This window comes from Paenibacillus jiangxiensis (assembly GCF_046098255.1).
GTDB classification, from domain to species: Bacteria; Bacillota; Bacilli; order Paenibacillales; family Paenibacillaceae; genus Paenibacillus; species Paenibacillus jiagnxiensis.
In genome coordinates, this window is record NZ_JBJURI010000002.1 from 1 (window position 1) to 57671 (window position 57671).

At 50.5% G+C, this 57671-nt stretch carries 51 protein-coding genes, 5 tRNA genes and 1 riboswitch (1 of these 57 running past the window's edge); of the genes, 42 read left to right on the forward strand and 14 right to left on the reverse strand.

What is annotated here, in order from left to right; genetic code table 11:
- Positions 1–290 precede the first annotated feature (290 nt).
- The gene (locus ACI1P2_RS01850; protein WP_355316322.1) at positions 291–527 is read left to right on the forward strand and encodes a hypothetical protein; all 237 of its coding nucleotides are present in this window, start codon (positions 291–293) and stop codon (positions 525–527) included.
- A 148-nt stretch (positions 528–675) separates the two neighbouring features.
- Here ACI1P2_RS01850 and ACI1P2_RS01855 read toward each other — a convergent pair whose 3' ends face one another.
- Together ACI1P2_RS01855 and ACI1P2_RS01860 are read right to left on the reverse strand one after the other, a co-directional pair.
- Positions 676–984 carry a putative quinol monooxygenase gene (locus ACI1P2_RS01855; RefSeq protein WP_355316324.1) on the reverse strand — a complete coding sequence of 103 codons (309 nt, stop codon included), beginning with the start codon at positions 982–984 and terminating at the stop codon, positions 676–678.
- 134 nt (positions 985–1118) lie between these two features.
- Positions 1119–1565 carry a DUF2628 domain-containing protein gene (locus tag ACI1P2_RS01860; protein ID WP_355316326.1) on the reverse strand — a complete coding sequence of 149 codons (447 nt, stop codon included), beginning with the start codon at positions 1563–1565 and terminating at the stop codon, positions 1119–1121.
- A gap of 305 nt (positions 1566–1870) precedes the next feature.
- Between ACI1P2_RS01860 and ascB the strand changes: the two genes are divergently transcribed.
- From ascB to ACI1P2_RS01890, 6 genes are all read left to right on the forward strand, one after another.
- Positions 1871–3304 (forward strand): 6-phospho-beta-glucosidase, encoded by a 1434-nt coding sequence (ascB, locus tag ACI1P2_RS01865; protein WP_355316328.1) that lies wholly within the window; start codon positions 1871–1873, stop codon positions 3302–3304.
- 336 nt (positions 3305–3640) lie between these two features.
- On the forward strand, positions 3641–4471 hold the full coding sequence (gene licT, locus ACI1P2_RS01870) for a BglG family transcription antiterminator LicT (protein WP_355316330.1): 831 nt from the start codon (positions 3641–3643) through the stop codon (positions 4469–4471).
- Between the two features lie 167 nt (positions 4472–4638).
- Complete coding sequence (locus ACI1P2_RS01875; protein WP_355316332.1) at positions 4639–5973, forward strand: prolyl oligopeptidase family serine peptidase; 1335 nt, start codon at positions 4639–4641, stop codon at positions 5971–5973.
- A gap of 315 nt (positions 5974–6288) precedes the next feature.
- Positions 6289–6900: a TetR/AcrR family transcriptional regulator gene (locus tag ACI1P2_RS01880; RefSeq protein ID WP_355316334.1), complete on the forward strand. Its 612-nt coding sequence runs from the start codon at positions 6289–6291 to the stop codon at positions 6898–6900.
- Positions 6897–8234 carry an HlyD family secretion protein gene (locus ACI1P2_RS01885; RefSeq protein ID WP_355316336.1) on the forward strand — a complete coding sequence of 446 codons (1338 nt, stop codon included), beginning with the start codon at positions 6897–6899 and terminating at the stop codon, positions 8232–8234. The genes ACI1P2_RS01880 and ACI1P2_RS01885 overlap by 4 nt, the downstream gene beginning before the upstream one ends.
- On the forward strand, positions 8227–9426 hold the full coding sequence (locus ACI1P2_RS01890; protein ID WP_355316338.1) for an ABC transporter permease: 1200 nt from the start codon (positions 8227–8229) through the stop codon (positions 9424–9426). Before ACI1P2_RS01885 ends, ACI1P2_RS01890 begins: the two co-directional genes overlap by 8 nt.
- Positions 9427–9485: 59 nt before the next feature.
- Here ACI1P2_RS01890 and ACI1P2_RS01895 read toward each other — a convergent pair whose 3' ends face one another.
- Together ACI1P2_RS01895 and ACI1P2_RS01900 are read right to left on the reverse strand one after the other, a co-directional pair.
- Positions 9486–12875, reverse strand: a complete 3390-nt coding sequence (locus tag ACI1P2_RS01895) for a glycine betaine ABC transporter substrate-binding protein (protein ID WP_355316340.1) — start codon at positions 12873–12875, stop codon at positions 9486–9488.
- Entirely contained in the window at positions 12850–14070 is a 1221-nt protein-coding gene (locus ACI1P2_RS01900) for a quaternary amine ABC transporter ATP-binding protein (protein WP_355316342.1), read from the reverse strand. Before ACI1P2_RS01900 ends, ACI1P2_RS01895 begins: the two co-directional genes overlap by 26 nt.
- 545 nt (positions 14071–14615) lie before the next feature.
- On the opposite strand from ACI1P2_RS01900, the gene ACI1P2_RS01905 reads away from it, so the two are divergent.
- Together ACI1P2_RS01905 and ACI1P2_RS01910 are read left to right on the forward strand one after the other, a co-directional pair.
- Complete coding sequence (locus ACI1P2_RS01905; protein WP_355316343.1) at positions 14616–15200, forward strand: GbsR/MarR family transcriptional regulator; 585 nt, start codon at positions 14616–14618, stop codon at positions 15198–15200.
- A 70-nt stretch (positions 15201–15270) separates the two neighbouring features.
- Positions 15271–16743 carry a carboxylesterase/lipase family protein gene (locus tag ACI1P2_RS01910; protein ID WP_355316877.1) on the forward strand — a complete coding sequence of 491 codons (1473 nt, stop codon included), beginning with the start codon at positions 15271–15273 and terminating at the stop codon, positions 16741–16743.
- Between the two features lie 78 nt (positions 16744–16821).
- On the opposite strand, the gene ACI1P2_RS01915 is transcribed toward ACI1P2_RS01910, so the two are convergent.
- Both ACI1P2_RS01915 and ACI1P2_RS01920 read right to left on the reverse strand, forming a co-directional pair.
- The gene (locus ACI1P2_RS01915) at positions 16822–18786 is read right to left on the reverse strand and encodes a methyl-accepting chemotaxis protein (protein ID WP_355316345.1); all 1965 of its coding nucleotides are present in this window, start codon (positions 18784–18786) and stop codon (positions 16822–16824) included.
- 211 nt (positions 18787–18997) lie between these two features.
- The gene (locus ACI1P2_RS01920; protein ID WP_355316347.1) at positions 18998–20311 is read right to left on the reverse strand and encodes a helix-turn-helix domain-containing protein; all 1314 of its coding nucleotides are present in this window, start codon (positions 20309–20311) and stop codon (positions 18998–19000) included.
- A 432-nt stretch (positions 20312–20743) separates the two neighbouring features.
- Between ACI1P2_RS01920 and ACI1P2_RS01925 the strand changes: the two genes are divergently transcribed.
- From ACI1P2_RS01925 to ACI1P2_RS01965, 9 genes are all read left to right on the forward strand, one after another.
- Positions 20744–22057 carry a CapA family protein gene (locus ACI1P2_RS01925; RefSeq protein WP_355316349.1) on the forward strand — a complete coding sequence of 438 codons (1314 nt, stop codon included), beginning with the start codon at positions 20744–20746 and terminating at the stop codon, positions 22055–22057.
- A 66-nt stretch (positions 22058–22123) separates the two neighbouring features.
- A complete protein-coding gene (locus ACI1P2_RS01930; protein ID WP_408976111.1) occupies positions 22124–23707 on the forward strand; it encodes an ABC transporter substrate-binding protein in 1584 nt (527 codons plus the stop codon).
- A 26-nt stretch (positions 23708–23733) separates the two neighbouring features.
- Positions 23734–24684 (forward strand): ABC transporter permease, encoded by a 951-nt coding sequence (locus ACI1P2_RS01935; protein WP_355316353.1) that lies wholly within the window; start codon positions 23734–23736, stop codon positions 24682–24684.
- Between the two features lie 12 nt (positions 24685–24696).
- The gene (locus tag ACI1P2_RS01940; RefSeq protein ID WP_355316355.1) at positions 24697–25605 is read left to right on the forward strand and encodes an ABC transporter permease; all 909 of its coding nucleotides are present in this window, start codon (positions 24697–24699) and stop codon (positions 25603–25605) included.
- Positions 25606–25622: 17 nt separating this feature from the next.
- Positions 25623–26633: an ABC transporter ATP-binding protein gene (locus ACI1P2_RS01945; RefSeq protein ID WP_355316357.1), complete on the forward strand. Its 1011-nt coding sequence runs from the start codon at positions 25623–25625 to the stop codon at positions 26631–26633.
- Positions 26626–27621, forward strand: a complete 996-nt coding sequence (locus ACI1P2_RS01950) for an ABC transporter ATP-binding protein (RefSeq protein WP_355316358.1) — start codon at positions 26626–26628, stop codon at positions 27619–27621. The genes ACI1P2_RS01945 and ACI1P2_RS01950 overlap by 8 nt, the downstream gene beginning before the upstream one ends.
- Positions 27622–27661: 40 nt before the next feature.
- The gene (locus tag ACI1P2_RS01955; RefSeq protein ID WP_355316360.1) at positions 27662–29440 is read left to right on the forward strand and encodes a S9 family peptidase; all 1779 of its coding nucleotides are present in this window, start codon (positions 27662–27664) and stop codon (positions 29438–29440) included.
- A 75-nt stretch (positions 29441–29515) separates the two neighbouring features.
- A complete protein-coding gene (locus ACI1P2_RS01960) occupies positions 29516–30787 on the forward strand; it encodes a M20/M25/M40 family metallo-hydrolase (protein ID WP_355316362.1) in 1272 nt (423 codons plus the stop codon).
- 5 nt (positions 30788–30792) lie between these two features.
- The gene (locus ACI1P2_RS01965) at positions 30793–32136 is read left to right on the forward strand and encodes a M20/M25/M40 family metallo-hydrolase (RefSeq protein ID WP_355316364.1); all 1344 of its coding nucleotides are present in this window, start codon (positions 30793–30795) and stop codon (positions 32134–32136) included.
- An 80-nt stretch (positions 32137–32216) separates the two neighbouring features.
- Here the strand turns inward: ACI1P2_RS01965 and ACI1P2_RS01970 are convergent, their stop codons facing one another.
- Positions 32217–33167 (reverse strand): DMT family transporter, encoded by a 951-nt coding sequence (locus ACI1P2_RS01970; protein ID WP_355316366.1) that lies wholly within the window; start codon positions 33165–33167, stop codon positions 32217–32219.
- Positions 33168–33346: 179 nt separating this feature from the next.
- Positions 33347–33493: riboswitch (FMN riboswitch) on the reverse strand.
- Between the two features lie 202 nt (positions 33494–33695).
- On the opposite strand from ACI1P2_RS01970, the gene ACI1P2_RS01975 reads away from it, so the two are divergent.
- From ACI1P2_RS01975 to ACI1P2_RS02000, 6 genes are all read left to right on the forward strand, one after another.
- A complete protein-coding gene (locus ACI1P2_RS01975) occupies positions 33696–34901 on the forward strand; it encodes a PstS family phosphate ABC transporter substrate-binding protein (RefSeq protein WP_355316367.1) in 1206 nt (401 codons plus the stop codon).
- Positions 34902–35026: 125 nt separating this feature from the next.
- Complete coding sequence (locus tag ACI1P2_RS01980; protein WP_355316369.1) at positions 35027–36295, forward strand: DUF4367 domain-containing protein; 1269 nt, start codon at positions 35027–35029, stop codon at positions 36293–36295.
- A gap of 214 nt (positions 36296–36509) precedes the next feature.
- A complete protein-coding gene (gene alr / locus ACI1P2_RS01985; RefSeq protein ID WP_355316371.1) occupies positions 36510–37691 on the forward strand; it encodes an alanine racemase in 1182 nt (393 codons plus the stop codon).
- Between the two features lie 348 nt (positions 37692–38039).
- Positions 38040–38321 carry a CopG family ribbon-helix-helix protein gene (locus ACI1P2_RS01990; RefSeq protein ID WP_355316373.1) on the forward strand — a complete coding sequence of 94 codons (282 nt, stop codon included), beginning with the start codon at positions 38040–38042 and terminating at the stop codon, positions 38319–38321.
- A gap of 6 nt (positions 38322–38327) precedes the next feature.
- A complete protein-coding gene (locus ACI1P2_RS01995; protein ID WP_305756516.1) occupies positions 38328–38678 on the forward strand; it encodes a type II toxin-antitoxin system PemK/MazF family toxin in 351 nt (116 codons plus the stop codon).
- A 138-nt stretch (positions 38679–38816) separates the two neighbouring features.
- Positions 38817–41018, forward strand: a complete 2202-nt coding sequence (locus tag ACI1P2_RS02000) for a Tex family protein (RefSeq protein WP_355316374.1) — start codon at positions 38817–38819, stop codon at positions 41016–41018.
- A 54-nt stretch (positions 41019–41072) separates the two neighbouring features.
- Here ACI1P2_RS02000 and cmpA read toward each other — a convergent pair whose 3' ends face one another.
- A complete protein-coding gene (gene cmpA, locus ACI1P2_RS02005) occupies positions 41073–41219 on the reverse strand; it encodes a cortex morphogenetic protein CmpA (RefSeq protein WP_355316879.1) in 147 nt (48 codons plus the stop codon).
- 171 nt (positions 41220–41390) lie between these two features.
- On the opposite strand from cmpA, the gene ACI1P2_RS02010 reads away from it, so the two are divergent.
- The 3 genes from ACI1P2_RS02010 to ACI1P2_RS02020 all read left to right on the forward strand — a co-directional run bounded on the left by ACI1P2_RS02010 (position 41391) and on the right by ACI1P2_RS02020 (position 42070).
- On the forward strand, positions 41391–41870 hold the full coding sequence (locus tag ACI1P2_RS02010; RefSeq protein ID WP_355316376.1) for a SprT family protein: 480 nt from the start codon (positions 41391–41393) through the stop codon (positions 41868–41870).
- A gap of 32 nt (positions 41871–41902) precedes the next feature.
- A tRNA-Asn gene (locus tag ACI1P2_RS02015) sits at positions 41903–41978 on the forward strand.
- A 4-nt stretch (positions 41979–41982) separates the two neighbouring features.
- A tRNA-Ser gene (locus ACI1P2_RS02020) sits at positions 41983–42070 on the forward strand.
- A 176-nt stretch (positions 42071–42246) separates the two neighbouring features.
- Here the strand turns inward: ACI1P2_RS02020 and ACI1P2_RS02025 are convergent.
- On the reverse strand, positions 42247–43203 hold the full coding sequence (locus tag ACI1P2_RS02025; protein WP_355316377.1) for an ArsR/SmtB family transcription factor: 957 nt from the start codon (positions 43201–43203) through the stop codon (positions 42247–42249).
- Between the two features lie 335 nt (positions 43204–43538).
- Here ACI1P2_RS02025 and ACI1P2_RS02030 point away from each other — a divergent pair, with 335 nt between their 5' ends.
- The 4 genes from ACI1P2_RS02030 to ACI1P2_RS02045 all read left to right on the forward strand — a co-directional run bounded on the left by ACI1P2_RS02030 (position 43539) and on the right by ACI1P2_RS02045 (position 47724).
- On the forward strand, positions 43539–44879 hold the full coding sequence (locus tag ACI1P2_RS02030; RefSeq protein ID WP_355316379.1) for an ABC transporter substrate-binding protein: 1341 nt from the start codon (positions 43539–43541) through the stop codon (positions 44877–44879).
- A gap of 65 nt (positions 44880–44944) precedes the next feature.
- Positions 44945–45841, forward strand: a complete 897-nt coding sequence (locus tag ACI1P2_RS02035; protein WP_355316380.1) for a carbohydrate ABC transporter permease — start codon at positions 44945–44947, stop codon at positions 45839–45841.
- Positions 45841–46731: a carbohydrate ABC transporter permease gene (locus ACI1P2_RS02040; protein WP_355316382.1), complete on the forward strand. Its 891-nt coding sequence runs from the start codon at positions 45841–45843 to the stop codon at positions 46729–46731. The genes ACI1P2_RS02035 and ACI1P2_RS02040 overlap by 1 nt, the downstream gene beginning before the upstream one ends.
- Positions 46732–46764: 33 nt before the next feature.
- Positions 46765–47724, forward strand: a complete 960-nt coding sequence (locus ACI1P2_RS02045; RefSeq protein ID WP_355316383.1) for a glycoside hydrolase family 43 protein — start codon at positions 46765–46767, stop codon at positions 47722–47724.
- A 295-nt stretch (positions 47725–48019) separates the two neighbouring features.
- Here the strand turns inward: ACI1P2_RS02045 and ACI1P2_RS02050 are convergent, their stop codons facing one another.
- Entirely contained in the window at positions 48020–48898 is an 879-nt protein-coding gene (locus tag ACI1P2_RS02050; RefSeq protein ID WP_355316384.1) for a Cof-type HAD-IIB family hydrolase, read from the reverse strand.
- A complete protein-coding gene (locus ACI1P2_RS02055) occupies positions 48895–49683 on the reverse strand; it encodes a DeoR/GlpR family DNA-binding transcription regulator (protein WP_355316386.1) in 789 nt (262 codons plus the stop codon). Before ACI1P2_RS02055 ends, ACI1P2_RS02050 begins: the two co-directional genes overlap by 4 nt.
- Positions 49684–49885: 202 nt before the next feature.
- On the opposite strand from ACI1P2_RS02055, the gene ACI1P2_RS02060 reads away from it, so the two are divergent.
- From ACI1P2_RS02060 to ACI1P2_RS02080, 5 genes are all read left to right on the forward strand, one after another.
- A tRNA-Glu gene (locus tag ACI1P2_RS02060) sits at positions 49886–49957 on the forward strand.
- A gap of 118 nt (positions 49958–50075) precedes the next feature.
- Positions 50076–50158: transfer RNA gene (locus tag ACI1P2_RS02065), tRNA-Leu, on the forward strand.
- Between the two features lie 219 nt (positions 50159–50377).
- Positions 50378–50536 (forward strand): hypothetical protein, encoded by a 159-nt coding sequence (locus tag ACI1P2_RS02070; protein ID WP_355316388.1) that lies wholly within the window; start codon positions 50378–50380, stop codon positions 50534–50536.
- A 31-nt stretch (positions 50537–50567) separates the two neighbouring features.
- A complete protein-coding gene (locus tag ACI1P2_RS02075; protein WP_355316390.1) occupies positions 50568–50882 on the forward strand; it encodes a MarR family winged helix-turn-helix transcriptional regulator in 315 nt (104 codons plus the stop codon).
- 128 nt (positions 50883–51010) lie between these two features.
- Positions 51011–51376 carry a helix-turn-helix domain-containing protein gene (locus ACI1P2_RS02080; protein ID WP_355316391.1) on the forward strand — a complete coding sequence of 122 codons (366 nt, stop codon included), beginning with the start codon at positions 51011–51013 and terminating at the stop codon, positions 51374–51376.
- A 53-nt stretch (positions 51377–51429) separates the two neighbouring features.
- Here ACI1P2_RS02080 and ACI1P2_RS02085 read toward each other — a convergent pair whose 3' ends face one another.
- Together ACI1P2_RS02085 and ACI1P2_RS02090 are read right to left on the reverse strand one after the other, a co-directional pair.
- Positions 51430–52065: a PAS domain-containing protein gene (locus ACI1P2_RS02085; RefSeq protein WP_355316393.1), complete on the reverse strand. Its 636-nt coding sequence runs from the start codon at positions 52063–52065 to the stop codon at positions 51430–51432.
- 54 nt (positions 52066–52119) lie between these two features.
- A complete protein-coding gene (locus ACI1P2_RS02090; protein ID WP_355316394.1) occupies positions 52120–52326 on the reverse strand; it encodes an XRE family transcriptional regulator in 207 nt (68 codons plus the stop codon).
- A gap of 174 nt (positions 52327–52500) precedes the next feature.
- Between ACI1P2_RS02090 and ACI1P2_RS02095 the strand changes: the two genes are divergently transcribed.
- Positions 52501–52842 carry a helix-turn-helix domain-containing protein gene (locus ACI1P2_RS02095; RefSeq protein ID WP_355316396.1) on the forward strand — a complete coding sequence of 114 codons (342 nt, stop codon included), beginning with the start codon at positions 52501–52503 and terminating at the stop codon, positions 52840–52842.
- A 93-nt stretch (positions 52843–52935) separates the two neighbouring features.
- Here the strand turns inward: ACI1P2_RS02095 and ACI1P2_RS02100 are convergent, their stop codons facing one another.
- Positions 52936–53526 carry an urease accessory protein UreF gene (locus ACI1P2_RS02100; protein WP_355316398.1) on the reverse strand — a complete coding sequence of 197 codons (591 nt, stop codon included), beginning with the start codon at positions 53524–53526 and terminating at the stop codon, positions 52936–52938.
- A 268-nt stretch (positions 53527–53794) separates the two neighbouring features.
- Here ACI1P2_RS02100 and ACI1P2_RS02105 point away from each other — a divergent pair.
- The 5 genes from ACI1P2_RS02105 to ACI1P2_RS02125 form a co-directional block, all read left to right on the forward strand.
- Positions 53795–53877: transfer RNA gene (locus ACI1P2_RS02105), tRNA-Leu, on the forward strand.
- Positions 53878–54020: 143 nt separating this feature from the next.
- Positions 54021–54443 (forward strand): organic hydroperoxide resistance protein, encoded by a 423-nt coding sequence (locus tag ACI1P2_RS02110; RefSeq protein WP_355316400.1) that lies wholly within the window; start codon positions 54021–54023, stop codon positions 54441–54443.
- A 221-nt stretch (positions 54444–54664) separates the two neighbouring features.
- Positions 54665–54976 (forward strand): hypothetical protein, encoded by a 312-nt coding sequence (locus ACI1P2_RS02115; protein ID WP_355316402.1) that lies wholly within the window; start codon positions 54665–54667, stop codon positions 54974–54976.
- Between the two features lie 152 nt (positions 54977–55128).
- A complete protein-coding gene (locus ACI1P2_RS02120; RefSeq protein ID WP_355316881.1) occupies positions 55129–55554 on the forward strand; it encodes a thiol-disulfide oxidoreductase DCC family protein in 426 nt (141 codons plus the stop codon).
- 467 nt (positions 55555–56021) lie between these two features.
- Positions 56022–57671: the beginning of an Ig-like domain-containing protein gene (locus ACI1P2_RS02125; protein ID WP_408976112.1), read on the forward strand. The gene runs 4179 nt beyond the window's last position; 1650 of the gene's 5829 nt are visible here — the first part of the coding sequence; its start codon is at positions 56022–56024; its stop codon lies beyond the right edge, outside the window.

Here is a 57671-nt window from a genome sequence, read left to right on the forward strand (position 1 = left end):
AAAAAAGAGCGGGCTATCTTTTCGATAACCTGCTCTTTTTTTGATTTTTGGCCCTGCGCCTTAACTAAATGACATTGCCCGAGAGGGAGCCTTTTTCAATAAAAATAGTTTGAATCCAAGGCGCGCCAAAAAAAGGCGTGCTTTTTGCTGCACCCATTTGTTATTTTTTGGATTTAAATTAGGCTGCAGCAAAGGCAATGGGGATTTGAATGAATACAATAACTACGAGCATAGCTCAATAAAATCATAGAAGACAAGCCGGGGCTGCTTCGGCTGAGGAGGGGACGATCATGATTGATTGGAAGAAAAAAGTGGCGAGCCGGAAGTTCTGGGCGCTTCTCGCCGGTCTTGCAACTGCCGCGCTAACGGTTTTTGGTTACGCTAGTGATTCAGAAGTGACAGTGAAAATCGTCGGACTGATCGGCGCTTTCGGCTCAATCGCGATTTACATGCTGTCCGAAGCCTATGTAGACGGTCAGTCTACCAAGTCCGCAGGAACCAAGCCAGACGAGGTCACGAAGTCATAATTTCTAAGTGTCTGGAATTTTTCATGAATAGATCTTAGCCGTAGAAATGAAGTGTACCCCTTAGAATAAACATTTGCCAAAACCCTTCGAGGGATTTCGCAATGGTCTAAGGGGTACACTTTTAGAAGCGAATTTCGGGAACGATCTATCAGGAACTGATCCCTTTTCCTCCAAGGGGTTTTAATTCTATAGCTTCTACTCCATCGATTAAAGGTTTTGCACGTTGAATTGCAGCTTTTGTTTCCTCCAGAGAAAGGGACGCCTTGTGAGCTTCAGAGCTGCTCCATACCTCCGTTACCCATACCGCGTATGGATCCGTTTCAGGCGCACTAACGATGTATAGTTCACAGTCTTTTATAGACCGCAGGCCAGCGGCTGCTTCCAATAACATGTTAGCCAGCACATCCCTTTGACCGGGCTTGGCGGTGAATTTGGCTTGCATTCCATATTTATTCATATGTATCGGCTCCTTTACTATTTAGCTAGATTATATAAGACGTTATCCTTGTTTTAATAGTATTTCCACATGTACTGAATAAAATAAGAGATTTGGTCTTGGTTTTTATCCTCATGAAATAACAGAATGTACACTCAGGCTAAAAAAACTTGATTAATTACATAATGGATGATGCCAATCCCCACCGGAATAAGGATGGCTGCTCTTAAGCTGGTGCCACCCTGATCGTAGAATTCCGAAATACGCGTAGAATCGTCGGCATATGTCTCGCAGATTCGGATGATCTTCTTTTCCGCATATTTGAGATACATAGCATTGCCGAACATGCCAAACAAAATGGAAACTGTCCAGTTCATTATAATTACGGTCCAGGAGGATGGAATAAGATACTGAACGAGTATCGTAAAAATTGAATAGACGAAGCCTAACAGATACATTTTCCTATAAAACAACCAGAAGGAAGTCAGAAAAAATGCTGCCCAGTTCCAATGAACTTTTTTGTGCCTGGAATCAACAAAATAATTTTTCATGGTAAAGACTCTCAGATTTTCATCCGTAACGAATTGCTCTCTTTCACTCACAAGAAACACCTCCTCTTTACATTCCCCATCTGTTGGGAAAAATGATAATAGTACCCTTTTGACACCTCTATATTATACACTTTATAAAGCATAGAGGTTCATAGTCATGTATCCGCTTCCTTATTGACTTTGTCCAAAATAGTTGTTAGAGTTATAGCTAAGCGAACATAATTTCATGGAATGTTACCGAGAGGGCATAACCTGGACCGACTTGATTACACTACACGTGTATTCAATTTCGGCTCAGGTTTTTTCATTATCCGGCCCTGCCAATTTGGCAAATACTTAGCAAAGGAGTTTTTACCATGTCCAACAGTGTCTTTCCCAGTGATTTTCTATGGGGCGGAGCCATCGCCGCCAATCAGGCGGAAGGAGCTTATCTTGAAGGCGGCAAAGGGCTGACCATCGTTGATTTATTGCCTACGGGCGAGCACAGAAGAGCGATTATGAAGGGCAATGTTCCATCCTTCACCCCTCTGGAAGGGGAATTCTATCCTTCTCATAAAGCGATTGATTTCTATCATCGTTATAAAGAAGATATGGCCTTGTTTGCCGAAATGGGCTTTAAGGCCTTGCGTGTCTCGATCTCCTGGGCGCGTATTTTCCCAACTGGGGAAGATGAGACGCCGAATGAAGCAGGCCTGCAATTTTATGATGATCTGTTTGATGAAATGCTTAAGCACAATATTCAGCCTGTCGTCACCCTCGCCCATTTTGATGTACCGGTGCATCTGATTGAAAAATACGGCAGCTGGAGAAGCCGCAAGCTTGTCTATCTGTTCGAAACCTACTCCAAGACCGTCTTCAACCGGTATAAAGACAAGGTAAAATACTGGATGACCTTCAATGAAATCAATATGCTGCTGCATCTCCCGTTTCTCGGTGCGGGTCTCGTATTTAAAGAAGGGGACAATATCAAGGAAATTCAGTACCAGGCCGCACACCATCAGCTTGTTGCCAGCGCACTGGCCACGAAAGCGTGCCATGAGATCATTCCAGACGGAAAAATTGGCTGTATGCTCGCCGCAGGCAGCTTCTATCCGTATACATGCAATCCGGAAGATGTCTTCCAGGGGATGGAAAAGGATCGCGAGTCCTATTTCTTCATTGATGTACAGTCACGCGGGGAATACCCTGGGTATGCCAAACGTTTCTTCAAGGATCATAACCTCAACATCACCATGGAGCCGGAAGATGAAGCCATTCTGAAAAATCATACGGTGGATTATATTGGCTTCAGCTACTATTCAAGCCGGACGACAAGTACGGATCCGGAGGTCGTGAAGAACATGACCAGCGGCAACGTCTTCGGCTCCGTGGCCAACCCTTATCTGGACAAATCCGAGTGGGGATGGACGATCGATCCGAAGGGCTTCCGCATCACGGCCAACCAGCTGCATGACCGCTATCAAAAACCGCTGTTTGTGGTAGAGAACGGGCTTGGGGCTAACGATGAGGTTTCGCCTGATGGGGAAATCAATGATGACTACAGAATCGACTACCTGAAGCGGCATGTCGCTGAAATGGGCGAGGCCATCAAGGACGGCGTAGAGATTATCGGATACACCAGCTGGGGGCCGATCGATATCGTCAGCGCTTCCTCCGGTGAGATGAAAAAACGGTACGGATATATTTATGTGGACCGGGATAACGAAGGCAAAGGAACACTGGAAAGAAGAAAGAAAAAGAGCTTTAACTGGTACAAGAGTGTAATACAATCTAACGGTGCAAATCTCTAAGGCATGAACAGCACTTTCCAACAGCGGTGAAACTGTGAAAATGAAAACGGAAATCCTTGATTCAAAAGGGTTTTCGTTTTTATTTGCGTATGAATTGAAAGCGTTGACAGACACATGGACCCGCTATATACTTAACTTAGTTAACTGAAAATCATTAGGATTGTTACTGTGCGCAGGCAAAACCTAAGGTGCAAAATGTAAGATCAAGGGGTCTTATTTATTTTGTAATGCTTAGGTTTTTTGTGTGTTTATTTTGTGTGTTTATATAGAAAGAAAGCAGGGCATGATCATAGGATCGGCGACTCTTGCAGGGGCAAAAAACGGGGGCGAAAGATCGTGAAGATAGCAAAGGTCATTAACAACAATGTAATAAGCGTAAATCAGGAGGATGGCGCTGAGCTGGTCGTGATGGGACGAGGGCTTGCTTTTAAGAAAAAGCCTGGCGATGATGTGGAAGAAGACAAGATCGAAAAGGTCTTTGCTTTGAAAAATAAACAAACATCCGACAATTTCAAAATGCTTCTTCGCGAGGTGCCCATCGAGCTGGTCGTCGTTGTTGAAGAAATTATTGATTATACCAAGAACACTTTGGGTAAAAAGCTGAACGAGAATATTTATGTGTCCTTGACGGACCATATCAACTTTGCTATAGAAAGACAACAGCAGGGGCTGGAAATCAAAAATGCCTTGCTGTGGGAAATCAAGCAGTTATATAAAGAAGAATTTCAGGTCGGCAAGAAGGCACTTGAGCAGATTAATCAAAAATTTAATATCGAGCTGCCCGAGGATGAAGCCGGGTTTATTGCCATTCATATCATCAATGCGGAAATGAATGAAGAAGTCGTGAACACCATGAACATTACAAAGTTCATCCAGCAAATCATGACGATTGTGAAATATCATTTCAAGACTGAATTTGATGAAGACTCCTTAAGCTATTTCCGCTTTATCACACACTTGAAGTTTTTTGCCCAGCGCATTTTTAAAGGGACACATTATGATAATAATTATGACTATTTATATAAGATTATCAAAGAGAAGCATCCGGATGCCGCGGAATGCACGGAGAAAATCAAAAAGTTCGTCAAAAAGGAATACAACCACGAGCTGACGAACGAAGAAATGCTCTATTTGACGATCCATCTCGAACGGGTGGTTAACAGATAACAGATTGGCAGATTCAAGATAAAATGGCTTTGGTGCTCGCTCTGCTGAAGCCATTTTTCTTGTAATTACAATGGATTGAGGTTGTATGTAGGGAAGGATGTATAAATTGAATTTTTTACAATATAATGTGTAAGCGCTTCATAAATTACTCGGGAGGTAAGACCATCATGTTGAAACGACTGAAAAAAGCCGCTAAAATGACCATGCTCTGCACACTGGCTGTTGGTACAACGTTTGCCTTCAGCACCGGTGCATGGGCCAAGGATGTAAAAAACCGGCCTGCGTCCTATCGGACAGTTGTGGAGGTTGAGGACTGGGGACCGACCATTACGAAGGTAATCGTGGATTTGGGAAAGCCGGTACCTAAAAATGCAATAACCTGGGATACGTTTAAGGTTCATGTGAAACGAAGCGACAGCAGATTGGCAGATCCTTTTCTAGAGGAGGGGGAACGCAAGGTCACGAAGGCTTATGTTGCGGACAAAGACGGCAATCCCGTAAAGCAAACCGGTAGATACGCCGTGCTGGAAATGGAAATCGGGCCGGCGTTAACGCTGGGCTCAGCCATAAATTATGACTCTGCGGGATCAGGCTTTAATGACTGGAACGACAACCAGTATACCATTACCCAGCAGAAAGCAATTAAAACCGGCGCTGGCACGATTTCCGGTTTGACCGTGAACACATCCGCCGGAGAGGTAAGAGGGCTTGTTGATGAATTCACAACAGGCACAGCCGCTTTTAACGGGGTTACTTTAACCTATGCCGATTATGCCCCGGCAAAAGACAAAGGGAAAAATCCTTTGATCATCTGGCTGCATGGCATGGGAGAGGGGGGGATTGACCCGACGATTGCGATTGCCGGAAACAAAGCCGTCAATTTTGCCTCCAGGGACATTCAATCCTATTTTGGCGGAGCTTACGTACTGGCACCTCAGACACCAACTTACTGGATGGACGGTTTTACAGGCTTTGGGGACGGTACCTCTAAGTATGAGGAAGCGCTGATGGCCCTGATCAAGGATTATGTGGCCAAGAACAAGGATATTGATACGAACCGGATATACATTGGCGGAGACTCCAACGGCGGGTATATGACCATGCTGATGATGCGTGATTATAAGGATTATTTTGCCGGAGCCATGGCCGTGTGCGAGGCCTTGAAGGATACCCTCATTACGGATGAACAAATTCGTGTAATGAAGGATCTGCCGATCTGGTTTGTGGCGGCCAAAACCGATACCGTGGTTCCGCCCAACGAGTATGCGGTTCCAACTTACAACCGTCTGATCGATGCCGGAGCGAAGGACGTTCATCTATCTTTATTCGATAACGTAGTAGATACTTCCGGTTTGTACAAGAATAGCGACGGAACACCGTATGAATACACTGGCCACAGCTCCTGGATTTACGTATATAATAACGAGGTTTCCAACGTAATTAACGGAAAAACAACAACAATTATGGAGTGGCTGGCCTCCAAGTCATTGGATAAGCAATAACCGAATGGGAGGCAAAATGCCGCCGTAGGTACTGGCCGAGAATAGGGGGATTTACTCTGTTCTCGGCCTTTTTTTGCTTTTAAGTAGGGATACGCACGATGCAGGCGCAATGGAGCGTCAATACCGGGTATTTCCCGATTACGGCGGCCACGTATGATGACGTGCTCAAGTAGGATTTGTACGGACCATTTAGACGGTTGTTCTAAAATGCACTTGCAGGCAATTATTGTATTGCTGCGCACTATGAACGTGTCTATAATAGAGCACAGCAGATGAATTTTTGTACTGAACGGTCAGTTCAAAAAAGGAGGTCGTATGAAAAAACAGACGCAGGAGCTCATCTTCAACGGAGCGCTCAAAGCTTTCTCGGAGCGGGGCTACAATGAAACCAATATGGAAGAAATTGCGCGGGTGTGCGGAATTGCCAAGGGAACGCTGTATTACAATTTTAAAAATAAACAGGAGCTGTACATTTATATTCTCAAAATGGGGATGGAGCAGTTCGTCTGCCGCATTCGAGAGGTGATGGACCCGATTCCGCGGGAGCATGTGATTGAGCGGGTCGAGCAGCTGATCAAAGTGCATTATGATTTTACGCGTGAAGAACAGGATTTCTGCCGCCTGCTGACCAGCAAGGGATGGGTGTCGCAGGATCAGCATTTTGATATCAGGCAGGTGCTTGCGAATTATTTCCAATTTATGGAGGGGGAGATTGATTCGGGCAAAGGGCAGGGGTACATCTCGCCGACGCTGGATACGCAGACAACAGCGAACTGCCTCTTCGGCTTGTTTATTTTCATGCCGATGCGGGTGATTGTCTGGGGCGATACCAGCAATCTTCCCGAGGTCCGCAGCACGGTTAAAGAGTTTATTTATAATGCTTTGGGGCTGAAGGTCCCCAATAAATCATGGAGTGATGAATTATGAAGCTAAAAAACGCTTCTGTATACGGAATAATGATCATCCTGATTGCGGCTGTCATTTACGGACTGCTGGCATTTCAGCGCGGCGGAGAAACCTCCGGAGCGGAGAAAGGGAGCGGCAGCTCCTCACCGACGGCCTATGTGGAATCCGATGTGATCAACGCCAGCTTTAAAACGGCAGGGAGGGTTGCCGAGCTGTTGGTAGACGAGGGAGATCAGGTGAAGAAGGGCCAGGTGATTGCCCGTCTGGAGAGCAAGGAGCTGCAGGACAAGGTGAAGCAGGCGGAAGCAGCGCTTCAGGCGGCCAAAGCCAATGTAGGGCAGGCGAAAGCCGGCGTGTCGCAGGCCCAGGCTTCCGTCAGTGCGGCTGAGGCCAAGAAGAGCCAGGGCAGCGAGGCCGTCAAGGTCACGTCCGAGACGGCAACAAGCAAGATCGCGCAGGCCCAGGCAGCCGCTGATGCAGCGAAGGCGAAATGGGAGGCGTTAAAGGCTGGCGCGCGCCCCCAGGAAATTCAGCAGGCTGAGATTAATATGAAGGCGGCCAAAGATGCTTATGATCTGGCAGCAAAACAGCAGGAGCGTACCCGCGAGCTGTTTGCCGCCGGAGCGGCTTCACAGGCAGCGCTGGATCAGGCGAATCTGGATAAAGAGCAGGCCCGGGCGAAATATGAAGCGGCTGAGAAGCAGGTTGAACTGGCCAAGGCAGGCAGCCGTGAAGAAGAGATTGCGGCTGCCAAAGCCCAGTATGAGCAGGCGCTTGCCGCCGTGAAGGAAGCTCAGGCCGGAGCGGGCCAGGTTGCGCTGCAGCAGCAGGACGTGAAGGCTGCCCAGGCTTCCGTACAGCAGGCGCATTCGGCAGTGGAGCAGGCGCAGTCCACGGTGACGGCGGCCAAATCGCAGGTGGCGCAGGCGGAAGCGGCGCTGGAGGAAGCGCGCACCTATTTGAGCTATACGGAGCTGAAGGCTCCGGCTGAAGGTATCATTAGCTCCAAATCCTTAAATGTCGGAGAGCTGGCCAGCGCAGGCTTCACGGTATATTCCATAGAAACGGCTTCCCAACGCTGGGCCAAATTTTATGTGCCGGAAACGGAATTGCATGGATTAAAGGCCGGAGATCAGGTGACGCTTAAGCTTCTCGCCGATAACAGCCAGTTCAAAGGCAAGGTCAAGGTCGTTGACGCGGCTGCCGACTTTGCGGTGCAAAAGCCGAGCCAAAGCTCCGGGGACATGGATATTCGTTCCTTTGGGGTAAAGGTGGAACTGGCTGGACTGCCTGCTTCCGTTCCTACTGGGTCAACAGTCTTTCTGCTGGATAAAGGGGCGCAGGCGAATGAATGACCACCTCTCAATCCGCACCGTAATCCGTGAGGAATGGCGTGAAATTGTCAAAGACCGCAGGCTGCTGATGGTCCTGATTATTACACCTGTGATTTATGCGGTCATGTTTGGCTTTCTGTATGCCAACCAGCGGATTACGGAAATGCCTGTAACGGTGTATGACGGCGATAATTCGCAGCTCAGCCGGCAGATTATTCAGGCCTTTGATGCTACGGACACTTTTAACGTCGTACTGCAAACGCGCAATGAGGAGGATGCCGTGCGGCAGGTTGAGGCGGGGGAAGCCAAGGTCGGGCTGATTATTCCCAATAATTTTTCGACACGGCTTAAGCATGGTGAAAATATCCCCGTCATGACACTCATTGACGGCAGCAACATGATGTACTCGAACAGTGCGAGCCGGATTGCCAATCAGGTGATCAGCAGCATCAGCGCGGGGGTATCGACGAAAACTCTGGAAATGAAGGGTTTTAACGAGGAGCAGGCTTCATCCACGTTCAGCGCGATTCCCTTCCGTTCACGTGTGCTGTTCAATCCGACCTATGACTATAAGCTGTTTATGCCGCTTGGGGTGTTATCGGCTGCGCTGCAGCAGTGTCTGCTGCTTGGCATTGCCTTATCCTGTACGAGAGATAAGGAGCGGGGAACCTGGATGCAATATTCCGGCTGGCGGTTTACACCGTGGAAGCTGGCTCTGGCCAAGCTTGTCCCCTATTACCTTGCAGGCACGCTGAATGTGGTTACGGTATTTGGTCTGAGCGCGCTGGTGTTCGACATACCGTTCAAGGGTCAATTGCTGCCGTTCGTGCTCGTATCACTGTTGTTTAATTTTGCTTTGTGCGGACTGGGCTTTCTGTTCAGTATGGTCTCGAAAACACGAGTGGACGCCACGCAAACGCTGATGCTGTTCGCGGTCCCGGCCTTTATGCTTTCAGGCTATACATGGCCGCTGGAAGCGATGCCTTCCTTTTTAAGGGGGGTGGCTCATATTTTGCCGCTGACTTATTATCTGGATGCGGTCAGAAGCATTACATTAAAAGGCCTGGACATGGCATATATCATGAAGGATATTTTGGCCCTCGGCCTGATCGGACTGGTCTGCCTGCTTCTTTCCTTCATCGTCTTTCCTCTGCAGTTCCGGAAGGCTCGTGAAACGGAGGTTGCAGGAGAGCAGGCAGTTGTAAAAGGATAATTGGATCATAAAAATTCCCCGGAGCGGTGAAACTTCGGGGAATTTTTTTAACGAATATATTAAGATTGCAAGTCTTCTATGGAATTGACGTCAACGTAAGCTGGAACGACAAGTCCAGAAGAGACTCCGGTCATGCTTGTACCCACATCAATAATATCATCTTTATACTGTGCGTAATAATCAGCGTGGGTGAGGGGCAGCCAGGCTGCTGCGCTCGCATCTACATCGCCGGTAGCGACACCGATCCACATCGGTCCGGGCTCTACCTGCAGAGCCGTGACTTTATAACCCAAATTATTTTCAAGCACATATTTCAAAACGTTCGTGCTGGCAATCTCCGAATCCCAGGCTGCGTAGCTTAACTTAAATGCATCTCCGTTCACAGGCTGTAGGCCCTGGGTCCATTCCTTCACCTTTTCAGGATGGGCATCAGCCCATTCCTTCGCTGCCTGTTCAGGTGGTGTACCCTCCTGGATCGCAATCATGACTTCGCCCATGTCCTCAGCAGTCCATTTGAACCGGCTAAGGAATTCATAGGCAACAGGATGGTCTTCCTTCAGCCCTTTGCGGCCGATGGTGTGAATCTCTTCCGGATCACCGTACGATTTCTTCGGGTCCTTAAGATACTTCAGGTCGTATTTATTGAACATCCAATGTGGTGACCAGCCTGTAACAACAATCGGCTCCTTCTTCTTGATGGCGTCATCCAGCGCCGCGGTCATAGCGGCAGGAGAACCCTCAATCAGTGTCCAATCTGACAAATTGTAATCTTTCATAGCGTTTGCGGTCAGCCTCATCAAGCCCGCACCCGGATCGGTGCCGACTATCTTGTAACTGACTTCCTTGCCGAGATCCCCGGCGGTAGCAGTATCCGCCGTTGCTCCGTCTTTCAAGTCCTCAATGGATTTAATGTTCATGTAGGCAGGAACAACAAGTCCGGTTTTCACGCCCGTCATATTCGGTCCCAGATCATCCAGTTTATCCTTGTACTCGGCCCAATAATCGGCATGGGTCAGAGGCAGCCAGGCGGCAGGGGAGGCGTCTACATCGCCGTTTGCCACTCCGGTCCACATCGGTCCGGCTTCCACTTGGAGCGCCTCCACCTTGTAGCCCAGCTCATGCTCAAGCACATATTTGAGCAGATTTGTGCTGGCAATCTCCGAATCCCAAGCCACATAACTCAGCTTGAGGGGTTCGCCGTTGACCGGCTGCAGCCCCTTCGTCCACTCGGCAACCTTATCGGTATGCTTGGTTGCCCAGTCCTGTGCCGCCTGCTCAGGGCTTGCGCCCTCTTGTATGGCCGTCATCATTTCACCCATATCCTCCGAGGTCCAGGCAAACCTGTCGAGAAATTCATAGGCGGTCGGATGATCGGCCTTGAGTCCTTTGCGGGCGATGGTATGGATTTCCTCAGCTTCCCCGTAGGTCTTCTTCGGGTCTTCCAAATATTTGAGATCATATTTATTGAACATCCAGTGTGGTGTCCAGCCTGTAATGATGATCGGCTCCTTGTTTTTGACAGCTTTGTCGAGGGAGGCGGTCATCGCTGCCCCGGAGCCTTCAACCAGTGTCCAGTTGGTCAAGTCATAATCCTTGATCGCTTGCGCGGTAGATTTCATAATGCCTGCACCGGCATCGATCCCGATAATCTGATGGTCCACCTCGTCTCCAACGGCATTCGGCGCAGGAGCTTGCGTGCCTTTCAGATCTTCAATGGAATTGATATTCATATAGGCGGGAACCACAAGTCCGGTTTTTACACCCGTCATGTTCGGTCCCAGGTCATCCAGTTTATCCTTGTACTCGGCCCAGTAATCGGCATGAGTCAGCGGCAGCCAGGCAGCAGGGGAAGCATCCACAGTACCGCTAGCTACGCCGGTCCACATCGGTCCGGCTTCGACCTGCAGCGCCTCCACCTTATAGCCAAGGTCGTGCTCAAGCACATATTTGAGCAGGTTCGTGCTGGCAATCTCCGAATCCCAGGCCACATAGCTCAGTTTGATCGTGTCGCCGTTGACCGGCTGCAGGCCCTTCGTCCATTCGTCAATCTTGTCGGCGTGCTTGGCCGCCCAATCCTTTGCTGCCTGCTCGGGGCTTGTGCCATCCTGAATGGCGATCATCATTTCGCCCATTTCATCGGAGGTCCAGGCGAAGCGGTCCAGGAATTCATAGGCGGTTGGATGATCTGCCTTCAGCCCTTTGCGGGCGATGGTATGAATCTCCTCGGCTTCGCCATAGGTTTTCTTCGGATCCTCCAAATATTTGAGATCATATTTGTTGAACATCCAGTGTGGTGTCCAGCCTGTCACGATAATCGGCTCATGATTTTTGACAGCCTTGTCGAGAGTTGCGGTCATGGCAGCGCCCGAGCCTTCGACAAGTGTCCAGTCGGTTAAGCCATAATCCTTGATGGCCTGTGCAGTCGATTTCATAATGCCTGCGCCGGCATCGATTCCGATAATTTGGTATCCGACCTCTTCACCTACGGTTGAAGCTGATTGGCCGCCGTTGGCAGAGGTGCCGGATCTGTCAATATACTGAGTAAATCCGAGAGCAAGAATGAGCACGGTGGCAGCAGCGGCGATCCAGGCTTTTTGCTTGCCTTTTACCCGGCTCTTGCCACGCTTCCCGGGCTTGAACAGATTTTGCGTAAAACGGTCAAGCACGATCGCCAGCACCACAACGGCCAGGCCGGCTTCAAAACCTTTACCGATCTGCAGTTGGGTTACGGCGCGGTATACTTCCGCACCGATGCCCTGTGCGCCGATCATAGACGCGATAACTACCATGGACAGGGACAGCATGATCGTCTGATTGATGCCCGCCATCAGGGTAGGCATTGCCAGCGGAAGCTGTACTTTGAACAGCTTCTGGCCTGATGTGGAGCCGAAAGCGTCAGCAGCTTCCACAAGCTCGCCGGATACCTGCTGAATCCCCAGGTTCGTCATGCGGATCGTTGGCGGTATGGCGAAAATAACGGAAGCGATCACGCCGGGAACGACACCCAGACTGAAGAAGGTTACCGCAGGAAGCAGGTATACAAAGGCAGGCATCGTCTGCATGAAATCAAGCAGAGGGGTAATGATGCGCGAAGCGGTTCTGCTGTAGGCACACCATATTCCAAGCGGAACACCCAGAATGATGGAGATTAACGCGGAGGTAATGACAAGCCCCAGTGTATTCATCGTCTGGGTCCAGTAGCCCAGATTATCAATCAGCAGGAAGCCGATGACTGTAAACAGCGTAAGCGGCAGCCTTCCGATCAGGTAGGCGATAATCCCTACAATCAGGATAAAGAGCAGCGGATGAGGCATCAGGAACAGTCCTGCAAAGAACCCGACCACGCTTTGAATTACGGTTGAGATGACGTTGAACAATCCGCCAAGATGGAGACCCATCCAATCGACGATGGCCTGAATCCATTCAGCGAGCGGTATTTTCGGCAGCATCGGCATTCACCTCCTTGATGGATACTTCTCCGGCAAGCGCGCCGAGCACTGCGCCGCGCACAATAACCCCTTGAAGTCTGCCGTTGTTATCGACAACAGCGAGAGGCACTTTGGCTGAGCTTGTAATTTCAAACAAATCATTCATGACGGTATCCGGCGGCACCTGCGGGCCATCCGTAATCAGAATGTCGTTCAGCTTTTTATTTTCCTTAAGGGCAGCCGATGTATCCTCGGCTGTAATGACGCCCAGCAATTTCTTGGAACGGTCTATAACAAACAGATTGGAAATCCCACGTTCACGCATGAGCTCCAGGGCCACCCGCGGTCCGCGGTCAAGTGTAATCGTCTCGGGTCTGCGCATGACGTGGGCGGCTGTCAGCACCTTGGACAGGTCCACGTCCTCCACGAAGCGTTCTACATAGGAGTTGGCGGGCTGAATCATAATTTCTTCCGGTGTGCCGATTTGCACAACAGCCCCGTCCTTCATCAGAGCGATTCGGTCACCAATCCGCAGCGCTTCGTCCAGGTCGTGGGTAATGAAGATAATCGTCTTCTTCATCTTATCCTGCAGCTCCAGCAGTTCGTCCTGCATATCCCGGCGAATCAGCGGATCGAGCGCACTGAAGGCTTCGTCCATCAGCAGAATTTCAGGATCGTTCGCAAGAGCGCGGGCCAGACCGACACGCTGCTGCATGCCGCCGCTCAGCTCATCTGGCATTTTATCGGCCCAGGTCTTAAGTCCGACCAGTTCAAGCGCCTGACGGGCCTTTTCTTCACGCTCGGCTTTATCCACCTTCTGAATCTCCAGCCCGTATTCCACGTTTTCGAGCACTGTGCGGTGCGGGAACAATGCGAATTTCTGGAAAACCATGCTGATCGTTTTGCGTCGCACCTGGCGGAGCTGCTCCTTGCTCATTTTGCGCAAATCCTTATCATGAACGAGAATTTCCCCGGAGGTCGGCTCGATCAGACGGTTGAACATCCGTACCAGCGTCGATTTTCCACTGCCGGACAAGCCCATGATGACAAAAATTTCACCCTGCTGGATTTGCATATTGGCCCGGTTCACGCCAACAGTGATTTGCTTTTCCTTGGCAATCCGTTCCTTGGTCCAACCTTTTTCGAGGAGAGCAACGCCCTGCTCCGCTCGCGGACCGAACAGCTTACTGACATTCTTTACTTCCAAAATGGTCATGTAATCCACCTTTCTCTCTATCTTTCGCTTTCCATTAACCCCACGGTGCTTGTAGAGGCTGTTCAAAAAGTCATCTTTTGATCACGAAGTAAGTCGGGATGCAGATTCGACATCGAATCTTGAATTCAGCCGGGACTTCCGGTGCTCACGTACCCCAAGTACGCTCCGCTCCTCAGTCCCTAGCTTCATTCAACCTTCTCGGTGCTGAAAACCAGACTTTTTGAACACACACTTGTATGGCGATTGACACAAGTCAATGGATTGTACACGGTCAGCGTTTGGACTTGGCTGACAACGTAAACAATTGTAACAGAGCATTTGTGAATTTATCAAACGAAAATTCTGTTCGTAAGGAACGTACAGGAAAAACTGTACAAACCAATGCTGTATAATTCTCCAGTATCCTTTAGGATGCTCAATAGTCCGCTTCTTTACAACAGAATCAGCTTTTTTTAAAATAGACAAAGATTTAAACTTACAACGGATGATACTGCGCTAATATAAGCAGCCGCTCCCGTCTAAGATATGAACAGGAGGTTGCAAGCATGAGCTTGGACCATTTGGATGAAAAACAGCAGGAATCCCTGCAGAAAATAAGGAAAAGAGTCATAGAAGCGATCGGAAAAAATATGGATTTATACGGAGTGACGCTTTCCACGGGGCATTTGTACGGCCTGCTTTTTTTTGCCGATAGACCGATGACGCTTGATGATATGGGCCGTGAAATGGAAATGAGCAAAACAAGCATGAGCACCAGCATGCGCACGCTGCTGGATCTGAAAATGGTGAACAAGGTATGGACCAAGGGCTCGCGCAAGGATTTATATGAGGTGGAGTTTGACTGGTATCAGACCTTTACCGATTATTTTGCCATCAAGTGGCGCAAAGCGGTGGAAATGAATTTGCAGATACTGCGGAAGGCGATATCGGAAGTAGACAAGCTGCTGATGGATGAGGAGGCGAGCGGGACTGTGAAAGAGGTGCTGCTGCGGGACCGCGGCAAAATGAAGCAGGCCGAATCGTATTATAAATGGCTGGACCGTCTCATTGATGCGATGGAGGATGAGAAGATTTACGAGCTGGTTCCGAAGGAAGAAAATGATAAAATAGAGGCAGAGGACAAAAAATAGATAAGGCATGGTGCTTGCCCTGGAAAAAGGGAGGAGCATCGTCATGCTTATTTGCGAGGGAGAGATTCGGGTGGTGAACATACGGGTCAGTACGAAGAATGGCGAGCTTCAGGGAATAGAAGAGGAAGGTATTTTTTCCTGGAAGGGCATACCTTTTGCGCAGCCGCCGGTCGGACCGCTCCGATTCCGCGCTCCCCAGCCTCCGCAATCCTGGGAGGGGATCAGGGACGCTTCGCAGTTTGGTCCGGTTTGTCCCCAACCGGAGCGGTCGGCTGAAGGCATCTTTGGATCAAGGGCGGGACAGCCTGCTCCATCGGAGGACTGTCTCTATTTGAACGTTTGGGCACCAAAGACGGATGCTCCATGTCCCGTTATGGTATGGATTCATGGAGGCGCCTTCGTTACAGGCTCCGGAAGCATGTCCCTTTATGATGGAACGAAGCTTGCAAAAAACGGTGTGGTGATCGTCGCCATTAACTATCGTCTGGGTCCGTTCGGATTTCTGCATCTCTCGCCTTTTGGAGCAGAGCTGGCCTCCAATGCGGGACTGCTGGATCAGATTGCGGCGCTGCAATGGGTTCGGGATAACATCAGGGCATTCGGCGGCGATCCGGACAATGTGACGATATTCGGCGAATCGGCGGGCGCCATGAGTATAGCGGCACTGCTGGCGATGCCGGCTGCCAAAGGCTTATTTCACAAGGCCGTGCTGCAAAGCGGAGCATCCCAGACGCTCAGCCCGGCTCACGCCTCAGGTATTGCGGCTGCATTGCTGCACGAGCTGGGAGTGGCCGCATCCAACAGAGATCGGCTGTTCGAATTGCCTACCGAGGCAATAGCCGCAGCTACGCACAAATTGTATGAGAAATTCGGTTCCTCCGGGGTTGCAATGCTCTTTCAGCCGGTGGTGGACGGAAATACATTGCCGGAGGAGCCGCAGAAAGCCATTGAACACGGAGCAGCTAAAGATGTGGCGGTCATGATCGGCACAAACCGTGACGAAGGCGCATACTTCGTGAGGGGACCCGAGCATTTGCTCAGCGCCGAGGCTGCTGCGAAGGCCATTCAGGCGATGACAGGGCTGCCCAATGCTGCGGAGCTTTCCGGCCGGTATCCCGTTAGCGTGGAAGGGCAGGCACAGCTGATGACAGACCTGTACTTCTGGCGCTCGGCTGTACGATACGCTTCAGCTCAGGCAAGCCACGGCCCTGTATGGATGTACCGGTTTGACTGGTGCCTGCCGGGACATCCGTTCCTCGGCAAGTCGGTGCATGGGGCCGAGATTGCGTTTGTATTTAATAACCTGCAGCTGTTGAAGGAGCTGAACATCACGCTGACGGGCGAGGTGGAGCGCCTTTCCCGCTTGATGCAGGAAGCTTGGGTGTCCTTTGCACGCAGCGGTAATCCTTCCACCCCGGAGCTGGACTGGCCTGCGTATGATCCGAATGAACGGGCTACCGTCATTTTCAACTGTGATACTGCGGTAGTCCGGGACCCGGATGCAGAGAAGCGAAGTCTCTTCATTGCTATAGTGAACAATTGAATCCGCTTGTCGGTAAGAAAGCGCAAGAAGACCTCTTCCAATAAACAATCATGGAAGAGGTCTCTTTTATAAATGAAACTAGATCGTAAAACGCCTGACCATCTGCTGCAGGCTTTCCGCCATATGCGCAAGCTCCTGGGTGGAGGAAGAGATCTCTTCCATCGCGGCCATCTGCTCCTCTGCGGCAGCCGATGTCGTCTGTGCGCTTTCTGCCGACTGCTTGGACATGTTGGCCAGCTCGGTGACGGTAGCGGATACCTCCTGTGTGCTTGCCGAAATTTGTTCAGCAGCAGCGGATACCGTCTGGATCTGGTCCACAATATGAGCAGTGGAGCGTTCGATGCTGTTGAACGCAGTCTGCGCTTCTTCGCTGACCCGCAGGCCTTCGCTGACCTGACTGCGCACCTCCGTGTTCATTTGATGGGTCGACCGTTCGATTAACTCCACCATCTGTCCGATGATTGTGCTGATTTCACTTGCAGTATGCTTGGATTGCTCCGAGAGCTTGCGGACTTCCTCGGCTACAACGGCAAATCCGCGGCCTGCTTCGCCTGCTCTCGACGCTTCAATAGAGGCGTTAAGCGAGAGCAGGTTCGTCTGCTTGGCGATGTCGGCAATGGCGTCATTCATTTCCCGCGCATGATCCGAAAGCCTGGACAGCTCATTGATGGAATTGCCTGTTTCATGCACGGCCTGTAAAATACGGTCCATTTGGCTGCGCACTGTAGTGATTCGGCGGCTTCCGTTGGTTACGTCCTCTTCTGTCCGGGATGCGGAGTCCACGATGGCTGTCGCGGATTCGGCAATGGAGCTGACGCCCCGTGCCATTTCTTCCACGGCAAAGGCGGTTTGCTCTGAGGACTCGGCACTGGCTAATGCCGTTTCTGCCGCTTCTTGCACCGTTTCCGCTACAGACTGAACGGACAGGGTGGTCTGCTCGGTGCTCTCCTTAATAACTTCAGCCGAAGAAGTCAAATGGCTTGAGGTTTGATTGACCTCCGTCACCATCGCATGCAGGGATTTCGTCATCTGATCAAAATCGCGGGCGAGCTCGCCGAATTCATCATTTCTCTGCAATTGGATCCGTTCTGTCAGGTTGCCTTCACTGATGACCTTGGTTCCTCTTTGCAATCTGCCCAGCGGAACCATTATGCTGCGGAGCGTGAAGAAAATAATTACCGCCGCTGCGACAATGGATACGACAATGACAATAAGGCTGTTGATCAAAATCGGCTTGACCGCCTGGTCATAATCCCGGCTGTCATAGATGCCGTAGATATTCCAGCCCGTCAGCGGCTGATTGGCAGAAAAGATATCTGCCTTTTGACCGAGGAAGCTGCTGCCATCAGCCACTCCAATTCCGTCTTTTGTTTTGATTGCAGGCAGTCCTTCCAGCACATCTCCCGGCTTTTTCTTGCTGTTGATATATGCAGGGCCGGCACCCGCTACGATCAGATTTTCATCGTTGGTGATCATCAATCCGCCGTGCTCGCCGATTTTGATATCCTTCAAATTGTCCGTAAGGGTCTGCAGGCTGAGATTCAAGGTGAGCGCACCTTTGCCGTCAGGCAAGGATTTGGAAATCGTGACGACCAGATTGCCGGTAGAAGCGCTGGTCGTAGGTTTGCTGATAAAAATGTCTCCGTTCAGCTTCATGCCTTCCTTGTACCAGTCTCTCTCGCGCGGATCATAAGCCGGATCGTCCTGGGCCGGTGATTTGACATAACGGCCATCTTCAATTCCGATAATGACTCCATCAAGCTTGGAGTACGTGGCCATCATATGATCCAGCGTCTGCTGAACCTGTTCCGGATGATCGGTGACATCCTCTGATGAGAGCACATTCACAAACATGTTCAGAGTGTTGATAACCGGCTGCACATATTCCGTAATATTGGAATCGATCAATCCGATATTGGTCGTTACTGAATCGGAAATGTTGCCGCGCAGCTCGTTACTGGCACTTCTGTACGAGAAGTAACCGATGAGCAGGCTGGGAATAAGGAGTACGATCAAGAATGAAGCGATCAGTTTTGTTCTCATTAAACCCATTTGTCTCCTGAACCTGGCGAATAAGCTTTTGGAATGAATATTGTCCATACATGTACTCCTATTTCAAATTTAACTGCTGTTATGTTATTCGACCAAATTCGAGTTAAATTAAAGAGCTTCCGGACCTAGTCCAGATGGGAAAAGAAGCCAAAATTTCCGGAGAAATTCTGGCTTCTTTTCATTGTTAAGATTTTGCGGGATATCAGGCATCGCGGCTTTCAAAGCCCACCTGATATAATTTGCGCGGTCTTCCTCTCAGCATCGGTGCTTCCTCGCCGATCACTTTGGCGATTCCCTGCTCCTCCAGGCTGGTCAGAATGCGCCTTGCGTTGCGCTGCGTCATTTTCAGCCATTCGGCAACATCATTGGCCGAGATTGCGTTCATACCGGAGTTTTTCTGGACGGAAATGATTTTGTTGAAGGTGCTGACGGTTACTCCTGCCTGCTTGAGCTTGTCGCTTAGCTCCGAATCTGTAACGCGGTAGTTAAAGCCGATCTCATGATTGGCTTTAAGCGGACCCTCGATATTGCCATTGTCATCCACCAGAAAGCTGGAAAAACCGCCAAATGCTTCGGCATGATTCAAGGCAAGCAGCGCGTTTTTTTCGGCAACTGTGGCCGAATCCCCATACCCGATGCCGATATTGGAGGCCAGGTCCGTAATAAGCGACAGCTGCGAGAGCAGAGGCAGGCCCTGCCCACCTTGTTGCTCCAAAGATCCCCTGGTGGAAAATACGGTATATCTGCCTATGCCTGATGACATGAAAAACCCGGAAACCGTCTCGGCAAAATCGAGCACCGTATTTTGAATTTTCAAATCAAGGCGGTGCAGCTCGTAGGATACGGCTTCCTTGGCGGCCAGGCTCTCAATTTCGTCGATTTTGATCATCAGGATGGCGATCTGGGATTGACGGTACGTTTGCTTTTCCCAAAGCTCATAGGCGGAGCGGATGGTCTGCCGGATATTGTCCTTGGTGGCTGTAATCCGGTATGCCGGGATCCCATGTGCCCGCAGCCTCTGATACACGGACAGGATGCCGGTTGCACAAATATTGACTTTGCCGGCAGTGTACAGCTCCGTATGAAACGTAAAAATCTCTTCCGCGGAGGTGTCGCCTGATCTCGGATACAGGTACATCTGCTCCGTTGAAATTCCCAGCTCCTGATACATCTCCACAAACTGCTGCCGGAAGATGCTGTCTATGCTGATCCGTTCAATGTCCTGCTTGTCCTTGTAGCTGATTTCGAGCAGAACCTTGGTGATGCTTCCATCGCTGAATTTCGGATAAAAGAACATCTGCGTATGATGATAATTTTGGGATAGCACATACGGCGTATATCCGGAACAAATCCAGAAATGAACCGCATGCTGATGCTTTTCAATTATAGCGGGAATTTCTCCCGAATCCTCATATATAAAAGGAACCAAGTCCATTCTGGCTTCGAAATCCATGCCGATTTCCCTGATTTTCTGCACGGAATCTTTCGGTCCCAGCAGTCCGACTCTTGCTTTCACAGGTCTAGCCTCCACAATCTCATTTCCTCAACCATACAATAGGAATTGTCGGGAAAGCAAACCATATTTCCGAAATTCCTCAAGGCAAGAGTTTTTGACTGCAGGTGAAAAAACATGGATTGGCCGCACGTTTTGAATACAATACGTATGTTGAATTTATGTTAGCATATATGTCATATAAATTACATAATGGTGATGAATTTGCGTTTTTAACCAGGATCGCAAAAACATTTTTGTGTGAAATGCTGATTTTTTTCTAATTTTTTGAAAATTGGAGTCATTTTATCTTACGCAAAAAATGTTTTTTTATTGACAACACTTCACGGCCTGCCTATACTTTGTTTAAGGAATAGTTAAGGAATAATTCCTTATATATTTTGCTTCATCAACTCGTTTTCTAGCAAGGGAAAAGAAACCTGAGGGAGGGATTTGATGAGTAGAGAGATTGCATTTGCTGCAACGGGTGATGCTTTTATCACAAGAAGATTGCCCGTGCAGGATGAAGCTTTTGAGAGGCTGTCAACGATTCTCAAGCAAGCGAATGTCCGGTTTACGAATTTGGAAGTAACATTGCACCACCATGAAGGCACTCCGGCGGCGGTAAGCGGCGGAACCTGGGCTATGGGCCCGCCGGATGCGCTGTGTGATTTGAAGGCTTACGGATTTAATCTCATTGCATGGGCCAACAATCACACGCTGGATTACTCTTACGGCGGGCTTGAGGCTACAGAGAAATACTTGAACAAGCACGGTTTTGTCCATGCAGGCGCGGGAATGAATCTCGCAAGCGCATGTGAACCGCGCTATCTGGAGACGGCCGCCGGCCGGGTTGCCATCATATCCGCCACCTCGACCTGTCATGAATCCGCCATTGCCGGCGACCAGCGCCCCGATATGATCGGCAGGCCTGGTGTGAATCCCCTGGGTTACGAAACCATTCATAAAATTTCCCCTGACAAAATACAGCAGCTGAAATCCATCGCATCCATCATCAAAATCAACGCAGCACAGGAGCAGAGCATTAAAGAAGGCTTTAAATTGCCACGAAATGATGATTTGTATTCTTTTGGAAATTATCTTTTTAAGGAAGACGATCAAGAAGGCGTAACAAGCCGCCCTCACGCCGGTGATCTGAAGCGAATCATTGCGTCCATCAGGGAGGCGCAGCTGCAGGCTGAGCACATTATCGTCAGCATCCACGCGCACGAAATGAACGGTGAGCATAAAAACAAGCCGGCTGAATTTCTGGAAATCTTCGCAAGAAGCTGCATTGATGAGGGCGCACACGCCGTGATCGGGCATGGTCCTCACATCCTCAGAGGCATTGAAATCTACAAGAACAGGCCGATTTTCTACAGTCTGGGCAATTTTATTTTTCAAAACGATACCGTAACCCATCTGCCAGCCGACTTTTATGAAAAATACGGTTTGGGACATACGGAGCACGTTGGCGGAGCCCTGGAAAAACGCAGCCAGAACAACACCATCGGTTTTGGGGTCAATCCGAAAATTTGGCAAAGCGTGCTGCCAGTATGGAAGATGCGCGACGGCGAGTTGACGGAGCTCGTCCTGCATCCGGTTGAGCTGGGCTACGGCAAACCGCGCTACGAGCGGGGATGGCCTGAGCTTAGCGCGAATGGGCAAATTTTGGCCGAACTGGCGGAATTGTCGGCTCCCTATGGGACAAGCATCGAAATTGAGGGAGGCGCCGGACGCATCGGAATCGGCGGAACCGTGACCATGTAAGCGAAGTGCCGTATGAAATGGCGGAATTATTGGTTTTCAATCAACGGAGTGGAGGATGAGAAACGGATGAAAAATATCGGAATGCTGGTGACACTTCTGCTCATTACTGTACTGGCGGCAGGCTGCGGCGGGGGCACCGGTACGGCAGGCACCAATACAACGACAGATTCTTCGGCCGAGGTCGCGGCGGGCGGCACGGTGAAGATCGCGATGAGCGTGCAGCCGCCTACGCTGGATGCTCATCTGACCACTTCCTCGGACGCGATACTGGTGATGCGGAACATTTATGAGACGCTGGTGACGCAAAATGCCGATCAGCAGGCGGTGCCGATGCTTGCGGAATCCATAGAGGCCAGCGAGGACGGCCTGACATATACGTTCAAGCTCAGACAAGGCGTCAAGTTTCATAACGGCAAAGAAATGACCTCCGAGGACGTGGTGGCCTCCATGAACCGGTGGCTGGAAAAATCGTCGCGGGCAACCCTGCTGCTGATCGGATCGACATTCAAGGCCGCGGATGATTACACAGTAACCTTGACCCTCGCCGAGCCGGTGACGGACGTGCTCGACATTATGGCAGGCAAAGGGCAGTTCCCGGCGATCATGCCGTCGGAAATCATTACAGGGGCGGGGAAAGACGGAGTTGCCGAATATATCGGTACAGGGCCGTTTGCTTTTGACCAGTGGGCACAGGACCAATACATCCATCTCGTCAAATTTGCCGATTACAGCGTTGATAGCCGCGAGACAAGCGGGTTGTCCGGCAGCAAGACGGTTTATGTGGATGATGTCTACTATTATATTGTGACCGATTCCTCCACACGGCTTGCGGGCATTCAGACCGGGGAGTACGACATTGCCTCGAACATGCCGTTCGACAACTATGAGCAATTAAAGAGCATGCCGAACTTGACGACTCACGCCACGTTTGATTCCGGAACGCTGAATGTCGCTTATAACAAAAAGCAGGGATTGATGACAAACCCGAAGATTCGCGCAGCCATCAACACGGGAATCAACGCCAACGCTATCATGATGGCGAGCTTCGGCAGCGAGGATCTGTACAAGCTTGATCCCGGGTACATGAGCTTTGAACAGGCCGATTGGGCGACCGATGCCGGCAAGGAGTCCTTTAACCTTGGCGATGTGGAGAAGGCAAAGCAGATGCTGGCGGACGCCGGGTACAACGAGGAAGAGCTGATTTTATACGCAACCCGCGACTATGACCACCATTACAATTCGGCTGTCGTTCTGCAGCAGCAGCTTCAGGAGATGGGGCTTAACGTTAAGCTGGAAATTTACGACTGGCCGACGCTGACCGAACGGCGCTCCGATCCGGCGAACTGGGACCTTCTCATTGTAGGAACAGGTTATGTAACCACGCCGTCCCAGCTGCTGGTGGTCAACCCTGAATATGTCGGCTGGACGGACGATGAGAAGCTTTTTAAAATGCTGGCAGAGATCCGGGTCGCTCCTACCAAGGAAGAGGCCAAGCAGCTGTGGAGCGAGATGCAGGCTTATATGTGGAACGATTACCTGCCATATACGCTGTTCGGTCATTATGCCTCGATTGACGCCGTTTCAAATGGGCTGCAGGATCTGACCATGTTTCAGGGACCTGTGCTTTGGGGTGTGAAAAAGGCGGGTTAACCAATCCTCGGGGAGGGAAATCAATTGTGAAAATGTATTTGGTGAACAGGCTTTTCTCGCTCATTCCGGTATTGTTCATCGTCTCGGTCGTCATTTTCTCCATTGTCCATATCACGCCAGGCGATCCGGCGGCCGTGCTGCTCGGGGATGAAGCCACGGAGGAGCAAATTCAGGCGCTGCGGGCGGAAATGGGCCTGGATCAGCCCTTGATCAGTCAGTATTTCAACTGGGTCGGGAAGGCGCTGCAGGGGGATCTTGGAATCTCCTATTTTATGAAAATGCCGGTCACGAGCGCCATTATGAGCCATTTTACGCCGACGATTTCCGTTGCGGTTTTTGCCGGGCTCCTGTCCGTATTGTTTTCCCTCCCGCTGGGCATTCTCGCGGCCATTCACAGAGGGACCGCCACCGATCAGACCGTCATGGGCATATCGCTGCTCGGCATGTGCATGCCCAGCTTTCTGCTGGCTCTCTTCCTAGTCCTGCTGGTCGGGGTACAGCTGCAGTGGCTGCCGGTCGCCGGTTATCAGCCGCTGAGCGCCGGACTTTGGCAGCATCTGAAATATTTGATCCTGCCGTCCGTTGCCCTCGGGGCCATGCACACGGCGCTGATTGCCCGCATGTCGCGTTCCAGCCTGCTGGAGGTGCTGAACATGAACTACATCAAAACCGCCAGGTCGAAGGGGGTCAAAGAGCGATTGGTCATCTATCGGCACGCGCTCAAAAATGCGTTCCTGCCCATTTTAACGGTAATCGGGCAGACCTTCGGCGCCTTGATTGCGGGTGCGGTGGTGACGGAGACGATTTTTAACATTCCGGGGATCGGCCAGCTCATCATCAATTCCGTGGAACGAAGGGATTATTCGATTATCCAGGGCGTCGTATTATTTGTCACCTTTCTCTATGTGCTGATCAACCTGGCGGTGGATCTGTTGTATGGCGTGGTCGATCCGCGTGTGAGGCTGGGGAAAAAATAAAGGAGGGAGCCCATGAGCCTGGTCGGGAGCAGCACGGAGCTAGTCCGTGTGAAGCAAAATCTGAAGAAGCAAAAACGCAGGCTGCTGTGGCGGAGAGTCCTGGTCAACAAAGGCATCGTCATCGGCGGGCTGATGATGGCGGGTTTGACACTGCTCGCTTTAATCGGACCTCTGGTAACCCCACACGATCCGTTTGCGATGGTGGTGGAGGAGCGGCTGAAGCCCCCGAGCTCGCAGCATCTGCTGGGTACTGATAACTTTGGCCGCGATTTGCTGACGAGAATTGTGTACGGCGCGGGAGTGTCGCTGGGCATCGGCTTGACCGTTGCTTTCCTGGCCTGCCTGATCGGCATGATCTTCGGCCTGCTGGCGAGCTATTACAGAGCGCTGGACGAAATTCTGATGCGTATTTGTGACGGTCTTATGGCGATTCCCGGCGTGCTGCTGGCCATTGCCCTGATCGCCGCCCTCGGCCCCCTGCAGCAGAACGTCATCATCGCATTGACCATTGTGTTTATTCCGAATGTGGCCCGGGTCGTCCGTTCCGCCGCCATTGTCATCCGGGAGGAGACATACATTGAGGCCGTCAGGGCCCAAGGGGCCAGCCCCTGGAGAATCATCGTGCTGCATATTGCGCCAAATACGATCTCCCCACTGGTGGTGCAGGCTTCCTTTATCTTTGCGGACGCGATCATTACGGAGGCGGCTTTGAGCTTTCTGGGCGCAGGCATTCCGGCCCCGAATCCGAGCTGGGGCAACATTCTGGGAGACGGTAAAGTTGTCATCTTCAAAGCCTGGTGGATGACCGTGTTCCCCGGGGCGCTTATTATGCTTTCCGTGCTTGGGTTGAACCTGCTGGGGGACGGTTTGAGAGACCTGATTGATCCGCATCTGTCAAAGGGAAGAAAAAGCAGCCATTAAAGGAAGGAGGGCATCGCATGCAGGCGGACGTTTTACTTGAAGTGCGCGGCTTAAAAACACACTTTGCTACAGAACGGGGCCGGGTGACGGCTGTGGACGGCATTTCCTTTCATATTAATAAAGGAGAAATTTTGGGGGTTGTTGGTGAGTCGGGCTGCGGCAAAAGTGTGACCTCCCAATCCATTCTGCGCTTATTTGACGAAAAGCACCTCGTTAAGTACGAGGGTGAAATACGGTTTAATGGGGAGATGAACCTTTTAAAGCTGTCCAGGCCGCAAATGGAGGACATTCGCGGGAATGAGATCTCAATGATCTTTCAGGACCCGCTGAGCTCGCTCAACCCGGTGCTGACCATTGGCTTTCAGATTGCGGAATCGCTGATGCTGCATCAACATATGAACAAAAAACAAGCCTATGCCAAAGCGGTGGATATGCTCCGTTTAACAGGCATACCGGCGCCGGAAAGGCGGATTCACGAATATCCCCATCAGTTGTCGGGCGGGATGCGGCAGCGGGTGATGATTGCCATGACTCTGGCCTGTGAGCCCAAACTGCTGATCGCGGATGAGCCGACGACCGCGCTCGATGTCACCATCCAGGCGCAAATTCTCGATCTGATTTCCGAGCTTAATCAGCAGCTTGGCATGGGCGTCATGTTCATTACCCATGATCTCGGGGTTGTGGCGGAGCTGTGTCATCGTGTGGTGGTCATGTATCTCGGACAAATCGTGGAGGAAGCCTCTGTGGAGGATTTGTTTGAAAAACCGCTGCACCCGTACACCAAAGGGCTTATCCGTTCCATTCCGCAGATGGACGGAGACCGGACGGCAAAACTTCATGTCATTGAAGGCATGGTTCCATCGCTGGAGAATGTGCCCCAGGGGTGCCGGTTCGCTGCGCGCTGTCCCTATGCGGACAGCCAGTGCAGAGAGCAGGAGCCGGAATTGTTCAGCCAAGCGGACAAGCGGAAGGTCAGATGCTGGCATGTTGAACGGATTGGGCGGGAGGAGGAAGGAGTCTATGCATAACACGGCGGAGGCTGAAACCAAGGTGCTGCTGGACGTCCGGGATTTGAAAAAATATTTTCCGGTGCGCGGGCCGCTGGGACGACTGGGAGGAGCAAAGGGGCAGGTGAAAGCGGTCGATAACGTATCCTTTCAGCTGTATGAAGGTGAAACCTACGGCCTGGTCGGCGAATCCGGCTGCGGCAAAAGCACGACCGGCCGTTCCATCATGCGCCTGACCGAGCCGACGTCCGGTACCGCGATGTACAGGGATCAGGATATTTTCAAGCAATCGGGCCAGACGCTCCGCAAAACGAGGAAGGAAATCCAAATGGTGTTTCAGGACCCTTACTCTTCCCTGAATCCCCGCAAACGGATCGGCAGCACGCTGGAGGAACCGTTGTTGATACACTCGATCGGGGATAAAAAGGAACATGCCGACAGAGTCATGGACATCATGCAAAAGGTCGGTCTGCAGGTGGATCATTATTACCGGTACCCGCATGAGTTTTCAGGCGGGCAGAGGCAGCGGATCGGGCTGGCCCGGGCGCTGATCGCCAATCCGCAGCTGGTCGTCTGTGACGAGCCGGTGTCCGCGCTGGACGTATCGATCCAGTCGCAGATTATCAATCTGCTGGAGGACATGCAGGAGCAGTTTCAGCTGACCTATCTGTTTATCGCCCATGATATGAGCGTTGTCCGGCATATTTCCGACCGGATTGGCGTGATGTACCTGGGACAGATGATGGAGGAAGCGCCGACGGACCGGTTATTTGCTTCTCCGCTGCACCCGTATACCCAGGCGCTGCTCTCGGCGGTGCCGCTGCCGAATCCGAAGGTGAAGAAAGAGCGCATTCGCCTGCAAGGCGAGCTTCCTTCCCCGCTTAACCCGCCTTCCGGCTGCATTTTTCATACCCGTTGTCCTTATGCGATGGACCGCTGCAAGCAGGAGGCTCCCATGAAAAAGCAAATGGAGGACCGGCATTTTGTTTCCTGCCACTTATACGATTGAGGTATGATGGAAGCAACAAGGTGAGAGGGGGAGCGGTCATATGAATGAAGAGGAAGTTTTGCTGCAGTACCTAACTGTAAAAAGCGCTTATTCCTGCAGTGCCATTCCCGGAACAGGGAAGTGGACGTTTCTGTCCAAAATGGGCGGAATCCCCGAGGCTTGGACTCTGGATGAAGAGCAAAATCCCGTCTTATTTGCGCGGGCGGAGGACAGGATTTTAAGCCTTATGCACGCTCCTGATGAAAAACGGGCGGTCGTGGGCGTCGACTGCAAAGGCAACGAAAAGCAGCAGTTGTTTCTCGCGGAGGAGGGGAAGCTTGAGCCCTTGGTGCAGTCTGCCGAGCATTTTCACTATCCGGGCGGCTGGTCGCCGGACGGGCAGCTTTTCTCCTACAGCAGCAACCGCAGGCATCCGGGCTATTTTGATATTTTTGTAATCAGCATCGCGACCCGGGAAGTCAGAACCGTATTTACCCATGATGGCAACTGCGTTCCGCTTGGCTGGGCGGATCATGACAGTCTGCTTGTCCGCATCCGGGAAACGAACCTGGACAGCACGATTTATCACATCAACATCAGAACAGGCAAGCAGGTGCGGATCGGCCCGGCAGGTACGCTGGCCAAATATGAAGCGGTACGGATGGCGGACAGCGGGAAAAAGGGGTATGCCCTGACAGATCTGGGGGAAGAGACACTTTACATATGTGAATTTTCCACGGATTCCCCCGAAGGGCTGACCAAGCTGCTTCATTTCCCCAGATGGGATATTGAAGAGATTGCACTTTCACCGCAGGAGGACATGCTGGCTTTTACGGTGAATGAAGGTGGAATTTCCAGGCTGGGCTTTTATCACATCGCCACGACAGAGCATGAGATGACCGAAGCGGTTCCTGAAGGCGTCATAGACTCCCTGTCCTGGCTCAGTGGCGAAGCCCTGCTGTTCAGCCTGAAATCTCCGGTCATGCCCGGGGACATCTGGGAATACAGCCGGTCATCCCGGGCGGCCCGCCGTTTAACCTTCATTAGCCGCGCGGGCAGCATCAGCGGCCGCTGGGCCGAGCCGGAAATTTGCACCTATCGTTCCTTTGACGGACTGGAGGTCCCGTATTTTTTCTATAATCAAACGGCAGAGCAGGGGAAACCTGCGGTCATTTATGTGCATGGCGGGCCGGAGGGCCAGACGAAGGCGGAATATCATCCGGTCATGCAGTACTTGGTGCGTCAGGGTTTTGCGGTGGCGGCCCCGAATGTACGCGGAAGCAGCGGCTACGGCAGAACCTATATCCAGCTGGACGATGCCAGGAAGCGGATGGATTCCGTCCGGGATCTGGCCTGGCTGGTCAAGGACCTGACCGAAAACCGCGGCGTCGATCCGGGTAAAATCGGCATCATGGGCAGAAGCTACGGCGGCTTTATGGTGCTGGCGGCGGTGACGCACTATCCGGATTTATGGGCGGCAGGTGTGGATATCGTGGGCATCTCCAATCTGAAGACGATGCTTACGAATACGGGCGAGTGGCGGCGGCGGTTGCGGGAATGCGAATACGGCAGTCTGGCGGAGCACAGCGATTTTTTCGACGAAATTGCGCCGCTGCATCACTCGGACAAAATCAAGGCGCCGCTGCTTGTCTTTCATGGACGCAATGATACCCGCGTTCCGGTCAGTGAAGCGGAGCAGCTGGTAGGAGATATGCAGGCACGGCAGCAGGAAGTGGAACTTATTGTGTTTGAAGATGAAGGACATCAGACGGAAAAGCTGGAAAATCATATTACCATGCACCGGAAAACGGTGGAGTTTTTCAGAAAACATCTGATCTAAAAAATCTTCGGTCTAGAATTTTTCGTTTAGAAACATTCGGTTTAGAAGTTATTTCAGGCGAAGGAGAGACGGGCGATGAGCGAGCAATTGGAGATAAACGCGGAGAAATATGAGATTTCATATCACGTTAAAGAGGTGTACGAGCGACTGCTGGCCGACTCCGGCGTGCAGACGGGGCTAGTCTTTTTGGAAGCGGACAATGACCGCACGGCGGAGGAGCAAATTGAACTGACGGAGATCGAAGCGCCGACCTTTGAGGAAACGGAAAAAGGGGAGCTTTATAAAAAGAAGCTGGAGGAGCTTGGCATCCAGGATATTCAGACTGATGAGGTCGGCAACGTGTTCGGCATCCGCTCCGGAAGCGGAGGCGGGCCTGCACTCGTCGTATGCGCGCATCTGGATACGGTGTTTCCGCGCGGTACGAACGTCATTGCCAGAAGAAAAGACGGGAAAATATATGCTCCCGGCATTTCCGATGACGGCAGAGGTCTGGCCGTTGTCCTCACCCTGGTCAGAGCATTGAATCACGCCGGGATCAAGACCAAAGGTGATCTGATCATCGGGGCGACGGTCGGGGAAGAAGGTCTGGGAGATCTGCGCGGCGTCAAGGCGCTGTTTGAAGGACGGAATGATCTGGACGGTTTCATCTCCATCGAGCCGGGCGAACCGGACCGGATTACGTATTTAGGGGTAGGCAGCAAGCGCTACAAGGTGACCTTCAGGGGGCCGGGTGGTCACAGCTTCGGCGACTTTGGAACACCCAGCCCGATTCATGCGCTTGGCCGTGCCATCGCGGAGCTGGCTGATCTGCAGACCCCTACTGATCCCAAGACAACCTTCAATGCGGGGCTTATTCAGGGCGGAACCTCGGTCAATACGATTGCGGAGACAGGAGAAATGGTGCTGGATATGCGTTCGACTTCGCAGGAGCAGCTGCTGAAGCTGGAAGCAGAGGTATTGGCACTGCTTGAAAGGGCGGCGGAGCAGGAAAATCGGCGCTGGAACCGGGAAGGGGCCATTACGGTGGAGGCCAAGCTGGTCGGGGACCGTCCGGCAGGCTCGCAGGACCCGCACGCGCTGATCGTGCAGGCTTCGGCGGCCGCAACGGCCGCCATCGGATTTGAGCCTGTACTGGGCGAGGCCAGCAGTACGGACTCCAACATTCCGATTTATTTGGGCATCCCGGCGGTCACCCTGGGCGGCGGCGGTGACTATGGCGGGGTACATACTCTTGACGAATATTTTGACCCGCAGGATTCCTACCTTGGCGCGCAGAAGGTATTTCTGACCGTGCTTGGACTGGCGGGGTTTGAGGGCGTATCCGACCCACTGCTGGCGAAAAGGTAACGGCTATGGAAAAAGTCTATCAATTTATTGAAGAACATAAAGAGATGTATCTGGAATGGCTGATCGAATTATGCAGGCAGCCAAGCGTAGCCGCGCAAAACAGAGGCATTGAGGAGACCGTTGCCTTGGTGGAATCCCATTTAAAGAAATTGACGGACAAGGTAGAAAGGATTCCGACCTCGGGTAATCCGATTTTGTACGGGGAGATTCATACCGGCAAGACGAAGACCTTATCCTTTTATAACCATTACGATGTGCAGCCTGAGGACCCGATTGAGTTGTGGGACAGTCCCCCGTTTTCACCGGAAATCAGGGACGGTCGGCTGTACGCCCGTGGGACGGCGGACAACAAAGGGACGCTGATGTCCAGAATTTGCGCGGTTCATGCGTATCAGAGCGTATACGGCGAGCTGCCGGTCAATCTGAAATTCATTATCGAAGGGGAAGAGGAAATCGGCAGTCCGCATCTGGAGGAGTTTACCGCGCAGCACCCGGACAAGCTGTGGGCGGATGCGAACATCTGGGAAAACGGATTTAAGAGCATCGATGGACGGCCGCAGATCACGCTTGGCTGCAAAGGAATGCTGTATGTGGAGCTGCATGCGCATGGGGCAAATATGGATCTGCATTCGGCGAAGGCGGCGATTGTCGAGAATCCGGCATGGCGGCTCGTATGGGTGCTTGCCACGCTTAAAAATGAGCGGGAGGAAATCCTGATCGACGGCTTTTATGACCGTGTGCTCCCCTTGACGGAGGAAGAACGCAGGCTGACCGAAGAAATGGACTATCAGGAGGCGAAGGAGCTGGAGCAGCTCGGGCTGAAGCAGTACGTGAACGGGCTGTCCGGTTTTGCGCTGAAGGAGAAGCTGATCTTTCAGCCGACCTGTACCATCTGCGGAATAGAAGCCGGTTATACGGGGAAAGGGTCGAAAACGGTTCTTCCTTCCTCGGCAAAGGTGAAGCTGGATTTCCGTCTCGTGTCCGAGCAGGACCCTGCGGAGATTTTAACGCTGTTGCGCCGGCATTTGGACAAGCAAGGCTTTGCGGATATTGAAATTGTTCCATTAAAGGGGCAGCATGCGGCGGTGACGCGGATTGACGATCCGCTGGTGCAGAAGGTGGTTGGCAGCGCCAATACATTTTTCGAACAAAAACCGCAGGTAATCCGCTCTCAGGCTGGGACGGGCCCGATGTATAACCTGTGCCAGAAATTCGGAATCCCGTCGCTGGGCTTCGGTGTAGGTCATGCCGCCTCGCATAATCATGCGCCGAATGAAAGTATCTATGTGGAAGATTACGTCGAAGGCATCAAATTCGCCGCATTGGTGCTGCATGAATTTCCAAAGTGAAATAGTGTATATATTGAAAAAAACGACCGCGTTCCCGTTTATGGGGACGCGGTCGTTGTATTATTAGGCGAAATTTCGTCTCACGCGGAAAGCTCCCTGGGCTGTCTGGAAATGAGGAACAGCGTAACCCAGATCAGCATAAAGCCGATAAGCTGCGGCAGGGTGACCAGCTCATGAAAAGCGATCCAGTTAATGAGCACGCCAATCATCGGGAAGCTGAGCTCGGCCAGCGTAGCATAGGACGCTTTGGTTGAGCTGAGTCCCTTGTAGTACAGTGCCATGCTGAGCAATCCGGGAAGCAGCGCCTGCAGCACCAGATTCAGGATCACTCCGCCCGCGGCCCATGTGCCTGAAGGGAGCTGCCAGGGGGCATGCTCCATAGAGGTCATCACGAGCAGCAAAGGCAGGGCCAGCATGAAGCGCAGAGACGTTACCGTCTCATATTTCATGGTGCCGAGCAAATATCTGCCCATGACGGTGGAACCGCCCCATAAAGCGGCAGCGCCCAGAGAGAGCAGGCTGCCGACTTGAATAAAATCGTTGACATGGCTGAAAGGCATCGACCAGCCGAAGGTCAGCATATAGGTGCCGGCCAGCGCCACCAGCAGCAAAATGCTGAAGTAGCGGGGCAGCAGCTCTTTTAAAATGATTCTGGCCATGATGATGGCACAAAGGGGCTGCATCTTCTGCAGCAGCAGCACCGCATTCGGGCTGCCGTCGGACAGGGCCATCGTGAACAGCACGGTGGCGAGTGCCGATCCGCCCCAGGAGATGAACAGCAGGGCTATGGCATGGCGCAGCCGGACCCGCTTCAGCTCCGCGCGGTGCCGCCACAGCACCGGCGCGGCGCAGATAAACAGAATGATGTGCTCCAGCAGCACGATCTGCGTGGAGGTCAGATAATCCAGCAGCAGGATGCGGAACAGGGGATCAACACCCCATAAGGCCGCACCGATGACGACCAGCCAGAAGCCGCTTTTGACAGGAGCTTGCCGTAGAATAGCTCCGGATGAAGCTGTTGTTTCACTCATGATTGTTAGCTCCTTTGTGGATGAAGGACCCATAGAGGCAAAAGCCCCCGTTCACGTGTCGTTAACACGGACGGGGGCTGATGATCAAATAAACCTGAACGTATGCAGTGGCCATGGGAATTTGAATGCGCCAAAAAGAGCAAACTGTTCCCCCGGAACCCGCTGAACGTGGTTTATTGTGCGATCTTCTTCCATCCGGACTGTACCGTCGGCTTTGGCATCTCACCAAATCAGTCCGCTGTCTGCATGACAGGCAGCGGAGTCGCGGGCTCGGCTCCAGGAGCCATACCGCCGGTCGGGAATTTCACCCTACCCCGAAGATCCTTATTCCGTTTTTTTAGATAGTATCTATTCTACAGTTGCAAGTCATGCTCCGTCCAGTGAAATTTTCATGAAGGAGGCAGCGGGATTTCATGGTTTTTCAGATTTTATAAAAATATGGCCTATATTACCAGCCCAGGATATAATGTGATGGAAATGACGGGCAAGTAGGAAGTGGAGGAATAGAAGGGGGAGATCGGGCTGTTTTTGAAAGCTGTTGTACATATCATTTTGACATTGGTTGCTTTGACATTCGTGTTATTGCTCGGTTTTATTGCCTTGCTTTTCATTTCATTTACGGTGGACGGGCAGAGATTTTATATTCCATTGTTTTTTGCCGTTTTAGGAATCGTTATTATTGCCATCATTTTGTTCAATTTTGTCTCTGTCAGACTCCACAGATGGTACCGGATGGGCATTGTCATCAGCCTTGGCTGCTGTGTGCTGGCCGCTGCGGGGTATGAAGCGAACCACGCTTATGTCAACAGTCTTAAAATCGCCAGTGAGCAGGATGTAAATCTGGAAATGTACGAGCCCTTCGCAGATGAAACTAAAACGGTGGGCCTGTCCAAACCATCCTCCTTCAGGATAACCGGTGAGGGCGCGCTGCCCCGCCTGGACGGAGCAACCGCACTCTATCCGGTATATTCGGCTTTTGTGCAGGCTGTGTATCCGGAGAAAAACTATCCGGTACACGACAGCGAGGTCATGTCCAGCGGAACGGCCACTGCATATAAACTGCTAATAACCAGGGAGACGGATTTGATCTTTGCAGCGGCTCCGTCCGAAGGGATATTGCAGCTGGCAGGTGAGCATTCCTTGGATTTGAAGCTTACTCCCATCGGCCGGGAAGGCTTCGTGTTTTTTGTAAATACGGCTAATCCTGTGACAGGTTTGACGAGTGAGCAACTGAAGGATATTTATAGTGGTAAAATTACGAACTGGAAGGAGGTCGGGGGCCGCGATGAGGAGATCCGGGCGTTCCAGCGGCCGGAAGATAGCGGAAGCCAGACCATGCTGCGCAAATGGATGGGAGAACGCGAGCCGTTTGAACCCGTGACAGAGGATGTAGCGGCAGGAATGGGCGGAATTATGCAGCAAACGGCGGATTACCATAATTACAGGAATGCCATCGGGTTTTCCTTCAATTACTTTGCGACCCGCATGAATGCTGATGAAGGCATCCGTTTGCTGGCCGTTGACGGCATAATGCCCAATGCAGATACAATCAGCCGCGGCAGCTATCCGATTACGGCACCGTTCTATGCGGTTACGGTGGAGCCCAAGTACGGGAAAGGCAAGACCGGCAAGAAAAAAGAGGACGAATCTACTGCCAAGCTTATTCGGTGGATTCTCTCCCCGGAAGGGCAGGAACTAGTTGAACAAACGGGTTACGCCCCGGTCAACCGCTAAGTTTTTAGAGATGAACCGGCCGGCAGTAATTAAAGGCTGCTTGTCAGGCTAGTCAGCATAAATCGAACAAGTCCCTCATAGACATGTACTAATTCGAATTAAAACATGCTGAAGGGGTTGATGATATGCGCCGGAGTTCATGGATACTTGCCATGATCATGTGCGTGACCGTGCTGCTGGCTGGCTGCGGCAAGAAGAGTGCGGACGATGTGGTTAAAGATTTGAGTGATGTGGTAAGCGGGATGGACAGCTATCACGGTACGGCGCTGATGACCCTGCATACCGGCCAGACGCCGCAGGAATATCTGGTGGATATATCCTACCGCAAACCCTCATATTATCGTATAGCCATGACCAATGAGAAGAAGGATATTACCCAAATTGTGCTGCGGAATGATGAAGGGGTATTTGTCCTTACACCGAGCCTGAACAAAAGCTTCCGCTTCAAAAGCGACTGGCCGGATAACCAGGGACAGGTATATCTGTACGAAACACTGGTGCGCAGCATAATAGGCGATGAGACCCGTCAGCTGGCTGACGATGACAAAGCCTACGTCTTCGATGTTGCTGCCAATTACAACAGCCATGCGCTTGTCCGCCAAAAAATCTGGCTTGCCAAGGACAATTATGCTCCGCAGCAAGTGCAGGTGTCGGACGCCAATGCCAAAGTCGTGGTCGATTTGAAATTCAGCGATTTCAAATTCGGCACGGAATTTGACAAGGACGCTTTTGATATGGAGCGCAACATGGCGGCAGGCAGCACGGCTGTTCCACCATCCGGTTCAGGGGATGCGAAGGACGGGCAGCCACAGGCTGAGACCGGGGGCGTCAAGTCATCGGAGAACCAGGATCAAACAGGAACCTCTGATGAAACAGGAAACACGGATCAGGCAGGAACGGACTCAAGCGGATCAGCCGCGGGTGAGGCTAACGGAACAGAGGAGCAACCTGCGGCGGATGGTACCCAGGCTGGTGACGCAGATGCCGGTGCCGGGGAACCGAACGCAGGAGCTGACGGCCAATCAGGTCAGGGAAGCGAGGACCCGGCCATGAGTGAATTCGGAATTATCGAGCCGACCTATATGCCGGAAGGCGTGCAGATGAGGGATATGCCGGAAGTTGCGGACAGCGAGACCCATGCGGTGATGCTGCGTTATTCCGGGCAGTACAATTATACGATTGTGGAGAGCCGGCCGCTGGATCGGGCTGTATCCCTTGCCGCAGGCGATCCGATCGATATGGGCTTTGGTGTGGTAGGTGTATTGACAGGGGATCAGCAGCAAACCTTGACCTGGATGATGGACGGTGTGGAGTTCAGAATTACGAGCGCCGACCTGCCTGTTCAGGAAATGATTCAAATCGCCGCGTCTATGCAGGATCAATCGGGTAAATAAATCCTTGTAGGCGGATAGTGACGGTTGGTGGAGTTATTCGCTCTGCCGCTGCCGCTGTCCGTCTTTTTCTTCATCCGCTGTTTTCCTGTACTTGGAGCTCTCCGGCCCTGCTTCATTGACAGCCGCAGCATGGAACATTACCATGATACTATTCAGCTTACATCGCCCAGCGCGATCCGGCTCGGACCCAAGACATTGAAGAAGGTGACCTACAGTGCAAGTACAATACAGACCGACCCGTGCGGAAATCAATCTCGATCATTTGCGTTCCAATTATGTGGGCTTTCGCCATGCGCTGCCGCAGCAGATGAAGCTGCTGGTGTGCGTCAAGGCCAATGCCTACGGTCATGGAGCGGTAGACGTGTCGAGAGAGCTGGAGCAGCTCGGGGTTGATTATCTCAGCGTGGCATTTCTGGACGAAGCCCTTGAACTTCGCAGGGCAGGAATTACTTTGCCTATCCTGGTTCTGGGTTATACGTCACCGGAGGCCGTGCATACGGCATGGGAGAACGATCTCACTTTGACGCTGTTCACGACAGAGGTGCTGGAGGCCATTCAGGCGCTTGACCGTAAAGGCAGCCCGCGCAGGCTGAAGGTGCATATTAAAATTGACAGCGGCATGGGACGTCTCGGTTTGCTGCCGGATGAAGGCGCACTTGCCTTTATCGAGAAGGTCTGGAATACAGAAGAGGCCGAACTGGAAGGAATGTACACTCATTTTGCCCGGGCGGATGAAGAAAATAAAAGCTATACACTGGAACAATACCGGAGATTTCAGAGTGTGGCGTCGGTGCTGAAAGGGAAAGGCTATTCTATTCCCCTCATACATACGGGAAACAGTGCAACGGCTTTGGACATGCCGGGGCTGTCGTTCGACATGATCCGGCTCGGCATCGCCATGTACGGCTTATATCCTTCCTATGAGGTGAACCGTCAGGCTGTTGAACTGCTCCCGGTTTTGACACTGAAAACGGAGCTGTCCTACGTCAAAACACTTCCCCCCGGTTGGGGCATCAGCTATGGGACCAAATATACAACAGCTTCCCATGAGCTCATCGGCACGCTTCCGGTCGGTTATGCCGACGGATATTCGCGGATGCTGACCGGTAAAGCGGAAGTACTGATACGCGGCCGTCGCGTTCCGGTATTGGGCACCATTTGTATGGACCAGTGTATGGTATCTCTGCAATCCTTCGCCGATGAGGCGGAGAAAATTCATACCGGCGAGGAGGTTGTTCTCATCGGCCAGCAGTCCGGCGCGAGCATTTCCGCGGATGAACTGGCTTCCTGGCTAGATACCATCAACTATGAGGTGGTCTGCATGATCGCGAACAGGGTTCCACGGCTGTATATGCGCGAAGGCCGATTGGTTACCCGCAGAAACCCGTTATTGTAGCAATTTGTGCCAATGGATAACGAATTACCGGTTTTTTCTTCAATTAGAAGCAAAAAGTGAGGAAATGACAAGAGAAACGATATGAACAGGCAGGAGTTTGCGCAGAGCGTCTCGAAATATGTTATTTAAGAGGCGAAGAAAACACTATGCTGGCGCATAAACGGGAGCATGATGGCGGCAGCGGGGTGTTTTTTGGCAGGAAACGCCCTGTACGCAAATGCCCAGGTTAGTTTATAATGGGATGCAGCATAGTTGATATACTGGCAACATATATATCTCTTGTATAAATTACCGGGAATAACGTTATAATGGTACAATGGCGACAAGGTTTTGGGGGTGGAAGGAAAGTTGGCTAACTTGCAGAACACCAAAAGGATTATGATCAGTTTGCCTGATCATCTTCTTCAGGAAGTGGACGGGATCGTAGCTATGGAGAATTCCAACCGCAGTGAATTTATAAGGCAGGCCATGAAGCTGTATTTGAGCGAACGGAAGAAACGGTATATCCGTGAAGCGATGCAGCGGGGATACATGGAGATGGCTAAGATCAATTTAACCATGGCATCCGAGGCTTTTCACGCGGAGGAAGATGCAGACAGCACTCTGGGCCGCACAGTTAGCGGGGTGTAATCGATATTGATCGTTAAGCGCGGCGATGTTTTTTTTGCAGATCTTTCACCCGTTGTCGGTTCCGAGCAGGGAGGAGTACGGCCGGTACTGATCATCCAGAATGATATTGGCAACCGCTTCAGTCCTACTGTAATCGTAGCGGCGATTACTGCCCAAATCCAGAAGGCAAAACTGCCGACGCATGTGGAAATAGATGCGGCGACGCATGGCTTTGACCGCGACTCTGTCGTCCTCCTGGAACAAATACGGACGATTGACAAACAAAGGTTGACTGACAAGATCACCCATTTGGATGAGGAAACCATGCGTAAAGTAAGCGATGCCCTTCAGATCAGTTTGGGACTGATTGATTTTTAGCATCGGATGGATGAAGAATATCAAGGGCCGTACTGGCAAGTACGGTTCTTTTTTTGTCACAAACAGTTGCAGCCGCCCCAATCGGGTTAGTATGATGGATAAGCTCCGTTGTATGGGGCTGGAAGGAGTTTTAGTAACATGTCTAATGTAGTTGATGAGGCGCAGCAGAAGCGCCAGGAACGCATTATTAAACAGGTGGCGGAGGAACTGTCGCTGTCCCTGAAGCAGGTGCGTACGACGACCGGCCTGCTGGATGAAGGAAATACGATCCCTTTTATTGCCCGTTACCGCAAAGAAATGACGGGAGAGCTTGACGAGAACCAGCTACGTCAAATCGAAGAGCGGGTGCAGTACCTGCGCAATCTGGAGGACCGCAAGCTGGAGGTCATCCGGATTATTGAGGAGCAGGGCAAGCTGACGGAGGAACTGCAGGGCGCTATCGAAAATGCGGTCAAGCTGCAGGAAGTGGAAGATCTGTATCGTCCTTACCGCCAGAAGCGCAAGACACGGGCCAGTGTCGCCAAGGAAAAAGGGCTGGAGCCACTGTCGGTATGGATCTGGAATCAGCCGAAGAAGGGCGATGTAATGCAGGAAGCAGAGCGTTATGTTGACCCGGAAAAGGGTGTGGATACAGCTGATGCGGCAGTGCAGGGAGCATTGGATATTTTGGCTGAAAATATTGCCGATGATGCAAACATCCGCAAATGGGTGCGCCGCTATACGCTGGATCACGGCATGCTGACCTCGGAGGCCAAGGATGCGGAAGCGGAATCCGTCTACGAGAACTACTACAGCTATCGCGAGCTGGCGAAGAAAATGCCGCCGCACCGGATTTTGGCCATCAACCGTGGGGAGCGCGAGGGCTTTCTGAAGGTAGGTCTGGAAATTGCGCCGGAATCGGTTCACCGTTATATTTCAAGCCAGATCCAGAAAAGCCCGTCTGTTGTTGATCATTTGATGACGGCCGTCATTGAAGATGCATATAAAAGGCTGATTGCTCCGTCCATTGAACGTGAAGTCAGAGCGGAAATGACGGAAAAAGGGGAGAACCAGGCCATTTCCATTTTCTCCGGCAATCTGCGCAGCCTGCTGCTGCAGGCCCCGATCAAGGGACAGCGGGTTCTCGGTGTGGACCCTGCTTACCGTACCGGCTGCAAGCTGGCCGCGGTTGACGATACCGGCAAGCTGCTTGAGGTGGCCGTTACGTATCCGACTCCACCCAATAACAAGAAGAAGGAAGCCGCCGAGAAGTTCAAGGAACTGATTGACAAGTACGATGTTGAGCTGATTGTGATCGGCAACGGCACCGCTTCCCGGGAAACGGAGCAATTCGTCGCCGATTTGATCGCCGAGCTAAGGAACGACAAGCTTTCTTACCTGATCGTAAATGAAGCGGGTGCCAGCGTGTATTCGGCGTCGAAGCTGGCGCAGGACGAGTTCCCGGATCTGGATGTGGCGGAACGGAGTGCGGCTTCCATTGCCCGCCGTGTGCAGGACCCATTGGCCGAGCTTGTCAAAATCGAACCAAAAGCGATCGGGGTCGGTCAATACCAGCATGACGTTTCCCAAAAGCATCTGGAAGAAAGCCTGAAGGCTGTCGTTGAATCAGCTGTTAACCATGTCGGGGTTGATGTGAATACGGCTTCGCCATCACTGCTGTCCTATGTGGCAGGTATCAACGCGACTATTGCCAAAAATATCGTAAAATTCCGCGAGGAGAACGGAAAGTTCGCCAACCGCCGCCAATTACAGAAGGTGCCCCGCCTTGGAGCCAAAACCTATGAGCAGTGTGTCGGCTTCATGCGCATTACGGGCGGGGACAATCCGCTTGACCGTACCCCGATTCACCCTGAATCCTACGAAGTGGTGAACCGCCTGATCCAGGAGCTGAATATCGATAAGCAGGAGCTCGGCTCCAAGCGTGTTGCTGACCTGCTGGCTGCACAGGAACCGGAGCGGCTGGCGGAGAAGTTGGGTGTCGGTGTGCCTACGATGCGCGACATTCTGGACAGCCTGCAGCGTCCGGGCAGAGATCCGCGGGATGAACTGCCGCTGCCGGTATTCCGCAAGGATGTATTGAAGATCGAAGACCTGACTCCAGGCATGAAGATGCAGGGAACGGTGCGGAATGTGATTGATTTCGGCGCATTCGTCGATATCGGCATCAAGAGCGACGGCCTTGTGCATATTTCACAGCTGAAGCACGGATTTGTGAAGCATCCGATGGATGTCGTATCCGTGGGTGATAACGTTACGGTCTGGGTGCTGAACGTAGACTTGAAAAAAGGCAGAGTCGGTCTTACCATGAAAGAGCCGGCCGAAGAACAGGCACATGCCTGATATCCTGAAATACAAATAAATCATATCGCCGGTGTGTCCATTAGGAACGCCGGCTTATTGTATTTTTGTGCCGTTCCGTGATTCCAGCGATTTACCGGGATTTTTAACGTAGAAGAACCAGCAGTCGTTCAACAAGCGAATCTGACTGCGGTCTCTTTTGTTGAAGGCACGCATTAACTGATTTCTGAGCCATTGAGGCAACGTAATCCCCTCCCACTCGATCGTATGTATGGTTAGCATATGGGCAACTGCCTTGATATGTTCCAGAAAGACATGCTTGACAGAACCGTGTGGGGAAGGGTTATGATTCAACATAGTAAAAGACAGAGAGGACATGACAAGGAAAGGAGTGGGCCGGAAGTTATGCAGCCCATGAGCAACGAAGAGCTTCAGAGCTGGGTAGAACGTATATCCATTGATTATTTCGGTATTCCTTTCCGTCATCGGGCCGTATTTAATTCCCGTTTGACCGCGACGGGAGGCAGGTATTTTCTGAAGAGCCACGATATCGAGATTAATCCTCATCAGCTTACTGCCTACGGACATGCCGAGGTGGAGAGCATTATCAAGCATGAGCTGTGCCATTATCACCTTCATTTAGGCGGCCGAGGGTATAAGCACCGGGATGAGGACTTCAAGCGGCTGCTTGCCAAGGTAGGAGGGAGCAGACACTGCCGCGCGCTGCCGGGAAGGGAGAAAGCAAAGAAATCACCTTTCCGCTACAAGCTGTTATGCCGTTCCTGCGGCCAGGAATACCTGCGTAAACGCAAAATGGATCCTTCACGTTACCGCTGCGGCAAATGCTCGGGCCAACTGCAGCTTCTCCGCCTTGACGCTATAACTCAATCATGATAAATTATACGATATAACAAAAATGAAAACGTTCCCTGATAGCTCAGTCGGTAGAGCACTCGACTGTTAATCGAGTTGTCACAGGTTCGAGTCCTGTTCGGGGAGCCAGCATGGAGAGATACCCAAGTGGCTCAAGGGGACCCTCTGCTAAGGGGTTAGACTGCGTAAGTGGTGCGAGGGTTCGAATCCCTCTCTCTCCGTTTAGAAATACATCTTCGCAAGGGCTTTGAACCCAATTGGGTTCGTCGAAGCATAAGCTTCGTTAGGATTGCATCGCAGTCTCGAGCGAAGCGAGAGTATCCCTCTCTCTCCGTATTGATTTAGAAAAAAAACCGTTCATTGGCTTCCGCCAATGAACGGTTTTTTGTTATCCGCATCAATCCGCGTTCACCGTTAAGGGGGTGCTTCGGATCTCCGCGGCCTCATGCTCATCGTACAGCACACGAGCCAATAAATCCTGATTATAGTTGCCGAAATTTTTTCCGTAAATCGTCATTCCGCGTTTATTCACCGATTTGTCGGTAACGGCAATCCGGAAGGTAAGCTCACTTTTATAATCCAGCCCGATGTCCTGCAAAGTCACGTCCGAAATTCGGCAGCCATCAATGAAGCTGCCATCCTTGTTGATGCGGATCAGCTTCAGCATCCCGTATTGATTCAGGTGTGGGGGCCACCAATCCGGATTGAAGGTGCCGCGCATATCCCCAAAATCCCCGGGACTGGTCCAATAACCGATCTCCTTACCATTAATATAAAAGTAAAGGTCTGAAGGATAATTATCGGAATAACCGGGGGCCTCGCTGCCCAACTCCAGAGAAAACTGGATTTCACGGAAGGTCTGGTACGGCTTCAGATAGTTGGGAATACGGTACTCCAGAAAGCCCTCGCTCATCCAAATGATGCCTGAGTTGATGCGCTCCGGATCAGCGAAATAACGGGGGTCGTCAAAATCCCCGATAATACTGTCCTTGGTTGCAAGTCCGCAGGTCGGAAAAGCTTGATAGTTGCTGTAATGGCCAACCTGAATCTCCACCTCATATAAATTGTCGGTGTCCTTGCTGCGCAGATCGACCATAAGCTTATCCTTGTTTAAATAACAGACCTTTTGAATGCCGTGTTTGCCGACGGAGGTATTAATTTCAATAAGGCCGCTGTCCTCCAATTTTTTGATATGCATCGTAATGGCTCCGTTGCTGAGGTTGAGCCTTCTTGCGATTTCATTTAAATTCAGCTCTTGGTTGCTGGCTAGCAGTTCCAGAATCTGCAGTCGAATTTCCGAACTGAGCGCCTTGAAAATATCAATACCGCTCATCAGGTCCTTAATATAGATCATTGTACAGTACCCTCTCCCACGAAACTTTTATTTTAGATAAGTATAAACTTAAACATCTGAAAAGCAAATAATCAATACCGTTTTTGTGAAAAGTGATGGAAAAATAGGTGTGAAAATCGAAAAAAGGATGTTTCATTTAAATAAATTTAAAACTAAAGCACGACAAAGCGGTTTATTTGGGACTTATTTTTACGGTTTCAACGTTAATAGTATAATAATTTTATATTTTTATAAACCATTTTATATTTTTATATTTACAACAGATTCAGTTCTATGCTATTTTATTCCTGTAAGCGGATACAATCAATTGAGTTTTTACATAGGGAGGGTCAATCATGAAGAAAAAATGGTTTTTGATGCTCACGGTAATTTCGATGGTTTTATTCCTTTGGGGCTGTGGTGGCGGATCCGCCAGCAATAAGGGCGCAGGAGGGGAAACAGAAGTGCTCGATGGCGGTGCAGGCGAAAATGCAACCGAACTTTCTTTCTGGACCTTTGTTGAACTGCATGGAAAGCATTTTGAAAAAATGCTGACAAAGTGGAACGAAGCCAACCCGGACCGTCAAATCAAGCTGAACGTAACGGTCATGCCGTATGATGACATGCATAACAAGCTGTCCATTGCCCTGCAAACGGGTACCGGTGCTCCTGACATTGCCGATATTGAGATTGGCAAATTCCCTGATTTTCTGGAAGGAACTCCCCAATTGGAGTCGCTTAACGATGTCATTGATCCGTACCGGGATACGATCGTTAAGTCACAGATTGATCTGTACAGCAAGGATGGCGTAACTTACGGAGCTTCGACTCACGTAGGTGCGACAGTGGCTTTCTATAACACGGAAGTTCTCAAGGAAGCCGGTGTGGATTACACGACAATCAAAACCTGGGACGATTTCAAGAAAGCTGGCATCCAGGTTTATGAAAAGACCGGCAAGTATATGGCTACAGCCGACACCAGCGCGACTTGGCAGTCCGCCATGATGCTGGCCCAGCAGGGGGCGGATTTTACGGATGACAACGGCAAGCCTGTGGTGAATTCTCCGGAAATGATCAAGGGGCTTACCGTTTTAAAAGATTTGCAGGATAACAATGTCATTGCGACGATTGCTGGCGGACAGCCGGATACGGAGGAAGCGTATGGGGAGTTTAACTCCGGAAATTATGCCTCCGCTTTCATGCCGCTGTGGATGATGTCGCGTTATACGAACTATATGCCGGATTTGGCAGGGAAAATTGCTCTGGCTCCACTTCCCGTCATGGAAGAGGGCATGCCCAGATCACTGGGAGGAGGCGGAACCGGCACAGTAGTTACCAAAACGGCCAAGGACGTGCAGTTAGCCAAGGAGTTCGTAGCATTCGCAAAACTGTCGAAGGAAGCGAATATTGAAATCTGGAATACGCTCGGGTTTGATCCGATTAACATGGACATCTGGAATATGAAGGAGGTTACCCATAATCCTGACAACGAGTTTGTGAAGTATTTCGTCAACAATCCGTTTGATGTACTAAATGAAATCAAGGATGAGATCCAACTGATCAAATCTACTTCTGTAAGTCCTACTATCAGTAATGTGCTCTGTACGGTAACGTTAAACGAAATTTTTGAGGACGGAAGGGACATTACGGAAGCGCTGAATGATGCACAGGCGCAGATCGAACAGGAATTGCAATAATCGGAGAGATAGAAGCGGGCTGCTCTGCATAGAGCAGCTCGATTTTAAAGAAAGGAGTGGAAGATGTGATTAAAAATTTCCTATATTCGCAAAAGGTTGCTCCTTACGTCTTTGTGCTGCCGTTTGTCATTGTTTTCGCTGTTTTCTGGGTATATCCGCTGCTCAGCTCCTTTGAAATGAGCTTTCAAAAAATATCGCTCGGCCAGGAAGCAAGCTGGGTGGGGCTGGACAATTATACCAAGCTGATGGGGGACGGCATCTTCTTGAAGGCTGTCATTAACAGTGCTGTTTACATGGTGCTCACTTTGGTGATTCTGATTCCTTTCCCGATGCTGTTCGCGGTGCTGATCAACAATAAATTTATGTGGGGAAGAGAATTTTTTAAATCCTCCTTCTTCTTTCCGGCACTGACTTCCGTGGTGGTGGCAGGGACGATTTTTCGTCTCATGTTCGGGGAAATGGAAGGCTCGCTCATCAACAGCATTTTGGGCTGGTTTGGCATAGATCCCGTCAAGTTTTTGAAGGGCCAGGTCACCGGTTTTATCGCGCTGCTCTCACTGGCTGCCTGGAGATGGACCGGTGTGAACATGCTGTATTTCCTGTCAGGTCTTAAAAACATCCCTGATGAATATTATGAAGCTGCTTCGATCGACGGAGCCTCCGCCTTTCAGAAATTCAGAATGATAACGATGCCCTTGCTGAAGCCAACGACCATCTATGTGGTGACGATCAGTATTTATGCGGGGCTAGCCATGTTCATTGAGAGCATGATGCTGTGGAACGGCAACAACTCGCCGAAGAATATCGGTCTTACCATCGTCGGCTATCTGTACCGCCAGGGCATTGAGAAGAACAATCTGGGTTACGCAGCGGCGGTTGGGATTGTGCTGCTGGCGATTACGATGCTGATTAATTTGACGCAGCTGGCGTTTTCCGGCCTGTTTAAAAAGGAGGATCGGTAATGAAAAAGGAGCTTGCCCCAAATGCATATCCTGCTGTCCGGGAGCGCGGGCTTAATACGGGAAAGGGGCTTTTTGCGAAGATTGCTCTGTTTGTCTTTTTCACGGCCCTCTGTATCCTTATTTTGCTTCCGTTTTATGCGATCGCCATTTCCTCCTTTAAGCCGGGCCAGGAGCTGATCCGCTACGGACTGAATTTAAGGTTCGACCTGTCTGTCATGAACTTTGACAACTATATTTATCTGTTTACCGGCAATCACGCTTATTTCAGCTGGTTTTTTAATTCGCTTGTGCTTACGATTGTGCAGGTTGTCCTGACGCTGCTGGTCAGCGCGACGGTGGCCTACGGCTTCTCGGCTTATGAGTTTAAGGGGAAAAATTTTCTCTTTATCTGTGTGCTGCTCATTATGATGGTGCCGTTTGAAATATTGCTGCTGCCCTTGTACACGCTAATCAACAATCTGGGCATGATGAACACCTATTCGGCCATTGTTCTGCCGGGCATCGCGAGCGCGGCCACTATTTTCTTCTTCCGGCAGTACCTGAGCGGAGTGCCCAAGGAAATTATCGCTGCGGGCCGGGTCGATGGAGCCAGCGAGTACGGCATTTATATCCGTCTTATTCTGCCGATTATGAAGCCGTCGTTTGCGGCCATGGCCATTCTGAACGGGATGAACAGCTGGAACAACTTTCTGTGGCCGTTCATGGTTCTGAGCGATGAAAGCAAATACACGCTGCCGATCGGGTTGAAAACGCTGCTGACCCCATACGGGAACAACTATGATCTGCTAATCGTGGGCTCGTTTTTCTCCATCATTCCGATTTTTATATTATTCGTGGCTTTCCAGAAATACTTTATCGACGGGATGACAGCTGGAGCTGTGAAAGGTTAGTGGGCGGATATTTTTTAGGAAGGGGTTATGAATATGAAAACGGTCAAAAAGTATCGCAATCCGCTGATAGAGGAGCGCGCGGACCCGTGGGTGTACAAACATACGGACGGATATTACTATTTCACGGCCTCCGTGCCGGAGTACGACAGGATTGAGGTGCGGCGTGCCGACACCATTGAAGGTTTAAGTGTGGCCGAACCGGTTGTGGCCTGGCGCAAATATGATACAGGACCGCTCAGCGCGAATATTTGGGCTCCGGAAATCCATTTTATCGACGGGAGGTGGTATATCTATTTCGCCGCTGCCCGCACGGCGGAAACCAAGGATGGCTTATTCGATCACCGGATGTATGTGCTGGAAAATGAATCCGCGAATCCGCTGGAGGGAGAGTGGACCGAGAAGGGGCAGGTCAAGACGGCCTGGGAATCCTTCGCCCTGGATGCCACAACCTTCGAGCGTCGGGGGGTCAGGTATTATGTGTGGGCGCAGAAGGACCCGGACATTCCGGGCAATTCGAATCTATACATATCAGAAATGAGCAACGCCTGGACTTTGACCGGACCGCAGACGATGATTGCCACGCCTGAGCATGACTGGGAGGTGATTGGCTTCAGCGTGAATGAAGGGCCGGCTGTGCTGAAGCGGAACGGGCGTATTTTCATTACATTTTCGGCCAGCGCCACCGACTTCAACTACTGCATGGGTTTGCTGTGGGCGGATGAACATGCCGATTTGCTGGATGCCGCCTCCTGGGTCAAGGAGCCTGAGCCGGTCTTCCGGACGAGCGAAGAGACAGGGCAGTACGGACCGGGGCATAATAGCTTTACCGTAAATGAAGAGGGGGAGGATGTGCTCATCTATCATGCGCGGAATTATAAAGAAATTAGCGGGGACCCGCTGTACGATCCGAACCGTCATACCCGGGCGCAGGTCTTTCATTGGAAAGAGGACGGAACACCCAACTTTGGGGTTCCCGTTCGTGATGGAGGCTGACCAGGGCGCTCCTTTCGGTTGTTGTGAGACGCTCCGAGAACGAAGCATTCCTCCCATCGCTGTTGACCCCGAATTTCAATGAAATATTTTTATGAGGAAGAAATTCGGGGTCAAAGGCGAACGCTGCCGCTTTTCCGGAATTGCTTCGTTCTCTCCGCTGCTGTGTGCATCACCCTACTTACCTCATAGCTTCGTGTATGCTGCCCCTGTATTGGCCTACGCATCATCTTAAAGCACCTACAAAATAGGTCAACCAGAAGTTCCTGGTTGACCTATTTAGGTGCTTCCTCACAGATTAGGAATTCGACGGGGAAGGGCAGGCCTCTTTCAGCAGGCGTTCAATGGCATAGGCAACTCCGTTCTCTATGTTGGTCAGAGTCACTTCCTCACAGAGGGCTTTAATCTCGTTATGCGCATTGCCCATGGCAATGCCCTTGCCAGCGGATGTCAGCATGGAAATATCATTGTAGCTGTCACCTATGGCGACCGTCTCTTCCATGGGAATGCCCAAATGGCTGGCCAGATAGGAGAGGGCGTTGCCTTTGGATGCCCGGGTATCCTCCACTTCAAAGTTATGGTCCGAGGACACGACCATGGTCAATGAGGAATCGTTGCGGAAGCGGCTGCGTCCTTTTTCAAGTTTGTGGTCATCCAAAGAGAACGCGAGAATGTTATGGATTACAGCCTCTTGCGGAATGTGCTCATAAGAAGCGATCCGTATAATACCGGCCTGCGTGTATTGCTTTTCAGTAGCATAAATAAGCTCCCTCAAGGTGAGATCAGGATTGGCGCTTAGTATCCGGTCCATTTCAATCGTTAAAATTTGATGCCCTTTCTGCGGTGAATAGATGGCCTGGTCGGTCATGACCTCGTAATAAAATTCGTTTTCCTCAAGCCAAGCCAGGACGGAGAAAGCCTGACTGCGGTCCATCGGATAGGAGGCGAGGAGACGCTTCTGATCGTCGTGAACGGCTGCGCCGTTCGCGGAGATAATAGGAGTGTTCAGTCCGGCTTCCTTCAGCTTTTCCTGTACATCATATACCGCACGGCCGGTGGCGATCGCCACCGTAATTCCGCTTTCCTGCGCCTTGCGGACGGCCGAGGCATTCACTTCACTGATGCGGCTGTCCGCATTCAACAGGGTTCCGTCTAAATCCACGGCAATTAATTTCATACTTCCAGCTCCTCTTCGTCTTTAAAATCAGGAATAAGGACCTCTATTCCATGTCGCTGCAGCATTTCCAGCATGTCAGGTTCAGGCAGGCGGTCGGTCACGATGAAATCGACTTCAGAGAGCTCGGCAAAACGGAATGGACAGTCCTTGCCGAACTTTGAATGGTCGGCCAGCACAAACACCTGGCGCGCCTGCTTCATCATTTGATGCTTCAGCAGACCTTCCTCATCGTGAACGGAGGTAAAGCCGCTCGCAGATACGCCGCCCACGCCGATAAATGCTTTATCAACAAAATAGTTGGACAGTGTGGAAATGACGGCTGATCCGTACACATATCTGTGCTCCTTTTCCAATTGACCGCCAAGCAGGTGGATCGATACCCCTTTTTTGTCTGATAAGACATCCGCCTGGTTAATGGAGTTGGTGATAATAAAGCAGCTTTGCTGATCAATGAATTCGGCGCATGCATGCACCGTAGTGGAGGAGTCGAGGATGACGTGCTCTCCATCACGAATATAATGTGCCGCCACGCGGCCGATGAACTTTTTCTCTTCAGACACCTTCATGAGCCGTTCTTTGTAGTTTCCGATCTTGTCCTGCAGCGGATTCGGCAGGAGGGCGCCGCCGCGGGTGCGGATAATGGACCCCTGTTCGTCCAGCTTGACGAGATCCCTGCGTGCGGTATCACGGGAAACATCGAACAGAGAGCAAATCTCTTCAATGGAAATCCGCTTCTTGGCCTGAAGATGATCCAAAATGAGCTGCATCCGTTCTTCTTGGTACATTCGATACCTCCTGACAGATGAATGCTTAATTTATATAAGTGATTTTAATTCATTTTAAGTGATTATAAGTGAAATTACAATGCATTCTGACTTGCAATTGCATGAAACTATTTAATTCTAAAAAAAATTAAAATAATGCTTGTCACTCCGGATTCTATTTGATATACTCTATCTTGTCGTCACGATAACGGCAAACTAATATGGCCCGTTGGTCAAGGGGTTAAGACACCTCCCTTTCACGGAGGTAACAGGGGTTCGAATCCCCTACGGGTCATAGCTTTCTTTAAAGCTCCAGGGATGAGAACCCACTGGGTTCGTCGGAGCATAAGCTTCGTCAGGAATACATCGCAGTCTCGAGTGCAGCGCGAGTATCCCCTACGGGTCATTAATGTGCGGTAGTGGTGGAATGGCAGACACGCTATCTTGAGGGGGTAGTGGGCGTACGCCCGTGGAGGTTCGAGTCCTCTCTACCGCATAACAACGCAAGGAATCCGGTGCAATCGTTTGCGATTGTATCGGATTTTTTTCATTTTAGCGACTTTTTCAATTGTTTTAAGTCTAATGTAATAGAGATGAATTTTTTTGCTTTACAAATTTTGTGTAAAATTCAGAGGAGTTAAATTCCGTTTACAAAAAATCGAAACAAAGAGTATAATCAGACAAGCGGATGTTATAATATGGACAATAAGATTCATTGGATATGGAAGAAATTTTAAGAAATGATGGTGAATGGTATGAAATCCCATCTTCTGGAGGATATATCAGAAGGACTGTTGGGACTTTTTCCTTTAATAAGAAAAAAGTTGATGAAAGGGGCTCCGGTTCCCAACTCATCGCTTCCGCTATCGAATAGTAACTACCATGTGTTGTTTCTTATGCACGAAATGCGTCATTCGACAGTGTCGGAGCTTTCCAAACAGCTAAATATTTCGCGGCCCAATATGACCCCGTTGCTCGATAAGCTGGTAAAGTATGAGTTGGTTTCCAGGAAGCCAAGCGAGACGGACAGGCGGGTGGTGGAGGTCGAAATAACCCGGCAGGGGGATGAACTGGTTCGAGAAATAGGTGAGCGATTGATGCTCGATATTAGAGAAAGGCTGTCCGGACTGCCGGAGAAGGATCTGGTACAAATGTGCAGTTGTCTGAATGAACTGAAAACGATTCTGCTCAAGCTGGATCATGTGGATGAAGTAAAATAGGTTGAAAAAAGACCGTTCATTATTGAATATGGACGGTCTTGCCTTGTCGTATGTTATAATATTATGAGTATACATATCCGGTTTTAAACAGCATCTTAAGCAAAGTTAGGATGGAAGGGTGGAATCATATGCAATCGATTTATCAACGGATTGAGGCGCTTATCGCTGAAAAGGGAATGACGAAAAAGGCATTTTGCCAGCAGCTGGGGATCAGTACCGGCAATTTCGGTGACTGGAAAAGGGGCAAAACAACCCCTGGCACCAACAAGCTGATTGAAATTGCCACCTTTTTCGACATAAGCTTGGACTGGCTCATGATGGGCCGTACTCCGAAGCGTGAAATGGTAAACGAAAAGCAAGAGTCTTATTTTTTTGACGATTTGGGGCAATTGAATTGCCAAATTGATCAACTTACAGAGCAGGAAAAGGTATTCATACGCGACTATATCGAATTTACTGCTTACCGGAAAAAGAAGAAAAAAGAAACAGACTGATATTCAAAAAGGCCTGCCGCAGATAATCGCCGGCAAGCCTTTTTGAACTGCTGTCAATTGTCGTGATTCAGATCCAGTTTGGCTGAATACTCGGGATACAGCTTGCGAATGCATTCAGGGCAGATATCATGTGTAAACTCGGCATGAGTGTGTTTCTCCAGATAGGACTCGACTGACTGCCATTCATTCTCTTTGTTCCTGATATCCTTGCATACGGCACAGATCGGCAGCATGCCGTGAATGGTCCTGATCTGGTTCATCGCTTGAACGAGCCTTGTTTCCTGCGGTTTGAAGCGGGTGATATCCGTATTGGAAATGACAATCCCCTCGATTTCCTTATTTTCCGGCTGCATAACCGGAGCGGCCTGCAATAAAAACCACTGCTCCCCGGTTGAATGCCTGCAATGGAATTCGCAGCTGTATTGAGGGATATCTCCCTTGAGCACACTAATCAGCCCCTTATACAGGGTCTGAACGGCTTCCAGGCTGTCGTCACTGCAGAACCACGGCAAAATATCGAAGTAGGAGGTCCCGGGCCAGGTATAGCCGGCAGGAGTGCCTTTATCGATGCCGGCCTGCTCCCAGGCTTGGTTAACCGCGTGAATGGTGCCGTTGCGATCGATTACAACGATTTGGGCGGGCAGTGAATTGGCTGCTTCGATCAGATGGATGGATCTTGTTTTGGACAATGATTTCACTCCCTTGCTGATGCACGCATTTTTGAGCAGCTTATTGGTTGCATATTATTTTTCTTCATTCAGATGTATATCAAGGAGTTTGGCAACCAGCTGTCTGTAGCGGGCGGCTTTCCGTGTGCCGTGAATCAGATTGGACAGGCGTGACGGAGGGATTCCGTGCAGCTCGCAAAAGCTTTTCTGATCCAATTGCAGCTCGGTAAGTCTCTGTTTAATTGCCCACCCGAATGGAGTGATCGGCTTTTTTTTATTCAAGAAGTTTCACCCCTAACCGATTTTCCAATTCTAGCTACCTATGGTGTAATTCATGGTGAAACATGCTATAATAAATCATCTGAATCCATTATATACTTATTTACGTCATTTTACAATCTATAATCACTTACGTACGTCGTCTTGCTTGAAGTTTTTTTAGGAAGGCGGGTGCATATGCAATCCATTTATGAACGCATTGAGATGCTGATCCAGCGCAAGGGAATGACGAAAAAAGCTTTTTGCAAGCAGCTAGCTATTAGCACGGGGAATCTGGGAGACTGGAAAAGGGGGAAATCCAAACCGGGAACCAGCAAATTGATTGAAATCGCCGCTTTTTTTGATGTCAGTCTTGATTGGCTCGTCTTGGGGAAAGGCACACCGGAAGAGGCTTCGGAATCCTTACCTGCGTATATCTACAGCAAAAGCAGGGAGCTGTCGAAGGACGAGCAGTGGTTTATTAAGGAATACATTGAGTTTGTGTCATACCGGCATCAAAAGGACAATTCTGAATCCTGAATTTGCTACAAGGGCACGAAAAAACACTCCATCGCAGGGGAACACAGCGAGAGGAGTGTTTTTTTGTATGAGGGGTATATATAAATTTGGGGATCACGGATGTGTAGGCAGCATATCCTTCATGATTCTTTCGAGCACCTGGTTTTTGGAGGTATTCGTTTCGTTCAGCTGTTTGGCGGCTTCTTCGACACAGGCGTTAACGGCTGCGTTTAAATAACCGTTGACCGCCTGCTCCATTTCCACACCTAATTGGAAATTGATCCAGGCATGCATTGTAGGCAGTGTGCCTACAGCATTGTACCGCTGCAGTATGTTCTCCAGATACTTGAAGTCGATCCATGGATACAGTGCTTTGCTGAGCTTGAGCAATCGCTGGCCTGATATGCGGGCATTGCTTAACTGATCATGGGGCGTGCGCTGAGCGTGAAGTATTTTATCGATCAGCGCAATCCGCCAGCCGTCGTATTGCCTGGAGGCGGCATAAATGCCCTTTATAGCCATTCCGTCTGTGCTGACCAGTTGGCTGTGCATGTAACATTTCATGTATGCTTCGACATCTTCCAGTGCTGTTATGCTTCCCTCGGCGATGTGGTGTTTTAATTCGGAAACAAAAGGGAAGCTGCCGACGGGTAAACTGGGATCCAGTACATACGCATAATGGAGCATTCGACTGCTCTTGCTCATTATGGTCCGCCTCCTTAAAACATTACTCAACAAGATTTATGTGTTATTTTTATTGACATTGATTCTTTTATTCGGGCTAATAACTCCGTTTATGTAATACATTTTTACATTTATCACTGTGGATTGTCAATTGATTTACTGAAATTTCACTTGATTAAAATTGTTTATGTAATATAAAATGACGCGAAATTGATAATTTTGTTTTTTGTTGATTTTGCCTTTACAATTGAGGCTACAGAGAGTATAATAAATCTGTTGCCTTAAATGAGCGGTAGTGGTGGAATGGCAGACACGCTATCTTGAGGGGGTAGTGGGCGTATGCCCGTGGAGGTTCGAGTCCTCTCTACCGCATTTACGAAGAAGAGTCCTGTATAATTACAGGGCTTTTTTTGTTTGGGCAGGTATATGGCATTTGTTTTCGAGTTTCAATTTTAATACAAGGTTTAAGGATAGAAGGAGAGGTTAAAAATAATAGGGGAAAAGGAGAGATGAAGATGGAAGCATTATATACGGCAACAGCAACTGTGCATGGAGGAAGAACGGGATCGGTCGCTTCTTCCGACGGGGTGCTGAAGCATGATTTAAGTATGCCCAAAGAGCTCGGAGGCTCAGGAGGCAGCGGCACCAATCCTGAACAGTTATTTGCGGCAGGCTACGGCGCCTGCTACGAAAGCGCACTCGCCAACGTGGCCCGTAAAGCGGGAGTCAAGCTGCAGGATGTTGAAGTGACTAGCCATGTCTCCATCGGGAAGGACGTGCAGGACGATGGCTTCAAGCTGGCGGTGCGGCTGGATGTGAAAATGCCGGGAATCGACCGTTCCCAGGCCGAGGAACTGGCCAAGCAGGCACATGAATTTTGCCCTTATTCCAAAGCCACACGCGGCAATATCGATGTGCAGTTAAAAGTAATTTCTTGATGAATATACGGCTAATCGTCTGGAAGCAACAAGTATGCACCGGGAATTGTATGTTCCCATACTGGCTGCCGGTCTCTCCGGCAGCTTTTCGTTTATTATACATAATTTAACAAGCGGTGGCTGATCAGTGTGTAACAATGCAGTCCATTTGACATGAAACTGAAAATTCTTTAATATACTTAGGTGATTCAGAACCGAAATTCGGCTGGATTCGACAAGGTATGAACAAATTTGAAAATACAGGTGATGTTATGTCTTCTTACAGACCGAATATTGTGAACATTAAAAAAGCCAGCAGCAATGAAAAAGAAGGATTATACGAATTTACGATGTATTTGGCTGACGGCACGGAGTGCCGTGTATTCTATCAACGGTATCCGGAATGGACAATGACGAGCATCAGCCGCCTGCAAAAAACTCCTTGCCCTGTGTGCCGTAAGGATTATATTTGCAAGTGTATTGAACAGTATACAAGTGACCTGGAGCAGCAGCTGCAGGAAAATAATTGGCTGGAGAAGGCAGCGACCGAGTAAGCGGGGTTCTGCACTCGGAGCGACATGGATAAGCGGCGGATTCGTAAAATTCCGGCGCTTTTTTGTGTGCATAACGGAACAAAGATGCCTGAATAAGGGTATCTATGTTAGAGGAGGTGCTTCTGTTGACGGAAAGAGAAGTTGTTGTCGCCATGCTCAATGAAAAGCACAAGGGGCATCCCATAGTCCTGGTGGACGGTGTATGCCATTTTTGTCAGGGAGCCGTCAAATTCATCCTCAAGCGTGACCCGAAGGGCAGGCACCATTTTGGTTCACTTCAGTCTGAGGAAGGAAAAAGGCTGCTGAAGGCGGGAAATCTGCCGCCAGACCGTATTGATACAGTTGTGTTGATTGAAGATGGAAGATATTACACCAAATCTGCGGCAGTGCTTCGGATTGCCAGGCATTTACGCTTTCCGTATCCCTTTGCTTATCTGTTTATCGTCATTCCCCGTCCCATAAGGGATGCTATATATAACTACATCGCCCGCAACCGATACCGCTGGTTCGGCAAGGATGACGGCGACGGTGCCCAATGTCAGATTCCTTCACCGGAGGTAAGGGAAAGGTTTCTATAGCTGTATCCCCCTTCTCACATTCTCAAATCTGAACACCGCGGCTGCCGTCGTTACGGAGGCGCGGTTCTGCAGTTTCATCGAAATAAGCTCCCCGCTATCCAATCTTCAATTTGCGATCATGATTTGTCGAAATGCGTCATTTTTTGCTTTAGATCACTGATCGCTATTTTCTGGGACCATTATTTTCCTAAGATTAGAACAAGGTAAAATTTTGTTATCTGTATTTTTAAAAATAAATACCGATATTTTGGACTGAAATCGATGAAAATGTTTTTCTTGTAAACGCATCATTAAATATCTTCATATTGGATTGACGGGCTTTATGGCCGGTTGTTAGTATGATGGTGATTTTGTCAACCTGATATAGAAATTAAAGAAAAGGAGAGAGCTCTAACACGGGAGAGACGGATTATTTGAAGAGAAGAGGGAGTGAATTGCTGTTGGAACAAAAACTTGCAAACATTAAAATGCGATGGAAAGCAATAGTTTCGATTTTATTAATTGCAGCGCTTCTTATGTCAGGCATTCCCTATCAGGCTTCAGCAGCCGATGCGCTTACTGTCGCCGAAGCAATTGCGGCTAAAAGCGACGGCCCCCGCAATTCGGTAACCGTGGAAGGCTATATTGTTGGCCACATTACAGCGGTCAACGCTTATGACCTGGAAAGACCGTTTAACGATGATGGCAATTTTGTTATTGCAGACAGTCCGGTTGAGCGCGACCCGGGCAAGCTTCTGCCCTCTGAATTGCCGGAGCCGTACCGCAGCGCCTTCGGATTAAATTCGCACCCGGAAAATCTGCGGCAAAAGGTGAGAATTACGGCCGATCTTGATACGTATTATGACTGGGGTCTGGTAAGACCCAGCGCAATTGAATTTATTGCTGAACCCGGCAAAGAAACGATAACGCTGGATAAGACAGCAATTACGTTCACGGGTCCGGATCAGACACAGCAATTGAAGCTAACACAGAATAGAAGCGACGGAACAAAAAAGGATATAACGGGACAGACGGAAATTTCCACTTCCGACACGTCTGTTGTCACTGTGGATGGTTCCGGCCTGGCGAGAAGCGTGAACACCGGAACCGCTACCATTACCCTTGTTTATGAAGAGGTGTCTTATAAGGTCAGTGTAAAGGTGCTTGACGGCGGTTCTGCAATGCCGGTAGGCGGAGGAGATACGGTTACGCTGGCCGTTATTCCGGATACGCAAATGTATTCCCGTTACAGCCCTGAGGTTTTTGCGGCGCAAACTCAATGGGTTGCCGATAACAGTGAACAAGAGAGCATCGACTTCACGATGCATCTTGGCGACATTGTGGACCGCAGAGACGAGGACTACGAATGGCAAAATGCCGTGACGGCGATGGACAAGCTAACTGACGCCAAGCTTCCCCACAGTTATTTACCGGGGAACCACGATATCAATGAATCACAGTATGATGATAACCGCTCCGACGAAAATTTTCTGAAGTACTTGTCTCCGGCTGACCGGTTGGCAAATAACCCGGGCTTCGGGGGAACGGATCCGACCGGTTTTTCATCGTACTCTACCTTCGAGGCGGCCGGACGTACGTTTACCGTATTGGCCCTGGACTGGCGCGTATCGGACGCTACGCTGAACTGGGCGCAAAGCGTGATTGACGAGCATCCGGACAATCCGGTCATCCTGACAACCCATGAGCTGATCAATATCGGCGACGATTTCAAAACAGCGATCATGACCGAGTACGGTAATCGCCTCTGGGACAAGCTGATCACGAAGAATGATCAAATTTTCCTGACACTGAACGGCCATTTCCATGGTGCCGCCAATATGGTCAAGAAAAATGATAAAGGCAATGATGTGCTGATGATCGTTTCCGATTATCAAGGCTATTACAACGGCGGCGACGGCTTCATGCGCCAGATGCGGCTGGACTTCACGAATAATGCTATCTACACGAAAACATTCTCTCCGTGGGTGATCCATCATGTGCCTGTCAGCGAACGGACCCAGTTCGATCTGGAAGAAATGACGGACGAGAAAAACCGCTTTGTTGTCCCCATGAATTTGAAGGAGCGTTTTCCTAAGAAAACTCCGTTAGATGTTGAGGGAGTTATTGCGCATTGGCAG

What these genes read in the sequence shown, in the direction of transcription:
- ACI1P2_RS01970 (WP_355316366.1), bottom strand. Translation starts at nt 33,167, where the DNA reads ATGAGTGAAACAACAGCTTCATCCGGAGCTATTCTACGGCAAGCTCCT.
- ACI1P2_RS02030 (WP_355316379.1), top strand. Translation starts at nt 43,539, where the DNA reads ATGAAGAAAAAATGGTTTTTGATGCTCACGGTAATTTCGATGGTTTTA.
- ACI1P2_RS01950 (WP_355316358.1), top strand. Translation starts at nt 26,626, where the DNA reads ATGCATAACACGGCGGAGGCTGAAACCAAGGTGCTGCTGGACGTCCGG.
- ACI1P2_RS01915 (WP_355316345.1), bottom strand. Translation starts at nt 18,786, where the DNA reads ATGAGAACAAAACTGATCGCTTCATTCTTGATCGTACTCCTTATTCCC.
- ACI1P2_RS02040 (WP_355316382.1), top strand. Translation starts at nt 45,841, where the DNA reads ATGAAAAAGGAGCTTGCCCCAAATGCATATCCTGCTGTCCGGGAGCGC.
- ACI1P2_RS01945 (WP_355316357.1), top strand. Translation starts at nt 25,623, where the DNA reads ATGCAGGCGGACGTTTTACTTGAAGTGCGCGGCTTAAAAACACACTTT.
- ACI1P2_RS02120 (WP_355316881.1), top strand. Translation starts at nt 55,129, where the DNA reads ATGCTCAATGAAAAGCACAAGGGGCATCCCATAGTCCTGGTGGACGGT.
- ACI1P2_RS02050 (WP_355316384.1), bottom strand. Translation starts at nt 48,898, where the DNA reads ATGAAATTAATTGCCGTGGATTTAGACGGAACCCTGTTGAATGCGGAC.
- ACI1P2_RS01930 (WP_408976111.1), top strand. Translation starts at nt 22,124, where the DNA reads ATGAAAAATATCGGAATGCTGGTGACACTTCTGCTCATTACTGTACTG.
- ACI1P2_RS02075 (WP_355316390.1), top strand. Translation starts at nt 50,568, where the DNA reads ATGCGTCATTCGACAGTGTCGGAGCTTTCCAAACAGCTAAATATTTCG.
- ACI1P2_RS02115 (WP_355316402.1), top strand. Translation starts at nt 54,665, where the DNA reads ATGAACAAATTTGAAAATACAGGTGATGTTATGTCTTCTTACAGACCG.
- ACI1P2_RS02010 (WP_355316376.1), top strand. Translation starts at nt 41,391, where the DNA reads ATGAGCAACGAAGAGCTTCAGAGCTGGGTAGAACGTATATCCATTGAT.
- ACI1P2_RS02100 (WP_355316398.1), bottom strand. Translation starts at nt 53,526, where the DNA reads ATGAGCAAGAGCAGTCGAATGCTCCATTATGCGTATGTACTGGATCCC.
- ACI1P2_RS01890 (WP_355316338.1), top strand. Translation starts at nt 8,227, where the DNA reads ATGAATGACCACCTCTCAATCCGCACCGTAATCCGTGAGGAATGGCGT.
- ACI1P2_RS02000 (WP_355316374.1), top strand. Translation starts at nt 38,817, where the DNA reads ATGTCTAATGTAGTTGATGAGGCGCAGCAGAAGCGCCAGGAACGCATT.
- ACI1P2_RS01905 (WP_355316343.1), top strand. Translation starts at nt 14,616, where the DNA reads ATGAGCTTGGACCATTTGGATGAAAAACAGCAGGAATCCCTGCAGAAA.
- ACI1P2_RS02080 (WP_355316391.1), top strand. Translation starts at nt 51,011, where the DNA reads ATGCAATCGATTTATCAACGGATTGAGGCGCTTATCGCTGAAAAGGGA.
- ACI1P2_RS02055 (WP_355316386.1), bottom strand. Translation starts at nt 49,683, where the DNA reads ATGTACCAAGAAGAACGGATGCAGCTCATTTTGGATCATCTTCAGGCC.
- ACI1P2_RS02110 (WP_355316400.1), top strand. Translation starts at nt 54,021, where the DNA reads ATGGAAGCATTATATACGGCAACAGCAACTGTGCATGGAGGAAGAACG.
- ACI1P2_RS01925 (WP_355316349.1), top strand. Translation starts at nt 20,744, where the DNA reads ATGAGTAGAGAGATTGCATTTGCTGCAACGGGTGATGCTTTTATCACA.
- ACI1P2_RS01880 (WP_355316334.1), top strand. Translation starts at nt 6,289, where the DNA reads ATGAAAAAACAGACGCAGGAGCTCATCTTCAACGGAGCGCTCAAAGCT.
- ACI1P2_RS02025 (WP_355316377.1), bottom strand. Translation starts at nt 43,203, where the DNA reads ATGATCTATATTAAGGACCTGATGAGCGGTATTGATATTTTCAAGGCG.
- ACI1P2_RS01875 (WP_355316332.1), top strand. Translation starts at nt 4,639, where the DNA reads ATGTTGAAACGACTGAAAAAAGCCGCTAAAATGACCATGCTCTGCACA.
- ACI1P2_RS01965 (WP_355316364.1), top strand. Translation starts at nt 30,793, where the DNA reads ATGGAAAAAGTCTATCAATTTATTGAAGAACATAAAGAGATGTATCTG.
- ACI1P2_RS01885 (WP_355316336.1), top strand. Translation starts at nt 6,897, where the DNA reads ATGAAGCTAAAAAACGCTTCTGTATACGGAATAATGATCATCCTGATT.
- ascB (WP_355316328.1), top strand. Translation starts at nt 1,871, where the DNA reads ATGTCCAACAGTGTCTTTCCCAGTGATTTTCTATGGGGCGGAGCCATC.
- ACI1P2_RS02045 (WP_355316383.1), top strand. Translation starts at nt 46,765, where the DNA reads ATGAAAACGGTCAAAAAGTATCGCAATCCGCTGATAGAGGAGCGCGCG.
- ACI1P2_RS01960 (WP_355316362.1), top strand. Translation starts at nt 29,516, where the DNA reads ATGAGCGAGCAATTGGAGATAAACGCGGAGAAATATGAGATTTCATAT.
- ACI1P2_RS01895 (WP_355316340.1), bottom strand. Translation starts at nt 12,875, where the DNA reads ATGCTGCCGAAAATACCGCTCGCTGAATGGATTCAGGCCATCGTCGAT.
- ACI1P2_RS01855 (WP_355316324.1), bottom strand. Translation starts at nt 984, where the DNA reads ATGAATAAATATGGAATGCAAGCCAAATTCACCGCCAAGCCCGGTCAA.
- ACI1P2_RS02095 (WP_355316396.1), top strand. Translation starts at nt 52,501, where the DNA reads ATGCAATCCATTTATGAACGCATTGAGATGCTGATCCAGCGCAAGGGA.
- ACI1P2_RS01900 (WP_355316342.1), bottom strand. Translation starts at nt 14,070, where the DNA reads ATGACCATTTTGGAAGTAAAGAATGTCAGTAAGCTGTTCGGTCCGCGA.
- ACI1P2_RS01955 (WP_355316360.1), top strand. Translation starts at nt 27,662, where the DNA reads ATGAATGAAGAGGAAGTTTTGCTGCAGTACCTAACTGTAAAAAGCGCT.
- ACI1P2_RS01980 (WP_355316369.1), top strand. Translation starts at nt 35,027, where the DNA reads ATGCGCCGGAGTTCATGGATACTTGCCATGATCATGTGCGTGACCGTG.
- ACI1P2_RS01940 (WP_355316355.1), top strand. Translation starts at nt 24,697, where the DNA reads ATGAGCCTGGTCGGGAGCAGCACGGAGCTAGTCCGTGTGAAGCAAAAT.
- ACI1P2_RS01850 (WP_355316322.1), top strand. Translation starts at nt 291, where the DNA reads ATGATTGATTGGAAGAAAAAAGTGGCGAGCCGGAAGTTCTGGGCGCTT.